The following is a 57,671-nucleotide window of genomic DNA, read 5'->3' on the forward strand; positions in this document are numbered from 1 at the left end:
CGCTCCCTGGACGAGAAAGGGCGGCTGGGACCACTTCGGGGGCATCGAGTCCTGAGCCCCCGGCGCCCGGGGTGCATCCCCGGGCGCTCGGGCGGCCGACGGAACGCGGGCAGCAAAAAACCCGCCCACCGTGAGGTGGACGGGTTCAGTGCAAGCGAACCAGCAGTGGCCGCGCGCTAGCGGTTGTCAGCGCGTGACCTTGCCGGCCTTGATGCACGAGGTGCAAGCGTTCACGCGCTTCGGCGTCCCGCCCACCACGGTACGAACGCGCTGGATGTTGGGGTTCCAGCGACGCGGTGTACGGCGGTGCGAGTGCGAGATGTTGTTGCCGAAGCCCGGCCCCTTGCCGCAGACATCGCAGTTGGCAGCCACGGGTCACTCCAAAGACTTCAGATGCATTTACGGTTGATCCCGGCATGCCGAGGATCAAGATCTAGGATCTGAGTGGCGCTGCCAGGGGGATGGCCCGATCGGATCGGGCAACTGGAGCAGCATACAACGACTGCGTCCGGAGAACGAAACTACCATGACCTGCCGGTTGCCACTCCGCCCTCCTCGGGCCCGGGACCCTCTACCGGCAGTAACCCGTTCTGGGTCTACGCTGCCTCCCACGTCCAGCAGCTCAAGGAGGCGCAGGTGCCGCAGGTGCCGCAGACATTCGATGCTGTCGCGGTGCGCACCTGGTGCGGGCTCGCGCTGGAGGCCCTGGGCCGTGCGCGCGAGGAGATCGACGCGATCAATGTCTACCCGGTCGCCGACGGGGACACCGGGACGAACCTGTATCTGACGGTGGAGTCGGCGGCGGCGGCCGTCGAGGCGGTGTTCGCGGGGCACGAGGCGGCCGCGACGGCCGAAGGAGCCGGGGCCGCCGGTGAGAGCGACGTCTCCCTCGCCGACGCCATCAGGGCCATGGCGCACGGCGCCCTGATCGGGGCCCGGGGCAACTCCGGAACGATCCTCGCCCAGCTGCTGCGGGGCATGGCCCAGGTGCTCGCGGCCGAGGGCGAGGCCGCTCACACCGATGGCCGGGGCCTGTGCCTCGCGCTGCGCAACGCCGCCGATTCCGCTCGCGGGGCCGTCGCGCACCCCGTCGAGGGCACGGTCCTCACCGTCGCCTCGGCCGCCGCCGAAGCGGCCTGCGGCGCCGAGGGGGACTGCGGCACGGTCGCGCTCGCCGCCCACGAGGGAGCGGGCACGGCGCTCGCCGCGACCACCGGGCAGCTCGCCGTCCTGCGGCACGCCGGCGTGGTCGACGCGGGCGGGCGAGGACTGGTGGCGGTCCTGGCGGCGCTGGTCGAGACGTTCACGGGGGAGGCGCCGAGACCGTTCGCGGCCTCCGCCGCACCGCATGAGCCGGCGGAGGGGGCCGTTCCCGGCACCAAGGGTGTGCCCGGCCGGATCGGCACCCCGGATGTCGACGCCGGAGCCGGCGGCTCCGGTGCCGCCGGGCCGGACGTGCCGGACGGTCACGGCGCCGACGCGACGGCAGCCTGCGGGGACGTGGCCGCGGAGACCGGCCATCCCGCCTTCGAGGTGATCTACCTCCTGGAAGCGGAGGACGCCGCCGTGGAGCGGCTGCGGGACCGGCTCGACGGCCTCGGCGACTCCCTCGTCGTGGTCGGCGGCGACGGCCTGTGGAACGTCCATGTGCACGTGGACGACGCGGGCGCGGCCGTCGAGGCGGGCGTCGAGGCGGGGCGTCCGCACCGCATCAGGATCACCCACTTCGGGCTCGGTGACGCGCACACCGGAGCCGGGACGGGGCGCCCGCCCCGGGAGCGGGCGCAGCGGGCCGTCGTGGCCGTCGTGCCCGGCGAGGGCCTGGCCGGGCTCTACACGGAGGCCGGGGCGACGACCGTCCTCGCCCGGCCGGGGGAGCCGCCCGCCAGCGGGGAGCTGGTGGAGGCCGTACGACGGGCCCACGCGCGCGAGGTGGTGCTGCTGCCCAACGACGCCGACCTGCGGCACACCGCGGCGGCCGCCGCCGAACAGGCCCGCGCCGAGGGCGTCCGGGTCGCGCTGATCCCGACCCGCTCCGCGGTGCAGGGCATCGCCGCGCTGGCCGTGCACGAACCCGACCGCCGCTTCGACGAGGATGTCGTCGCCATGACCTCGGCGGCCGGCGCCACCCGCTACGCCGAGGTCGCCGTCGCCGAACGGCAGTCCTGGACGATGGCCGGCATCTGCCAGGCCGGAGACGTTCTCGGCCTCATCGACGGCGACGTCGCCGTCATCGGCGCCGACGTGACCGCCACGGCCGAGACCGTCCTCGACCGCATGCTCTCGGCGGGCGGCGAGATGGTCACCCTCGTCCTGGGCGACGAGGCCCCCGAGACCATCGCCGCGCGCCTGGAGTCCCGGGTGCGGGAGTCGTACCTCGCGGTGGACACCGTGGTGTACCGGGGCGGGCGCCAGGGCGCGTTGCTGCTGATCGGGGTCGAGTAGCGGACCCGGGTGCCGGCGGTCAGGCCTCCGCGGGCACCTCGGACCGCCGGGGGAGTTCCGGGGTCCCGGCCGTCCGGTGGACGCGTTCGACGGCCTGCCCCCAGTAGGTCCCGGCGACCATGACCACGGCACCGAGGGCGGTGAGGGCCGTCAGGTGTTCGCCGCCCAGGGCGAGGCCGACCGCGACGGCCCAGACCGGCTCGGTGCCCAGCAGCAGACTGACCCGGCTCGCGGAACTGCGCTGCACGGCCCAGGTCTGGGCGAGGAAGGCGAACAGGCCGCAGAACAGGGCGAGATAGAGAAGCCGTGCCCAGCCCCCGGCGTCGACCCCGCCGAGCGTCGTCAGGCTGCCCGCGACGGGCACCGTGAACAGGACGGCGCCGACGACCGTCTGGACGGCCGTGACGTGCAACGGCCGAACCGGGTGACGGGCGGTGAGCCGCCCCACCAGGGCCACATGGGCCGCGCGGACCAGGGCGGCGGCGAGGATCAGCAGGTCACCGCCGCGAGGGGAGTGGAAGCCGCTGCCCGACACCAGGAGCCCGACGGCCAGCAGACACAGGCCGGTGGCGGCGAAGTAGCGAAGCGGCAGCCGCGCCGCGCCGGACGTACGGTCCAGCAGCGGGGTGAGGACGATGGTGAGGCTGATGATCAGGCCCGCGTTGGCCGCGCTGGTGTGCGCGACCCCGTACGTCTCCAGGATCAGGACCGCCGCCTGAGTGACCCCCAGCAGGGCCCCGACGCGCAGCTCGTCGCGCGTGCAGCGCCGGGTCCGGCGCCGGGCGGCGACCAGGGCGACGCAGGCGACGGCGGAGATGCCGTACCGGGCGAACAGGACGAGCAGGACGGGGAGCGCCGACGTGGCGGTCTTGGCGGCCAGATAACTGGAACCCCAGACGACGGCGACAAGGAGAAGCACCGCGTCGGTGCTGCGGACTCGGGACACGCCCCACACACTCCCGTACACCGACCATGAAGCCCAGACGGAAGTTCTTCAAGGTCTTTTAAGCATCACTACAATGAACGGGTGAACGAGCGGCAGTTGCGGATCCTGCGTGAACTGGGCGAGCTGGGAAGTGTCACCGCCGTGGCGGAGGCGCTCCTGATGACTCCCTCGGCGGTCTCGCAGCACCTGCGCCTGCTGCAACGCTCGATCCCGGTCCCGCTCACCGAACGCGACGGACGACGGCTGGTGCTGACGGACGCCGGGCGGGTGCTGGCCGGTGCGGCGATCGAGGTGGAGAGCGCCCTCGCCCGGGCACGGCACTGCGTGGACGAGTTCGTCGGGGAGCCGGCCGGAGACGTGTCGGTGGCCGCCTTCCACAGCGAGGCCGCCACGTTCTTCCCGGTCCTGCTGCGCGACCGGGCCGAGACGGCCCCGCGGCTCTCGCTCGCCGACCAGGACGTGGCGCAGGACCACTTCCCCCGGCTGACCCGGGACTACGACCTCGTGCTCGCCCACCATCTCGCGCACACCCCGCCCTGGCCGCGCACCGTCACCGCGACCACGCTGCTGAGCGAACCCCTCGACGTCGCCCTGCCGGCCGACCACCCGCTGGCCCGCGAGGCGAGCCTGACCCCGGACGATGTCGCGGGTCTGCCCTGGATCACCGTGCACGACGGTTTCCCGCTGATGGCCACCGTCGACGCCATCGCGACCGCCGCGAACCGGCGGCTCGACATCGTCCACCGCATCAACGAGTTCGCGGTGGTCGCGGAGACCGTCGCCGCGGGAGGCGGCCTCGCCCTGATGCCCCGCTGGACCACACGCCCGCATCCCGCCCTGGTCCTCAGACCGCTGACCGGGGTCCACGCCGTACGCCGCATCGACGTGCTCCACCGTCCCGAGAGCGCGGCCCGCAAGGCCGTACGGACGGTCCTCGGCGAACTGCGCCGCGCGGCCGAGACGATCCGCGCCGGCGACGACCCGGATCCCGGGCCCGCCCGTCCGCCGCGGGGCTAGGGCTTGTCTGACAATTCCCGTCTGACAAGCCCCAGGCCGCTCCCGCCCGCCCTGCCGGCGACGACGGGAACGGCCGGACAGCTCCTAGCCGGCCTTCTCCGTGAGCTTGCGCATCTTCTCGGCCTCGGCCCGCCGGGCCCCGGCGGTCTCCGCGTCCAGCCGGTCGCACACGGCGAGGACCGTGCCCGCGCGGGCCGACGCGGCCTCGTGGCGCCCCAGGTCGGCCTCCAGCCAGCCTGCCGCCAGTTCGGCGCCCGTCCGGGCACCGAGCAGCGAGTCGCCGAGGGAGGCGAACACGGTGATCGCCCGGACCATGTGCCCGAGGGCCTCCTCGAGCGCCTCCCGTACGACGGCCTCCTCCGCGTCGTCCGGTACCGAGCGCGTCACCAGGTCACCGAACTGACGGTGGGTGTGCGCGAGTTCGGCGACGAGACGGCGCCCCGCCTCGGCCTCCGCTTCCGCGTCCTCGCTTTCGACACCGTCACCGGCCCCGGACCCGTCACCGGCCCCGGACCCGTCACCGGCCCCGGACCCGTCACCGGCCCCGGACCCGTCACCGGCCCCGGACCCGTCACCGGCCCCGGACCCGTCACCGGCCCCGGACCCGTCACCGGCCCCGGACCCGTCACCGACCCCGGCGGCGCGGTCCGTCCTCGCCGCCCCGGCCTCGGACGGGCCGTCCGCTCCGCCCGGCTGTCCGGCCCCCGGCGAGTCCGTGGCGGCCGTCCGGCCCTCGGCCGCCGACGCGCACTCCTGGATCGCCTCCGCCATGAGCTCCCGCGCCTCGTCGAGCCCTCCGTCCCGCCGGGCCGCGCCCCACGCGCGTGCCCGGAGCGCGCGGACGAGCCCGTCGACGTTGCCCAGCTCGCGCCAGAGGTCGCCGGCACGGACGTACGCCTGATCGGCCTGGGCGGTCATCCCGGCGTGCGTGAGGGCCTCGGCCGCGAGGTTCGCGAGCATCGCGTGGTCGCGCTGCTCGGGCCAGTGCCGGGCCGTGTCGGCGGCGCGCAGCCAGTGCTCGGCGGCCCCGCGGTGTTCGCCGAGCTCGGTGAGACAGTCGCCGAGCCACCAGCGCGTCTGCACGATCGTGCCCTCGCCGTGCATCTCGGCGGTCAGATCCGGCAGCGCCGACTCCAGGATCTCGGCGGCCTCGGCCCACCGGCCCCGGCGGAGCAGGAACCCACCGAGGTGGTGGCGCGCCCAGGCTCCGAACGTGGCCGCCTCGCCCGCTTCGTCGGCCCAGTGCGCGGCCTCCAGGGCATGCTCCGAGGCGGGGCCGAACCGCCCGGTGGCGGCGAGCGTCTCGGCGAGCCGGAGATGCAGCTGGGCATGGCCCATCGGCTCCAGATGGGAGCCCCCGTGATCCAGCGCGTCGCGCGTCGCCCGTTCCGCCGCCTCCATGTCGCCGAGATGCGTCGCGATCCCGGCGAGCCGGGAGTCGTACTCGACGGCGAACCACGGCAGCCCCGCCGCCACGAACCCGTCGACGGCGCACCGCAGGAGTCCGGCGGCCGCTTCGGCGTCGTCGGCGCGGGCCGCGAGCTCCCCGAGCATCGCGTACGCCTCGGCGGCCCGCGACGTGAGGCCCACGTCGTCCCCGGCGTGCGCCTCCGCGAGGGCCAGCAGCTCCCGCGCGGCCTCGTCGGCGGCGGCCATGACAGCGGCCTCGGATCCGTAGCCGGAGCCGGTGTCGCTGTCGCTGGCGGAGGGCGTCTGCCCGCTCACCGCGCCGGTCTCCAGTTCGTCCACCCGGTGCATCAGCGTCCGGGCCCGGCTCACCAGCACGGACGCCGTCTGCGCGACCCCCGTCCCACCCTCCGCGAACAGGGCGAGCACCTGCGCGCGCAGCTCCGTGACGACCTCCAGGGCCTGCGCGGACCCGCCCGCCAGCGCCTGGACGTACACGGCGCGGGAACGGGCCGCCAGCGCCTCACCCGGGTCGCCCGCCTCGGCGTACAGCCCGGCGGCCCGGTGGAAGAGCGCGGCGCCCTGCGGCCCGAGGCCCATGGCCGCGTGATCGGCGATCTCCGCGCGGTCGCGGACCGCCAACTCCTGGCCCTCGGCGGCGCGCGCGACCGCCGCCCACGCCTCGACCGCGTCCGGGTCCCGCAGCGCCGAGAGCCGCCGGGCCTCGGCGAGCAGCGCGTCCAGGCCCGGCTCGGCGGCCTCGGCCCCGGCCTCCCCCGGAGGCGCGGGCACCGGCGCCGACGGACGGGACCCGGAGCGTGCCGGGGCCGCGGAGCGAACGCCCAGCGGCAGCCGGCCGACGAGCACCGGCTGGTCCATGCGCGCGCGGGCCCGCTCACCGATGTACGACGTGCCGTTGCGCTCGTCGAACCGCGCGGCCAGCGCGAGCGCCTCCCCGCGCGCGTGCACGGCGAGTTCCGCCGCCGTCCACCCGCGCCCCGCGGGCCCGGGAACCGGCTGCTTGCCGAGCCCGAGGGCGGTCAGCCTGTCCATGGCGAGCGCCACGACCGACATGAAGTCCAGTTGGCTGCGCGGATCACCGGAGTCCGTGAAATAGGCCGGGCGCTCCGCGAGCAGCTCCAGGGCGCGCGCCTCGTTGCCGGTCAGGGCACAGAACTCCACATGGTCCGCGTACGCGCCCCGCATGCTCTCCATGGCCCGCACCAGCCGGAAACCCCGGAGATGATGGGAGCGTGCCTCCTCGATCCGTCCCAGGCGCAGCAGCGGCAGCAGGGAGGACGCGAGGATGGTGTGCGGCTCATGGGCGCAGGTGTACTCGCCCTGAAGCACCGGCGCCCACAGCTCCAGCGCCTCCTCGTCCGCGCCGCGCACCGCGCGCCACCACCCCTGCCCGTGCAGCTCGCAGGCGTGGCAGTCGGCCATCGCGTCGCGGTCCGCCGCCAGCCAGGCGGTGTACGCCCGTTCGGCGCGCTCCAGGTCGCCCAGATGGGCGGCGACGCTGAACTCGGCGCCGCGCACGGCCCGTTCGGAGTGACCGGCGAGGCGGTAGCGCCGCTCCATCTCGCCGAGCCACTTCTCTATGGAGGCGAGCGGGACGTGCGGCTGGTCGAGCATGCCCGCCGACATCCACTTGAAGACCCAGTGCAGGGAGTGGATCTCGAACTCGTCGAAGTCCTCCGGGTGTTCGTCCCACATGCGCAGCAGGCGCGCGAAGGGCACGAACATCTTGCCCTTCTCGGAGCTGTAGTTGTAGACCTTCAGCTGGTGTCCGAGCGCCTCGATGACGGCGAGCGGGATGTTCAGCTGCTCGGCCTCCACGAGCAGTTGCTCCGCGCGCGCGTTGCGCCCGGGGCCCTCCGGCTGCTCGTAGTTGTCCGCCATGGCCCGGCGCAGCGTGTCGAAGTCCATGGCCGGGGTCATCGCCGGTCGTCCTTTCCGGGGTCGGTGTGGGTGGCCCACTCCAGGAGGCCGATGAAGGCGCGGTTGAGCAGCGCCGAGTCCGCGGGCCGCAGCGGGCGCTGGGCCATCAGCAGGGCCTGTCCGTACAGGGACTCCGTGGCGGTGCCTATCAGGTCCGGATCACCGAGCGAACTGATCCTGCGGATCAGCGGATTGAGGTGGTTGAGGACCAGACGCGCGCGCGGGGCGCTGCCGCGCAGCGAGCCGAGGATGCCCGCCCACAGGTCGTCGGCCTGCTCCTCGGCCTCCGCCCGGGCCTGTTCGTGGCGGGCCGACCGGTCGTCCAGATGCAGGGCGGGCACCGACAGGGGGTGGAAGGCGCGCAGCACCACATCGCAGTTCAGCGGGTCGAGCCGGGCCCGCGCGGCCGCGAGGAATCCGGCCAGCGCCAGCTCCTCGGCCGGGTCGACCGTGTCCAGGTGGGCCGTCACGGTGTCCGCGTCCAGCTCCGAGACGGCCGTACCCGGACGGACGGCGGGCAGCGCCTCGATCAGCTCGCTGTCGTACGTGTAGCCGCCGTTGACGACCCCGACACCCTGCGCGGAGGCGATCGCCGCGACCTGCCGGTACTCCTCCACGGTCCGGGTGAAGTGGACCACCGGGTGCCGCTGCGCGAACTCCTCCAGGGACAGCCGTCCGTCGGTCGTCTCGAAGGGCAGCCACGGCAGCATCGTGCGCAGCATCTCCGCGTCGTGCCGGGCCAGCGACTTCACGCCCAGGTGATGCACGGACAGGAAGGCGGCCAGCCGTTCCGGATCGCCGGCCGCGAGTCCGGTCAGCCAGGACCGGATGCGCTCGCCCAGCGCCTCCCGTACGGCGGCGAGGGTCTCGTCCTCGTACAGCGACTCCCGCGACGCGGTGGGCCGCAGACTGTCCGTGTCGAGGACGCAGCGCACGAAGAACGCCCAGTCGGGCAGCAGCTGTTCGGCCCGCTCGGTGAGCAGCATGCCCTTCAGGTGCACACGGTGGGTCGCGCGCTGTGCGGGACTGACCGCCGTCGGCAGCACGTAGGCCACGCCCCGGATGCCCGCCAGCGGCACGTCCAGGTCGATGGAGTCCAGCGGAGTGAACCCGAACAGCTCCCGGCAGTGCCGGGCCAGGGCGACCCGCCGGCCGGAGGGGCTCGGATAGGGCCGGTCCCAGGGCGCGGGCAGGTCCGCGATCGCCTCGTCGCCGACCCGTACGTCGTACGGCAGCAGCGCGCCGAAATCGCGCGCCAGCGAACGGACCCGCTCCTCGCTCAGCCACTCGCCGGCCCCGGCGCGCGCCACCAGATGCACGGTGGTGCCGGGTTCGGCGCGCGCCTCGTGCGGCAGGGTGCGCACCGTGTACGAGCCGTCGTCGGCCGCCGTCCACTCGACGGGCGCCGCATCGGGCATCCGGGCGCTGCGGCTGACCACCCGGATCCGCTCGGCGACGACGAAACACGCCAGCAACCCGATCCCGAACTGGCCGAGGAAGTCCGAACGCGCCGACTCCAGGCCGTCGTTCCGCTTGGAACTGCGGCCGATGGTCGCCAGCAGACTGTGCACGTCGGACTCGGTGAGCCCGACACCGGAGTCCTCCACCCGCAGGGTCCCGCCTTCGGCGTACAGCCGAACGGTGGCCGGGGCGTCCGGCTGCTCGGCGCGCCGCGCGGTGATCGCGTCGACGGCGTTCTGCAGCAGCTCGCGCAGATAGACCTTGGGGCTGGAGTAGAGGTGATGGGAGAGGAGGTCGACCAGACCGCGCAGGTCGACCTGGAACGTATGAGGTGACGGGGAGGCCTGGGACGGCTGTGAGGTCTGGGAGTCCATCGTCGCTGCGCCGGTCGGTGGGGGGACGGGCCACGGCGCGGGGTCGGGCGGTCCCGGGGGCGGTGACCGCGAAGAGGGCCGGAGCGCGTCATCCTAGGCCCGGAACGAGCCGTCTGACCAGCGGATTTCCAGGACGTATACGGCAATGTCAGTGCCGTGGTGTGCAATGGATCTCGTGCCCGTGCTCGAAGAACCACTGAAGAAGGCGCTCGGTCCCGCCACCGCGAAGGTGATGGCCGAGCACCTCGGCCTGCACACCGTCGGCGACCTGCTGCACCACTACCCCCGCAGATACGAGGAGCGCGGGCAGCTCACCCACCTCGCCGACCTGCCGCTGGACGAGCACGTGACCGTGGTCGCCCAGGTCGCCGACGCGCGCCTGCTCACCTTCGCCTCCTCCAAGGCGCCCCGCGGCAAGGGCCAGCGCCTCGAAGTCACCATCACGGACGGCAGCGGCCGCCTCCAGCTGGTCTTCTTCGGGCACGGCGTGCACAAGCCCCACAAGGACCTGCTGCCCGGCACCCGCGCGATGTTCTCCGGCAAGGCCTCCCTCTTCAACCGCCGTCTCCAGCTGGCCCACCCGGCCTACGAACTGCTGCGCGGCGAGGGCGACGAGGCCGCGGAGAGCGTCGACAGCTGGGCGGGCGCCCTCATCCCGATCTACCCGGCGACCGCCAAGCTGGAGTCCTGGAAGATCGCCAAGTCGGTGCAGACGGTGCTGCCGAGCGCGCAGGAGGCGGTCGATCCCCTCCCGGACCCGCTGCGCGACGGCCGCGGCCTGGTCACCCTCCCCGAGGCCCTCCTCAAGATCCACCGCCCGCACACCAAGGCGGACATCCACGACGCCCGCGCCCGCCTCAAGTGGGACGAGGCCTTCGTCCTCCAGGTCGCCCTGGCCCGCCGCCGCCACGCCGACGCCCAGCTCCCCGCCGTCGCCCGCGTCCCCGCGCCGGACGGCCTGCTGACCGCCTTCGACGCCAAGCTCCCCTTCACCCTCACCGAGGGCCAGCGGAAGGTCTCCAAGGAGATCTTCGACGACCTCGCCACCGAACACCCGATGCACCGGCTGCTCCAGGGGGAGGTCGGAAGCGGGAAGACAATGGTGGCCCTGCGCGCCATGCTCGCCGTGGTCGACGCCGGCGGGCAGGCCGCGATGCTCGCGCCCACCGAGGTGCTCGCCCAGCAGCACCACCGGTCGGTCACCGAGATGATGGGCGAGCTGGCCGAGGGCGGCATGCTCGGCGGGGCCGAGCACTCCACGAAGGTCGTGCTGCTCACCGGCTCCATGGGGGCGGCGGGCCGGCGGCAGGCGCTGCTCGACCTGGTCACCGGCGAGGCCGGGATCGTGATCGGCACGCACGCGCTGATCGAGGACAAGGTGCAGTTCCACGATCTGGGCCTGGTCGTGGTCGACGAACAGCACCGCTTCGGCGTCGAGCAGCGCGACGCCCTGCGCGGCAAGGGCAAACAGCCCCCGCACCTCCTGGTGATGACCGCCACCCCCATCCCGCGCACGGTCGCGATGACGGTCTTCGGCGACCTGGAGACCTCCGTGCTCGACCAGCTCCCCGCCGGACGGTCCCCGATCGCCAGCCATGTCGTCCCGGCCGCGGACAAACCGCACTTCCTCACGCGCGCCTGGGAGCGCGTGCGCGAAGAGGTGGAGAACGGCCATCAGGCGTACGTCGTCTGCCCCCGCATCGGTGACGAGGACGACGACCCGAAGAAGGGCGGCAGGAAGAAGTCCTCCGAGGACGAGGCCGAGAAGCGCCCGCCGCTGGCCGTCCTGGACGTCGCCGACCAGCTCACCAAGGGCCCCCTCCAGGGACTCAGGGTCGAAGTCCTGCACGGCAGGATGCACCCCGACGACAAGGACGCCGTGATGCGCCGCTTCGCCGCGGGCGAGACACACGTCCTGGTCGCCACGACCGTGATCGAGGTCGGGGTGAACGTACCGAACGCCACCGCCATGGTGATCATGGATGCCGACCGCTTCGGCGTCTCCCAGCTCCACCAGCTGCGCGGCCGGGTCGGCCGTGGCTCGGCGGCGGGGCTGTGCCTGCTGGTCTCCGAGATGCCGGAGGCGAGCCCGGCCCGTCAGCGGCTGAACGCGGTGGCCTCGACCCTGGACGGCTTCGAGCTCTCCCGCATCGACCTCGAACAGCGCCGCGAGGGCGACGTCCTCGGCCAGGCACAGTCCGGTGTCCGTTCCTCGCTGCGCATGCTCGCCGTCATCGAGGACGAGGAGATCATCGCGGAGGCCCGCGAGGAGGCCGCCGCGGTCGTCGCCGCGGACCCGGATCTCACGGGCCTGCCCGGCCTGCGCGTCGCCCTGGACGCCCTGCTGGACGAGGAACGGGAGCAGTACCTGGACAAGGGCTGAGCGGCGGCGAGGGGCCGGCGGCTGAGAGACTGGGAGGAACCGACCACCCCCAGCGCAAAGGACCCTCATGACCCGCGTGATCGCCGGCCGGGCCGGCGGACGCCGTCTGGCCGTCCCGCCGGGCACCGGCACCCGCCCCACCTCCGACCGCGCGCGCGAGGGCCTCTTCTCCACCTGGCAGTCCCTGCTCGGCGGCCCGCTGGAGGGCGAGCGCGTGCTCGACCTGTACGCCGGCTCGGGCGCCGTCGGCCTGGAGGCGCTCAGCCGCGGTGCCGGACACACCCTGCTCGTGGAGGCGGACGCCCGCGCGGCCAGGGTCATCCGCGACAACGTGAAGACGCTGGGCCTGCCCGGCGCCGAGGTCAGAGCGGGCAAAGCGGAGCAGATCGTCAAGGCGGCGGCGCCCGAGGCACCGTACGACCTGGTCTTCCTGGACCCCCCGTATGTCGTCGCGGACGGCGATCTTCGGGAGATTCTGCTCACACTCCGCACCGGGGGCTGGCTCGCGGAGGATGCGCTCGTCACCGTGGAGCGCAGCACCAGAGGCGGTGAATTCGGCTGGCCGGACGGTTTCGAGGCCGTCAGGGCCCGTCGCTACGGCGAGGGCACGTTTTGGTACGGTCGCGCCGCCTCTACGTGCGAAGACGCACGATGACCGGACCGGAGAGCGAGGGACCACTGTTGCGCCGCGCCGTCTGTCCGGGGTCATTCGACCCCATCACCAACGGACACCTCGACATCATCGCCCGCGCCTCCGCGCTCTACGACGTCGTGCACGTCGTGGTGATGATCAATCAGTCGAAGAAGGGCCTGTTCACGGTCGACGAGCGGATCGAGCTGATCCGCGAGGTCACGGCCGAGTTCGGCAACGTCCAGGTCGAGGCCTATCACGGCCTCCTCGTCGACTACTGCAAGCAGCGGGACATCCCGGCCATCGTCAAGGGCCTGCGCGCGGTCAGCGACTTCGACTACGAACTCCAGATGGCCCAGATGAACATCGGCCTCTCGGGTGTCGAGACGCTGTTCATCCCGACCAGCCCCACCTACAGCTTCCTCTCCTCGTCGCTGGTGAAGGAAGTCGCGAACTGGGGCGGTGACATCTCCCACCTGGTGCCGCCGGTGGTCCTGGAGGCGCTCAAGGGGCGGCTCGGCCAGGACTGAGCGACTGACAGTCCGTCACCCGGTGTCGGACGGTAAGGGTGTGGTCGTACAGTCGTCCCGTCCGTCTCCATCACAGCTGTAGAGAGTGGCGAGCACACGGTGGACGTGCAGAAGAAGCTCGATGAGATCGTCCAGACGGTCGGCAGTGCCCGTTCCATGCCCATGTCGGCATCGTGCGTGGTCAACCGCGCCGAGCTGCTCTCGTTGCTGGAGGAGGTGCGCCAGGCGCTGCCCGGCTCCCTCGCCCAGGCGCAGGAGCTGATCGGCGGACGCGAGGAGATGGTCGAGCGGGCCCGTCAGGAGGCCGAGCGGATCATCGAGACCGCGCACGCCGAGCGCGGCTCGCTCATCTCCGACACCGAGGTTGCCCGCCGCTCGCAGAACGAGGCGGACCGCATCCTGAACGAGTCCCGCAGGGAGGCCGAGGAGATCCGCGCGGAGGCCGACGACTACGTCGACTCCCAGCTCGCCAACTTCGAGGTCGTCCTCACCAAGACCCTCGGCTCCGTCGGCCGTGGCCGCGAGAAGCTCCTCGGCACCGGCCCGGGCCTCGACGAGCAGGGCTACGAGGACGAGGACGCCCCCGAACGCAGCTACGACCCGGAGACCTTGCGCCGTAACGCCGACGAGTACGTCGACGTCAAGCTCGGTGCCTTCGAGGCCGTCCTCGCCAAGACCCTGGAGGCCGTCGGCCGCGGCCGGGAGAAGCTCCAGGGCCGGATCGCCAGCGACGACCTCGGCGAACTCGGCTCCTTCGGGGACGACGGGACGCCGGGGGCGCACACCAGCGACGCCGACTACCTCGCCGGCCTCGCGGAGCTCTCCGACGGTCCCGAACAGGGCGCCCGGACCTCGGAGCCGGCCGCCCGGACCCCGGAGCCAGCCGCCCAGCCGTCCTACGGGCAGCAGGACGCGTACGGCTACCAGCAGCAGGCCGACCCGTACGGCTACCAGCAGCAGCAGTACGCCCAGCAGCAGGACGCCTACGGCTACCAGCAGGCAGACCCGTACGCCGCCTATCAGCAGCAGGGCTACGACCAGCAGGGGTACGACCAGAACCAGCAGGCCTACGCCCAGCAGCAGGCCCACGCCATGGACCAGCAGAACCACGCCCTCGACGAGGCCAGCCTCTTCGACACCAGCATGATCAGCGCGGACCAGCTCAGGGCGTACGAGCAGGGGCGCGGCGGCCACTGACCGCCCGGTCAGGAGGGGCGCGCGCCGCCGGCCGGGGGGCGAGCGCGCACCGGATTGGGCCGAGAGCGAAAGGTCCAGTATCCTGGCTCTTCGGTCGCGTGTACGTCCGCGATCAACGCTGCCCGCGGGACACCGGGGGTGGCATCCCCTGAGATCGAGAACCGAAAGCAGTCATGGCTCTGAACGCCCGCCTCGACCACCGCAATCCTCTCGTGTTCGACACACACGAGCTGGGGCGGCGTCCTGGCGCGCTCCAGCGCCTGACCCGCACGATCGACGCTCCCAGGGATCTCGGGATCCAGGGTGTCATCGGAGTGCCGGAAGGCGCCCCGATGGAGCTCGAACTTCGTCTCGAGTCGGTCATGGAAGGGGTGCTTGTCACAGGCACCGCCCGTGCATCGGCCGAGGGGGAGTGCGTAAGGTGTCTTGAGCCGCTTGAGCAGGTGCTCGAAGCGGATTTCCAGGAGATGTTCTCGTACCCTGACGCCGACGACCGGGGCCGCCCCAAGGCGGAGCCGGCCGACGACGCCGAGGAAGACGAGGACACGCTCCCTCTCGAGGACGGATTGTTCGACCTCGAACCCGTGCTGCGTGATGCGGTGGTGCTCGCACTGCCGATGCAGCCGGTGTGCCAGGACGACTGCCCGGGTCTGTGCTCCGAATGCGGAGCCCGGCTCGCGGACGACCCGGAGCACCACCATGACGCCGTCGACATCCGTTGGGCGGCACTGCAGGGACTCGCCGGTTCACTCGAAGATGGCGAGAAGGACGAGATGAGCGGCGGCGCGCTTCCATCAGCGCACGCCGACGAGAAGCAGGAGAAGTAGCCGTGGCTGTTCCGAAGCGGAAGATGTCGCGCAGCAACACGCGCCACCGCCGGTCGCAGTGGAAGGCTGCGGTCCCCACCCTGGTTGCGTGCGAGCGTTGCCACGAGCCCAAGCTGCAGCACATCGCGTGCCCGGCCTGTGGCACCTACAACAAGCGCCAGGTCCTCGAGGTCTGAGCGGCTGGTGAGAGGTCTGATGTCTGACGCCAAGGCGGATTCAACCGCCAAGAAAAAGGCGGACAACACAGCCTCGTCCCACACGCTTCTGGAAGGGCGGCTCGGCTACAAGCTCGAGTCCGCCCTTCTGGTGCGTGCGCTGACCCACCGTTCCTACGCGTACGAGAACGGCGGTCTGCCGACCAACGAGCGTCTGGAGTTCCTCGGGGACTCCGTACTGGGCCTCGTGGTCACGGACACGCTGTACCGCATCCACCCCGACCTGCCCGAGGGCCAACTGGCCAAACTGCGGGCCGCGGTGGTCAATTCTCGTGCACTTGCGGAGGTGGGCCGCGGCCTCGAACTCGGCTCCTTCATCCGGCTCGGCCGGGGCGAGGAAGGCACGGGAGGCCGGGACAAGGCGTCCATCCTCGCCGACACCCTCGAAGCGGTGATCGGCGCTGTCTATCTCGACCAGGGGCTGGAGGCTGCGGGCGAACTCGTCCACCGGCTCTTCGACCCGCTGATCGAGAAGTCCTCGAATCTCGGTGCCGGCCTGGACTGGAAGACCAGCCTCCAGGAACTCACCGCGACCGAGGGGCTCGGGGTTCCCGAGTACCTGGTCACGGAGACCGGCCCGGATCACGAGAAGGTCTTCACTGCTGCCGCCCGCGTCGGAGGCGTCTCGTACGGCACCGGCACCGGCCGCAGCAAGAAGGAGGCGGAGCAGCAGGCCGCGGAATCCGCGTGGCGTGCCATCCACTCCGCCGCGGACGAACGCGCGAAGTCGGCCCAGGCCGCCGAACAGGCGGCTCGTGCCGCCCAGCAGGCGGCTCAGGACATCGAGGAGACCGCCGACACCTCCTCGACGCCCACCACCGACACGGCCACGGCCTGAATCCTTCACCCCCCGCACGGACCGCGGTGTTCGCGGCCCGTGCGGGGGACCCGCACCAACGGACCCCGCCCCGGCGCACTCGCGCCGCGGCGGGGTCCGCGCGTTCCGCGTCGCGCGTCGCCGTGCCGCGCGTCCCGAGTTGCCGCGCCCAGCGCCCAGCGTTCCGCCTCCACCTCGCCTCCCCCTTCCGGGACGGACCCCTCCCGGGACGAACCGCCCGCCGACGGCCGCCGCCGGGTGCGATGTACCCTTCCGGCATCACCGGCCCAGTCCGCCCCTCAGGAGGAGTCCCGTGCCCGAGCTGCCCGAAGTCGAAGTCGTGCGGCGGGGGTTGGAGCGCTGGATCACCGGGCGGGTCGTGCGATCCGTGGACGTCCGGCATCCGCGGGCGGTGCGGCGGCATCTGGCGGGCCCCGACGGCTTCGCGAAGGCGCTCGCCGGGCACCGGGTGGGCGAGGCGATGCGCCGCGGCAAGTACCTGTGGCTGCCGCTCGACGACTCGCCGTACTCCGTGCTCGCGCACCTCGGCATGAGCGGTCAGCTCCTCGTGCAGCCGGAGGACGCCGCCGAGGAGAAGCATCTGCGCATCCGCGTCCGCTTCGATGACGACCGCGGCACCGAGCTGCGCTTCGTCGACCAGCGCACCTTCGGCGGGCTGTCCCTGCACGAGAACACCCCGGACGGCCTCCCCGACGTCATCGCGCACATCGCCCGCGACCCGCTCGACCCCCTCTTCGACGACGCCGCGTTCCACACCGCGCTGCGGGCCCGCCGTACGACCCTCAAGCGCGCCCTGCTCGACCAGTCGCTGATCAGCGGTGTCGGGAACATCTACGCGGACGAGGCGCTGTGGCGCTCCAAGCTGCACTACGAACGCCCGGCCGGAACCATGACCCGGCCGCGCACCGCCGAACTCCTCGGCCACGTCCGCGACGTCATGAACGACGCCCTCGCCGCCGGAGGGACGAGCTTCGACAGCCTGTACGTCAACGTGAACGGCGAGTCGGGCTACTTCGACCGCTCGCTCGACGCGTACGGGCGTGAGGGCGAACCCTGCCGCCGCTGCGGGACCCCGATGCGCCGACGGGCCTGGATGAACCGCTCCAGCTACTTCTGCCCGCGCTGCCAGCGCGCGCCGCGCCCGGCCGCCTGACGGTCCGGGCCGCCCGGCCTGCCGGTCCGAGACGCAGCCTCGGGTCCACACGCCCCTACGCCCTACGCCTCTTTCTGGGCCTCTTTCTGGGCCTCTTTCTGGGCCGCGCGGGTCTCGTCGTAGCGCCCACGGGCCTGCAGGACGTCGTCCATGCGCCCTTCGACGAAGCCGATGAGGGCCAGCAGTCGCTCGGCGACCTCGCGGCCCAGCGGTGTGAGGGTGTAGTCGACGCGCGGCGGGTTCGTGGGCCACGCGTCACGGTGCACCAGACCGTCGCGCTCCAACGCGTGCAGGGTCTGCGAGAGCATCTTCTCGCTGACGCCGTCGACCCGGCGGCGCAGCTCGTTGAACCGGAACGTGCCCTCGTACAGCGCCCCCAGTGTGAGGGAGCCCCAGCGGCCGGTGACGTGCTCCAGCGTGCCCCGGGACGGACAGCCGCGGGCGAACACGTCGTACGCGAGGTCCTTGCCGCCGGCGCACACGGCACCCTCGCCACTTCCGGCGCGCTCCGTGATCCGCGCGGACAATTCCATAGCACCACCATACTCAGCCACAGCGCCACCCGGCAGGTTGCACTAACTCCTGGTCAGTGTCTCGAAGTCCGCACGTCGATTGCCAGGGGTCTTCTGCTGCGCGACCATCGCCGGATGACGGGTGAGGGCCGGAAGCTGACGCGGGTTGTGCAGACGTGTTCTGCCTACCCATCGCAGTGGGATGCCTGGACTGCAGACGGCCAGTACCTGTATCTCCGATACCGGCATGGTGTGGGCTGCGTCGAGTGGCATCCGGGCCCTGAGGATGATGCCGATACGCCGGACTCTTGGAACGAGGGCCTCTCGGGGCTCCTGATCGAATGGGACGACGGCACCGAGAGCGGCGTCATCGGCCTTGAGGACTTCCTCGTGGCGGCGGGTCTGGTGCTGGCGCCGGGTGCCTCGGTGAGCTGAGGTCGTGGCACGGAGTCAGGAACCGGTCACCCGCCCTGTCGTACAGAGGCTTTGCGGTGCCGCCTCATCCATATCAGGTCAATCGCAAGGGGTGGCCGCCGTAGCGTTGCCGCTCTTGAACCTTGGTCGGCCATCCGTTGCAGTCAACCGTCAACCGCCGGTGTTCGTGCTTGTTGGTGTCAGGTACTGATGTCAAACATGTCAGACGTCTGGCCTTACCCGGCAAGTGAACCTCGCCGGCTTTACGCGCTCTCATCACTGTTCACAGGGGTGGCGTCCCCCGCGTTGTTCGAAGTGCTTCCCCCGGTACTGGCCCGAGTCACACGCCACGCCACTAGGGCTGTAATCAAGCTCGCTACTGCGGTGACCAAACCAGTAATGGCGCTGATGATGCCGATGGCGGCGGTCACGGCCGCGCGGCCCGCCGACCAGCGCGAGCACGACGTCCTGGACGAGGACGTCGCCTTCGCCGGCGCAAGCACACTGCCGCCACCCCGACGTCCTCGCCGCCCAGCGCCGAGAACGCGCCCGCGTATCCGCAGCGAGAAGGGCATCCGCTGGGGCCGCCCCCGCACCCGAGCAGCCTGATCACCCCAACCCGGCGCACCCTCACGGACAACGCACGAGCTGGAAGGGGTTGCCCTCTTCCCTCGCGGTACGGTGCTGCCATGTCTCGATCAGCCGAAACCGGATCAGTCTTGTCTCCCGTCACCGCGGACGACGTCGACCTTGCCGTGCGGCTCGCCGTGGGCATCCTTCGGGACGCACCCCCGGAGGGGTGGGGCGGCAAGGCCGGTTCACTGGAGTGGGACTGCTGGGAGACCGTCGAGCACCTCGCCGACGACCTGTTCTACTACGCCGTGCAGCTGGGGCCGCAGAGCCCGCCGCTGGACACCCATGTGCCTTTCGTGTTGAGCCGGAAGAGGCCGGACGGACCCGCGAACTTCCTCTTCGCGGACCGTGATGCGGGTCCGGCCGGCCTGGTGCAGGTGCTGGAAGCGAGCGGCGCGCTGCTGGTCGCCATGGTGCGTACCGCGCCGCCCCGGGTCCGCGCCCACCACGCCGCCGGGGTGTCGGACCCCGAAGGCTTCGCGGCGATGGGGGTGGTAGAGACGCTGGTACACATGCACGATGTGGCGGAAGGCTTCGGGCTTGCCTGGACCCCGCCCTCCGCTCTCTGCTCGCGGGTGCTCGCCCGACTGTTTCCAGAGGCTCCGGGCGGCGCGGATCCCTGGCTCACCCTGTTGTGGGCCACCGGCCGCGCCGAACTGCCGGGGCACCCTCGTCTCACCACGTGGCGCTGGGCCAGCACACCGCGGTCATAGGAGCGGATCGGCTTCAGCCGCGGCCAGGCTGATGATCGTGGAGTCTACGACAGGGGCGCGCTTCGGACCGGAAGGGAAGGTTCGCGTGCTGCGGGGTTCCGCGCTGGGTAAGCCCTGGGAGACCGCGGTGTTTGTTCACGAATGAGCCTGCGATCTCTGACGACGGGAGTTGCACGTTGGACACGTCAACGCTGATCAACATTGGTGCAGTGGTGGTGTCGCTCTCGGCTCTCGTCATCTCTTCGTGGCTGGCGAGAAACCAGTTCAGAGCACAGAGGCACGGCAACCACCTCGCTCCGGTTCTTGAGCTCCTGCGCGAGTTCCGGTCACTCGATTTCCAGCGCAACTACGCGTTCATTCGTGACGAGTTGCCGCATCTGCCGAGCGACCACGGGATCTCAGGTCTTGATGCAGACGTGCAGCGAAGGGTCTACGACATCGGATACTTCTTCCAGCTCTGGGCCGTCCTGGCCTACCTCGGCATCATGGACGAGCGGTTCGTCAACGCCTTGCTGCGCCGCCGCTACCTTGAGATCTGGACTGCTCTGAAGCCGTTTGTCTACAAGGAGCGTGAACTCCTGGGAGTGCCCGACAGCGCCGTCCTGAGCGTCCTGGAGGACTTCGCGAACCGGCTTGAGGCGGCCTCTGTGGAGAGGCCGCAACTGCTGGCTGGCCGACTTCAGCGTTAGAGCCGCCATCTCCGCTTTCGGGCGCACGCGCGTTACAGCGGCCAACACAATGAGCCCCGCGGGCTGACCTACAGAGATCCCGGCTCGCCGTCGGCGACGAACCGCGTCAGGGATTCCTCCAGCAGTTCCAGAAATTTCCGCAGGCCGTCGGCTACCGGCGGCTACCGTGTCGAGCTCCGGTTCGTCCAGTGATGCCGTCCGCGTCCGATGAACCGACCCATCAGGGCCCGCGATGCAGGAGAAGCCACCGCCGTTCGAGCCGATGGCCACCTTCTGATCCGCGCCGACATCGCCGGCGCCGTGCTCCTGGAGTCGCAGAAGGACGTCACTTGCGTCGCGGCCGGCCGGACTCCACCCGTCACAGCATCGCTGATCTTCACGGGGCTCATGGGGTTATCGCTGGACCGGAACCGCTTCGACGACCGTGAACGGCGGCCGGCGCTTCGGGCCGCGGGCGTGGAGACCGGGCGGGACAACGGCATGCACGCGCTGCGGCAGACCCGTCCGCCTGGACGGGACAGCATTGACGGCTGGCGCTTGCGCGATCATGAGCACATGGAATCGTGGACGATCAAATACTTCTCCCAGGCCAACCCGGAGGGAACCGGGCAGGATGACGTGCCTGCGCTGCTCCGTAGAGTCGCAGACTCCATCGAAGACCTTGGCTTGGTCGAGGTTCAGGATTTCGTCATGCATACGGAGATCACCGCGGACGGCTACCGGCCAAGTCTTACGGTCTACTACCACGACGCCGAAGACTGATCCGGGCTGTACACGGACGCTTTGCACTTGGTCCGCTTCCTTATCAGGTCGGTCGTGGGTCACCATCGCCAAAGGTCGGGCCTTGCTCTTCCTCGGCCGGCGCACCGCTGACGTTCGCTGTTGTCCGGTGCGGTTCGGGCTTGTTGGTGTCAGCCAGTGATGTCAGGAGTCGGGTTGCCCGTAGCTTGGGTCCGCCGAGGAACTGAAGCACGCCGCCGAGCACGATGAGAATCATGGCTACGCCCGCGAGGTCCGAGCCCACCGCATAGGACCATCCGACCAGTCTCGGCAGTCCGTCCAGGACAAATGCGGAACCCATCAGGATGAGGCCCCAACCAGCCTTCCGGGGATCGCTGCGATCCGCTCCCAGTCGACTGTTCAAAGTCAACGTCCCCACGAACGCCGTCAAGCATCCGCAGGCCAACATGATCAACGAACTCATGGCACCCCTCCGCCGGGAGAGTACCTCGCCGGTGTCGGAGTCTCTGTGGGGCCCGTGAACGGTCTTGAAAACCGTCGTGGCGCGAGTCACCGTGGGTTCAAATCCCACACCCACCGCAGGTGAACGGCCCCTGACCAGGTAAATCGGTCAGGGGCCATGCTCGTGGGCATTGTCCGCCGGTGACCGTGACTCCCTGCTGCTTCCCGACCGAACGGGCACAGGAGGGGCACGGGCACAGTCCCAGGTGTACGGAGCCAAACAGGTTACGACTGCCTGATCCGTCCCGCAGTCCCGTGTCCGTCCGCGCGCAACAGTCGTTCCCTGGGCATGACCAAGATCTTCAGCCGAACCCTCGGAGTCGCGGCCGTCGTCGGCGCCTTCGCCCTTGCCGCTGCCGCCCCCGCGTCGGCCGACCCCAACCCCGACCCCGGGGACGACATCAGAGTCAGCCAGACTGCCAGCGGCAACGAAGGTGCCAACAGCGGAAACGACGGGTTGCTCAGCAACCACAACAGCGGCAACGGCAACTCTGCCGCCAACAACATCGTCGACCCATCGAACGTTGCCCTCATCAACACGGTGAAGCAGCTCGGAGGCTTCCTGGTGCCCTGAGCTAGGCCCAATGCCGTTGCGTTACGGGCTTGCGGGTTGGGGTCTGGTGATGAGGACGGCTTGAGGTCCGGTTCGGGTCGGCTGTGGCCAGGCACGGTGTTCAGGTCGTTTGAGGTGGTAGTTGGACATCTTGCGTTTCACGACGCGGGGCTGGCTGCGCAGGCGTCTGACGGGCAGGAGCCGTTCCAGGAGGTCCTGCTCCAGCATCACCAGTGCCCTGACCAGGAGGTCAGGGGGAAAAACTGCCCGGCGTGACGGTCACGCTGCGCCGGGCGGAGCGCAGGGTTTCGGTGAAGGAGACCCGGTCGGGGTCCAGGCCGCGGGTGGCGGCCGTTCTCAGCATGAGTTCCCGCAGAGCGTGGTGGACCAGCAGGTGTGCCCAGATCTGCTGGCGTACACCGTCGGGTGTTTTGCTGCTGAGGACGACGCGTGGACCGCGCTGATGGGTTTTGATCTCGGCGAACACGGACTCGATCTCCCAGCGTTCGCGGTAGAGCGCGGCCAGCTGCCGGGCCGGATACCGTCGGGCGTCCAGCAGGGTGGTGACCAGGCGATAGCCGTCGCTCTCGCCCTGACCGGACCGGTCCTTGAGCCGGTAGGCCAGGACCCGGACCACGACCGGCTCCCGGCGGGCCGGACCGCTGCTTGCTCTGATGTGTGAGAGCCAGGACCCGTCGCGGAACTGCTTGATCACGGGCAGGACGCGGTTGGCGGGCACCCGCCACAGCAGGTCGGCGCCGGTGACAGTGAACGCCTGCCACAACAGGACGCCGAGGAACTCGCGATCGGCCAGGACGAGCTGGCCCGGGCCGGTCGAACGCGGCAAGCGGCTCACCAGGGTGACTTCACCGGTGCGGCAGCCGGCCAGTTCCGCGTCCAGCACCGCATGACTGCCCACCTCCACCAGAGCAGCCATCCGCACCTGCGGAAATGCGCTCCGGCCCGACCCGCGGCCACTGCCCGGGCGATCGAAGGCAGCCTCGTTGGCTTCGCTGTCCGCGACGTCCCAGCAGGTGCCGTCGACGGCCAGCAGCCGCAGGCCCCGCCAGAACGCGCCGGGCGTCGCCTCGGTCGCCATCGGCTTCGCGGTCGTGGCGAACAGCACCCGCAAGGGTTCGGAGCCCAGCCGCTGCCGGGCCCTGAACAGGGAGGACTTCGCCGGAACACGCCAGTTGCCCAGCAGCCCCAACCCCCGCAAACCCTCAACGAGGTGGCGCATCACTTCCAGATACGGGGCAGGCGAGAAGAGGGCCAACGCCAGCACGAAATACACCACCAACCGCGCGGGAAGCAGCCGCTGACGTTGCTCGGCACGACCGCATGCCGCCACCACCCGATCCACCAACCCTGGCGGATACACCCAGGTCAACAGGCCAAGACCCGATAACTCAGACACGCTCGCAGCCACCCGAACCACCCCCGGCACCCACTGCCAAGCAGCCTACGCCCACGGCAAAGACAACGGCATTGGAGCTAGGCCGTGTTTTGAAAGTGGCTCGATCCCTCGTCTCGCTTCGTAATGATCTAGGTATGGGGCGAGGGGATCTTTCTGACGAGCAGTGGTCGATGCTGGAGCCGTGGTTGCCGATTGTGATGTTGGGGCGACTGCCGTTGGGCCGACGGAGGCTAATCGACGGGATCCGGTGGCGGGTGCGAACCGGTGTTCCGTGGCGGGATCTGCCGTCGGAGTACGGTCCGTGGCAGACGGTCTACGGCCTCTTTCGCCGCTGGCAGCGTGACGGCACCTGGTTCGTCCTGCTGAGCGCGCTGCAAGCCCGGGCGGATGCGGCCGGGCTGATCACGTGGGAGGTCAACGTCGACTCCACGATCTGCCGGGCCCATCAACACGCTGCAGGCGCCCGCCGTGACGGTTAGGTCCAGAAGGAACCGCCGGGCGGCGCACGCCCTGAGCCTGACGATCACGGCCTGGGCAGGTCCCGCGGCGGCTTCACCACCAAGATTCACCTGGCCTGCGAGCAAGGCCAGCGGCCTCTGGCCCTACTGGTCACAGCAGGTCAGCGCGGCGACAGTCCCCAGTTCGCCGCCGTCCTGGACAGGATCCGAGTGCCCCGTATCGGGGTAGGCCGTCCCTGTGTCCGCCCTCGGCGAGTGCGGGGCGACAAGGCGTATTCGTCCCGAGCCAACCGGGCCTACCTGAGAAAGCGCGGGATCCAGTGCACGGTTCCTGAACCCGCCGACCAGGCGGGCCACCGCAAGCGCCGCGGGAAGGCGGGCGGGCGGCCTCCCGCCTTCGATCGTGAGGACTACAAGGCTCGGCACGCGGTCGAGTGCGGAATCAACCGCCTGAAGCGGAACCGGGCGGTGGCCTGCCGCTTCGACAAACTTGCGGTCCGTTTCGAGGCCACCGTCCTCGTTGCCGCAATCAACGAATGGCTGTGACCAGCCGATAGCCGCTGACCGATACAGCCACATCGGGTGCTCACCTCTGTGATGCCTCGTAGGCCTCGCGGATGGATGCAGGGACACGTCCACGATCATTTACGAGATAGCCGTTGGTCCGTGCCCAGAGGCGTATCGGCTCGTCTTCCAGACAGGGATCGAGCTTACGAGGTCTAGCAGACTTGCCGGGGCCGCTCCAGTCTCCCGAGGACACCCCTTCCAGCCGGTCCGCCGCCTCTTGGAAGAAAGCGAACAACGAGGCGTACACACCCTCCTCAGGATTGCCTGCGTCAGCCCACGTTCCGATGGTGCCGTTGAGCGTGTCCAGAAACGTCCCGTATAGGCCGTCGCGCTCCGCGGCAATTGGCACCCACTCACGACGCCAGAACGGATAGTCGGGGTCTGTGGACGGCTGCATCTCCTCCAAGCCCATCCGGCTGAGGTAGACCCGCTGAATGTCCGTCAGGCCGAGGAGGAGATGACCGCCAGGGATGGCCATCTCGCACCCCAGCGCCACCAGACACGATTGGCCATCGGGTTGCCTGCCGGCATCGATGTCGTTCGCCAGCAGCCACTGCCACATCTCCCCTGGCAGCTTCAGACCCATGCGCAGTTCGGCTTCCCTTATGGCCGCTTGGCTCCCCGGCCCACCGAGCGCAGCAAGAGTTTCAGGGTCGTTGCGTTCAAGCCACGCGGTGACCCGGCCCCAGGCCTCTCGTACGTCTCCTGCCTCGCGCATCGGAGTTTCGTTCACGTGTGATCTCCACCCAGGCAGGATGCGCACATCCGTGGAACACGCCCACCCATATCGCTGGCACACAGGGAGCGTTGCCCGGTCTCCCGGACTTTGAAGTTGTCCTCTTGGTGAGGCGACGACCGCTGATGATTCATTGGAGAACCGTATGCGGGGCCACTGACAGTGACTGACGCGGAACGCGTTTCTCCAGACCATCTACGGCGCACACCTGGCACCCGGAGCACGCCGCCAACTTCTAAAACGCTCCCTAGGCCACCGGTCTTCTCCCTCTCCGCCGGGTGGGTCGTCCATCTGTACCGGTGGAGTCGCGATTCATGGCGGGCACTCGCCCCGGGGAAAGGTCCTCGGCCTGAGCCTTCGGGAATGAGGTCGGCGGAACGGCTTTGGGCGGGAGCTGCCATGGAGCGAGTGATCATGGCCCCTTAAGCTTCCGGCGAGTCGGGCAGTCTGTGGACCTGCCCGTTAAAGCACGACGTTGGGGCCATGATCTTCGAGGCTCGCCCCATGGTGGCTGCCTAAAGCCGTTGAGCCGACCGCCCCGGCCACGACGTGTTCTGACCTCGTGCCGCCGGCCAACCCTCTCCAGGGCGCGCGTCGGCGCAGCCCGCGCGGAGCGGAGCCGGGAGCGCGCCCGGCGGAGCGGAGCGCAGCCGGGGCTTGATGAGGTAGAGAAATTCGTGACCCTGGTCTGCTCCGAGGGTGTGTTCCGTCTCAACTCACGTTTGAGGTTGGGCACCTGCCGAGGAACGGGAGTGGTGCACGTCGTACGGCAGGTCAAGTTGCTGCGGCTGCATCGCCCGGTGTTCGCCCCGCCGAAGGGCGGCAAGGAACGTGACGTGCCTCTGCCGGAGTCTGTTGGCTTCGCGCTGGCCAAGCACCTCAAGCGGTACCCGGCAGTCAGGATCACGCTGCCGTGGAAGACCTTGGACGGTCCGCCCGTCACGGCATCGCTGATCTTCACGGGGTCCATGGGGCTATCGCTGGACCGGAATCGCTTCGGCGACCGTGAATGGCGGCCGGCGCTTCGGGCCGCGGGCGTGGAGACCGGGCGGGACAACGGCATGCACGCGCTGCGGCGCTTCTACGCCTCGGTGCTGATGGACGCGGGGGAGAGCGTCAAGGCTGTCAGTGAGTACCTGGGGCACCATGACCCCGGCTTCATGCTGCGGACGTGTACGCACCTGATGCCGTCGAGCGGGAAACGGACTCGGGCCGCCGTGGATGGCGTCTTCACGGATGAAGATTCCATTCACGACGGCCCGGACACGGCCCAGGAGGGCGCTTAGCTCTCTGACCTGCGGTTAGTTCAGTAGCCGAAGTCCTGCGTCCACCAAGGGCCGCCCTCGGCGAAGTGGACTCCGACGCCGAGGGTCTTGAAGTCGCAGTTCAGGATGTTGGCCTTGTGGCCGGGGCTGTTCATCCAGGCTTCCATGACGGCTGCCGCGTCGGCCTGGCCGCGGGCTATGTTCTCGCCGCCGAGGCTGGCTATCCCGGCCGTCGCCGCACGGTCCCACGGGCTGAGCCCGCTCGGGTCGGTGTGGTCGAAGAAGTCGCGCGCCGCCATGTCCTCGCTGAAGACCTGGGCCAGGTCCGTCAGGGCACTGTTCGCGGCGACCGGGCTGCAACCGACCTTGGCGCGCTCGTCGTTGACGAGCTTGAGCACCTCGGCCTCGGCGGCGGTCTGAGCGGACACGTCCACCGGGGTCTTGGCGACCGGGGCCTTCGTCTCCTTCTTGGAGGGCTTCGAAGCTTCGGGAGCCTTGGGCTCCTTCGTCTTCTCCTCCTTGGAGGCTCCGTTGCCCTTCTCCTTCGACGGCTCCGTCGTGGTCGGGGCGGCCGACGGCGACGCGACGTCCGAGGGGGCGACGGTCGAGGGGGTCGTCGCGCGACCGGAGCCGCGGCTGGTCGACGTGCCCTCACGGGACTCCGCGCTGCCCGAGGTGCCGCCCTGCTGGGTCTCCACGCTGGAGGGCGAGCCCGCGGCCTGGACGCTGTCGGAGTTGTTGCTGCCACCACCGAGCGCGTAGTTGTCGCTGCCGGGCACGACACCGGCCGCGACGGCCACGGTGCCGAGGGCCACGGCCGCAGAGACGCCGAGCAGTCCCGTCTTGACCGGGCTCGGACCCTTCCGCTTGCGGTGCGAGCGGGCAGCGGCGGCGGACGGGAGATCGGCGACGGCCGCGTAGCCGTACAGGTTCTCCGGGCCGTAGCTTTCCGTGTGGGTCCCGCTCGTATCTGTGACTCCGGTGGCGCGCCCTGTGGCGGCGCGGCCGGCGTCGGAGCGTCGGTGGCGTCCCATCTCTTGGGCCTTCCTCGATCTTGAGTCAGCGATCCCCATCTGAACCTCACCCGAAAGAGTGAGTTTCTAATGAGACTCATTGGGTCGGGACGGTACCCCATGGCACGAGGGGAGGATGTGCTCCACGAGACATTGTCCGGTTAGCGTGCAGCCATGAACGAGGTTTCACGGCTGGTCGTCTGGGTCCGCGGACGGGTCCAAGGTGTGGGTTTCCGCTGGTTTACCCGGGCCAGGGCGCTGGAGATCGGGGGGCTGAGTGGTTTTGCTCTCAATCTCGACGACGGACGCGTCCAGGTGGTCGCGGAGGGTCCCCGAGCCGACTGCCAGAGTCTGCTCGACTGGCTCCAGGGAGACGACACGCCCGGCCGGGTGGACGGTGTGACTGAGATCTGGGACACGCCCCGAGGGATCTACGACAGCTTCGCCATCCGCTGACGGTGATGCCCGTGAAGGCCCCCGAAAGGTGGCGTGGCGTATGCCGGTGGCACCCGTCAGTAGTGGAAAGGGCCTGGTGGTTGCCAAGAATGGCTCGAAGTGGCAGGCTCCCGAGATAACGATGATCCCGACGCCCTGAGGGCCCCGCCGGAGTCGCAGCGCCGCCGCTTCACAAGCCGCGCGACAGTCGGTTGCCCGCCGATACAGGGCGTGATCGTGTTGACCGTCAAACTTTTTGGTGAGACGCTGAAAGCCCCGCGCACCTTAGCTGTTTGGCATGTGGAACGGCAGCAGGACATCAGCAGTGTCAAGCATCGCGGGTGCGATTCCCTCACGACCCACACCGCTTCGGTCGGTCACTCAGTGTGGAGGACCATCCATCATGGCAAAGGCGCTTCTCGGTTACGTCGGCGGTTCCGACCCGCGACTCATCGCCGAGATGCGACGGCTCCAGCAGCGCGTCCAGGACCTCGAATCCGAGCTTGTACGGATCCAGGCCGAGAACGACGCGCTCGCGGCTGCCGCTTCTCACGACTCGCTTCTCGAGAGCATCGACGTACCCCAGGCGGAGCCTGCGCTCACCTGACCACTGCACCGCACCATGACAGCAGTGGTTGGGCAGCCCGAATCAACCGCTAAGTTGTCGGATTTGCAAGGGACGCCGTCCGGCGTCCCTTCTTTCTTTCCCCCGGGCACGTCTCCCCCTCTTTAACGTCTGGTGTGCCCTGCGCGTTCATGGGCGAAACCGCGCGTTCATGGAGTGAGACCGGCCCGAAAGGTAGAGTCCAGCGGCGTGCACCTCAAGGCCCTGACCCTGCGAGGGTTCAAGTCGTTCGCCTCCGCGACCACGCTGCGGTTCGAGCCGGGCATCACCTGTGTCGTGGGCCCCAACGGCTCGGGCAAGTCCAACGTCGTGGACGCGCTCAGCTGGGTCATGGGCGAGCAGGGGGCCAAGTCGCTGCGCGGCGGCAAGATGGAGGACGTCATCTTCGCCGGCACCACGGGGCGTCCGCCGCTCGGCCGTGCCGAGGTCTCCCTCACCATCGACAACTCCGACGGGGCGCTGCCCATCGAGTACGCCGAGGTCACCATCACGCGGATCATGTTCCGCAACGGCGGCAGCGAGTACCAGATCAACGGCGACACCTGCCGACTGCTCGACATCCAGGAGCTGTTGTCCGACTCCGGCATCGGCCGTGAGATGCACGTCATCGTCGGGCAGGGCCAGCTCGACTCCGTCCTGCACGCCGACCCGATGGGCCGCCGCGCCTTCATCGAGGAGGCGGCGGGCGTCCTCAAGCACCGCAAGCGCAAGGAGAAGGCGCTGCGGAAGCTGGACGCGATGAAGGCGAACCTCGCCCGCGTCCAGGACCTGACCGACGAACTGCGGCGCCAGCTCAAGCCGCTCGGCCGGCAGGCCGCCGTGGCCCGCCGCGCCGCCGTCATCCAGGCCGACCTGCGCGACGCCCGGCTGCGGCTCCTCGCCGACGACCTCGTACGTCTGCGCGGGGCGCTCCAGTCCGAGATCGCCGACGAGGCCGCGCTCAAGGAGCGCAAGGAATCCACCGAGGCCGAGCTGAAGAAGGCACTCCAGCGGGAGGCGCTGCTGGAGGACGAGGTGCGGCAGCTGACACCGCGTCTTCAGCGCGCCCAGCAGACCTGGTACGACCTCTCCCAGCTCGCGGAGCGGGTGCGTGGCACGGTCTCACTCGCGGACGCGCGGGTGAAGAGCGCCACCTCGGTGCCCGCGGAGGAACGGCGCGGACGCGACCCCGAGGACATGGAGCGCGAGGCCGCCCGCGTCCGCGAGCAGGAGGCCGAACTCGAAGCGGCCCTGGAGGCGGCCGAGCGGGCCCTGGAAGACACCGTCGCGCACCGCGCCGAACTGGAGCGCGAACTCACCGTCGAGGAGCGCCGGCTCAAGGACGTGGCCCGCGCCATCGCCGACCGCCGCGAGGGCCTCGCCCGCCTGGGCGGCCAGGTCAACGCCGCCCGTTCGCGCGCCGCCTCCGCGCAGGCCGAGATCGACCGGCTCGCCGCCTCCCGCGACGAGGCCCAGGAGCGCGCGGTCACGGCCCAGGAGGAGTACGAGCAGCTGAAGGCCGAGGTCGACGGTCTCGACGCGGGCGACGCCGACCTCGCCGAGCAGCACGAGGCGGCCCGGCGGGCCCTGTCCGACGCGGAGGCCGCGCTGACCGCCGCCCGCGAGGCCGCCACCGCCGCCGAACGCAAGCGGGCCGCCACCCAGGCCCGCCGTGACGCCCTCGCCCTCGGTCTGCGGCGCAAGGACGGCACGGGAGCGCTGCTCGGTGCCACGGACCGGCTCACCGGGGTCCTCGGTCCCGCCGCCGGACTGCTCTCGGTCACCCCCGGCTTCGAGGTCGCGCTCGCCGCCGCGTTCGGCGCGGCCGCCGACGCCGTCGCCGTCGCCACCCCCGCCACGGCCGCAGAAGCCATCCGCCTGCTGCGCAAACAGGACGCGGGCCGCGCGGCCCTGCTGCTCGCCGGAACACCCGAGGAACCCGGCGCCGAGGCCCACGCCGGCGCCGGACCGGCGGACGGCGCCTCCGGGGACGTATCCCTTGACCACGACGAGCCGCCGTACGCCGGCGATCTCGTCCGGGGCCCCGCCGAACTGATGCCCGCCGTACGACGCCTGCTGCGCGGGATCGTCGTCGTCGGCACCCTGGAGGAGGCCGAGGACCTGGTCGCCGCGCGGCCCGGACTCACCGCGGTGACCACCGAGGGCGACCTGCTCGGGGCGCACTTCGCGCACGGCGGGTCCGCCGGAGCGCCCAGTCTGCTCGAAGTACAGGCCTCCGTGGACGAGGCGGCGGCCGAACTGGAAGAATTGGCCGTCCGCTGTGAGGAGTTGACCGAGGCACAGCGGCTGGCGACCGAGCAGCGCAAGGAACGGGCCGCGCTCGTCGAGGAGTTGGGGGAGCGGCGGCGGGCCGCCGAGCGGGAGAAGTCGTCCGTCGCGCAGCAGCTCGGCCGGCTGGCCGGGCAGGCGCGGGGTGCCGCGGGCGAGGCCGAGCGGAGCACCGCGGCGGCCGCCCGAGCGCAGGAAGCGCTCGACCGGGCCGTGACCGAGGCCGAGGAACTGGCCGAACGGCTCGCCGTGGCCGAGGAGATGCCCGTCGAGGAGGAACCCGACACCTCGGTACGGGACCGGCTCGCCGCCGACGGCGCCAACGCGCGGCAGACGGAGATGGAGGCCCGGCTCCAGGTGCGCACGCACGAGGAGCGGGTCAAGGGACTCGCGGGACGGGCCGACTCGCTCGACCGGGCCGCCCGCGCCGAACGTGAGGCACGCGCGCGTGCAGAACAGCGGCGCGCCCGGCTCCGCCACGAGGCGGCCGTCGCCGGGGCCGTCGCCTCCGGCGCACGGCAGCTGCTCGCGCACGTCGAGATCTCGCTCGCCCGTGCCGAGGAGGAGCGCACCGCGGCCGACAGCGCGAAGGCCCGCCGTGAGCAGGAGCTCGTGACCGCGCGAGGTCAGGGCCGCGATCTCAAGGCAGAGCTCGACAAGCTCACCGACTCGGTGCACCGGGGCGAGGTGCTCGGCGCCGAGAAGCGGATGCGGATCGAGCAGCTGGAGGCGAAGGCGCTGGACGAACTCGGCGTCGAGCCGGCGGGACTCGTCGCGGACTACGGCCCCGACCAGCTCGTACCACCGTCGCTGCCCGCCGAGGGCGAGGAACTGCCCGAGGACCCCGAGCACCCGCGCAACCAGCCCCGGCGGTTCCACCGTGCCGAGCAGGAGAAGCGGCTCAGGTCGGCCGAGCGGGCGTACCAGCAGCTCGGCAAGGTCAATCCGCTGGCCCTGGAGGAGTTCGCCGCGCTGGAGGAGCGCCACAAGTTCCTCAGCGAGCAGCTGGAGGACCTCAAGAAGACGCGCGCCGACCTTCTCCAGGTGATCAAGGAGGTCGACGAGCGCGTCGAGCAGGTTTTCACCGAGGCGTACCGGGACACCGCCCGGGAGTTCGAGGGCGTCTTCAGCCGGCTGTTCCCGGGCGGCGACGGGCGGCTCATCCTGACCGACCCCGACAACATGCTCACCACGGGTGTCGACGTGGAGGCCAGGCCGCCGGGCAAGAAGGTCAAGCGGCTCAGCCTGCTCTCCGGCGGCGAACGGTCGCTGACCGCCGTCGCGCTCCTCGTGTCGATCTTCAAGGCGCGCCCCAGCCCGTTCTACGTGATGGACGAGGTCGAGGCCGCGCTGGACGACACCAACCTCCAGCGGCTGATCAGGATCATGCAGGAGCTGCAGGAGGCCTCCCAGCTCATCGTGATCACGCACCAGAAGCGCACGATGGAGGTCGCCGACGCGCTCTACGGCGTCTCCATGCAGGGCGACGGCGTCTCGAAGGTCATCAGCCAGCGCCTGCGCTGATCGCCGGGCAGGTCACCGGGCCGCCGCCTACGGCTGGTCGTCCGGTTCCGGCAGATCCTCGCCCACACCCTCGTCGGCGAGTTCGGCGAGCACCTCGGCGTGGCAGCGCTCGGGGACGCACCAGCAGCCGAGGCGGTGACCGCGCAGGGCGGGGAGCCGGGCCAGCAGCTCCGGGCGTGCCAGCAGATAGGCGCGGTACATCTCGACGACCTCCTCCCGGGTGCCGTCGTGGCCCGGGCGGAACGGGCTCGCCAGCGGGGAGCCGGCCAGATGCCAGCCGCCCCGGTGCATGGCGCGCCCCACGTACACCACGTCGGCGTACGCGGGATCGTCGCGGTGACCCTTGAGGTTGACGACCGTGGTCTGCGGCATGCCCGGATCCTCGTCGCTCGGAGGGTCGCGGGCAACGCGGACACGGCCGGTGCCGGAGCGGACGTCCGGCGTCCCTCTGCGGCACCGGCCCACCGCATGCCGCACGTCACACCTCGGGCGCCGTTCGTGACCGGCGCCCCGGAACAGCCCTTGTGCCCACCGCCCGAGCCGGTGGTTCCGGCGGGCCCGATCAGCCGAACGGGTCGGCCGCGGGCAAGCCGACACGCTGGGGAATCCGCCGACTTCACCCGGCGGGGCGCGAGTTCGGCCGGGTGGGCCTCGTGGGCTTCGTTGGACCATTCAGGCACTTGATGTTCAAGTCTTGAACGCAACTGCGTCACGCCGATGGGAGATATTCGCAAGTACCCAAGTTTGACTTCGAAAGTTGAAGGCATATTCTCTCCGACGTTGCTTTTACCTTCAGGTGGTGGCCCGCGTGAACCTGTGCGCCACTGGTAACCACCAACGAAGGCTTTCGCCCCCCACCCCCGGCAGCGAGGCCGGTGGCCCGAGGAGTCTTACGTGACCAGCGCATCGCAGGCACCTGTGCCAGGAGCCAAGCCGGCTCCTCCCGAGCATCTCGGGCACGTCATCTTCATCGCGGCGGCGGCCGCGATGGGCGGCTTCCTGTTCGGCTACGACAGCGCTGTGATCAACGGCGCGGTCGAGGCCATCCGGAGCCGCTACGACATCGGCTCCGCGGCCTTGGCCCAGGTCATCGCCATCGCGCTGATCGGCTGTGCCATCGGTGCCGCTGTGGCCGGCCGCATGGCCGACCGCATCGGGCGCATCCGCTGCATGCAGATCTCCGCGAGCCTCTTCACCGTCAGTGCCATCGGCTCGGCGCTGCCCTTCGCGCTGTGGGACCTCGCCTTCTGGCGCATCGTCGGCGGATTCGCCATCGGCATGGCCTCGGTCATCGGCCCCGCCTACATCGCCGAGGTCTCCCCGGCCGCGTACCGCGGACGGCTCGGCTCGTTCCAGCAGGCCGCGATCGTCGTGGGCATCGCCATCTCACAGCTCGTCAACTACGCCATCCTGAACGCCGCAGACGGCGACCAGCGCGGTCAGCTCCTCGGCGTCGAGGCCTGGCAGGTCATGCTCGGCGTCATGGTCATCCCGGCCGTCCTCTACGGTCTGCTCTCCTTCGCCATCCCCGAGTCGCCGCGCTTCCTGCTCGAGGTGGGCCGCAGGGACCGTGCCCGTGAGGTGCTCAAGGAGGTCGAGGGCGACAAGATCGACCTGGACGCCCGCGTCGCCGAGATCGAGCACGCCATGAAGCGCGAGCACAAGTCGACCTTCAAGGACCTGCTCGGCGGCGGTTTCCTCTTCCTGCCGATCGTCTGGGTCGGTATCGGCCTCTCGGTCTTCCAGCAGTTCGTCGGCATCAACATCGCGTTCTACTACTCCGCGACCCTGTGGCAGTCGGTCGGCGTCGACCCGACGGACTCGTTCTTCTACTCGTTCACCACGTCGATCATCAACATCATCGGCACCGTGATCGCCATGATCTTCGTGGACCGCATCGGCCGTAAGCCGCTCGCCCTCATCGGCTCGGTGGGTATGGCCATCGGTCTCGGCCTGGAAGCCTGGGCCTTCTCCTACGACCTGGTCGACGGCAAGCTGCCCGCCACCCAGGGCTGGGTAGCCCTGATCGCCGCCCATGTCTTCGTCCTCTTCTTCGCCCTCTCCTGGGGCGTCGTGGTCTGGGTCTTCCTCGGCGAGATGTTCCCGAACCACATCCGCGCCGCCGCGCTCGGTGTCGCCGCCTCCGCGCAGTGGATCGCCAACTGGGCCATCACCGCGAGCTTCCCGTCGCTGGCCGACTGGAACCTCTCGGCCACGTACGTGATCTACACCTGCTTCGCCGTGCTCTCCATCCCCTTCGTCCTCAAGTTCGTCAAGGAGACGAAGGGCAAGACCCTGGAGGAGATGGGCTGACCGCCCGTGTCACCGGCGGCTCCCCACGGCCGCCGGTGATTCCCCGGAACTCGGGGAGAAGGGCCAAGTCCCCGCTGCCCCTCTCCCCGTACTCGTAAAAGAGGGCGTGCTGCCCCGGCTCGGACCGTCAGGTCACGCGAGCCGGGGCAGCACGCTTTCGCAGAAGAGATGCAGGCTGCGCCAGCCCTCGTCCACGGGCATCCCGCCGGACAGCGGATGCAGGACGAGGTTGTCGAGGCCCTGCTCCACGCACTGGTCGGGCGTGAGGACGCGGTAGACGCCCTCGGCGCGCAGCTCCCCGACCGTCGTGGCCGCCGACTTCACCGCCGAGCGGATCTCGCCGGACTGCCACGAGGCGTACGTCCGTGCCTCGTGCAGGAAGTGGCGGCCGTACTCGGCCCAGGCCCGGTCCGGGTCCTCGGCGATGTGCAGCAGCGGCGTCTCGGCGCCGGGCATCATGGTCCAGCCCTCGGTGCCGTACTCGATGAGCCGCTCCTTGTAATAGGCCTCCAGCTCGGGCAGGTGCGCGCTCGGGAAGAACGGGAGCCCGAGCCGGGCGGCACGCCGGGCCGCGGCCCGGGAGGAGCCGCCCACCAGCAGCAGCGGGTGCGGGTCCGAGAACGGGCGCGGGGTGACCCGTACCGTGCGGCCCCGATAGGTGAACTCCTCGCCGGTCCACGCCTTCAGCAGCGTCTCCAGAAGCTCGTCCTGGAGTTTGCCGCGCCGCTTCCAATCCACGTCGAACTGCGCGTACTCCTCGGGCCGGTAGCCGATGCCGGCCACGGTCACCAGGCGGCCGCCGCTGAGCAGGTCGAGTACGGCGATGTCCTCGGCCAGACGCAGCGGGTCGTGCAGCGGGCCGATGACCGCCGAGACCGTGACCGCGACATGCCGGGTCGCTCCGAAGACCGCGCCCGCGAACGCGAAGGGCGAGGGCAGCCAGTTGTTGGCGGCGCCGTGGTGCTCCTCGGTCTGCACCGTGGTGATCCCGCGGTCGTCGGCGTACGTGGCCATCTCGACGGCGGCACGGTAGCGGGCGCTGAGCGAGGCGGGGGTGGCGTCGGGTTCGACGAGGTTGAAGCGCACGACCGTCACGGGCATGGGGAGCCCCCCTTCGTGTGTGGAGGGGGACGGTAGCTGACTGGGCGTCAGGTTTCCAGAGCGCGGAACCGGTGGGGTCTGTCGATGGGAGGTGACGTTGCGGTAAGGGTGTGTCACGGCCCACGGCATGGGCCGTGACACACCCTGGGTACGCTGCGCGCACCCGTACGCACCCCGTGAAACCAGAGCAGTCGGCTTGCCGCCGCCCGCTGATACTGGGGCGTTGTGACTCCGCCCTGAAGGCTTCCCGTCGACGCGCGGCCGAGCGGCGGACCAGCCCGGCCCGCGGGGGCACGCGGCCCCCGCACGGACAACGCCTGGGCGGGGGACAGGTCACGCATACTGGGCTTGTTATGGAAACCATCATCCTTGCTGTAGTCATCGCCGTGGTGGTGATCGGCGTACTCGGTGGGCTCGTCGTCGGCAGTCGCAAGCGGAAGCAGCTGCCCCCGCCGCCCCCCGCCGCCCCCGACATCACCGCCCCTCCGGCCGAACCGCACGTCGGCGACGAAGCCGAGACGCCGCGCGAAGAACCGCGCCGCACGATAGAGGAGGTGGATCTCTCCGACGGCCCGGCCGCCCCGTCGGTCGTCGTCGAGGAACCTCCGGCCGCCCCCCAGATCGAGATCCCGGAGCCGACCGCGGGGCGTCTGGTACGCCTGCGCACCCGGCTCTCCCGCTCGCAGAACGCGCTCGGCAAGGGGCTGCTCACGCTGCTCTCGCGCGAGCACCTCGACGACGAGACCTGGGAGGAGATCGAGGACACGCTGCTCGTCGCCGACGTCGGTGTGCAGCCCACCCAGGAACTGGTCGACCGGCTGCGCGAGCGCGTGAAGGTGCTCGGCACGCGGACGCCGGACGAGCTGCGCGCCCTGCTGCGCGAGGAGCTGATCCAGCTGCTCGTCCCGGAGTTCGACCGCGTGGTCAAGACCGACTCGAACCTCGACACCCCGGGCATCGTGATGGTCGTCGGCGTCAACGGCACCGGCAAGACCACCACCACCGGCAAGCTCGCGCGGGTGCTCGTCGCCGACGGCAAGAGCGTCGTGCTCGGCGCGGCCGACACCTTCCGTGCCGCCGCCGCCGACCAGCTCCAGACCTGGGGCGAGCGCGTGGGCGCGCGTACCGTCCGCGGCCCCGAGGGCGGCGACCCCGCCTCGGTCGCGTTCGACGCGGTCAAGGAGGGCATCGAGGAGGGTGCGGACGTCGTCCTCATCGACACCGCGGGCCGGCTCCACACCAAGACCGGCCTCATGGACGAGCTCGGCAAGGTCAAGCGCGTCGTGGAGAAGCACGCGCCGCTCGACGAGGTGCTGCTCGTGCTCGACGCGACCACCGGGCAGAACGGTCTGGTGCAGGCGCGTGTGTTCGCCGAGGTCGTCGAGATCACCGGCATCGTGCTGACCAAGCTCGACGGCACCGCGAAGGGCGGCATCGTCATCGCGGTGCAGCGCGAGCTGGGCGTCCCGGTCAAGCTGGTGGGGCTCGGCGAGGGCGCGGACGACCTGGCGCCGTTCGAGCCGGAGGCGTTCGTTGACGCCCTTATCGGCGAGTGACGAACCGCGTGAACGCGTAGGTGACCGAAGAAGCGCCCGCCCCCGCAGTGCTGCCGGGGGACGGGCGCTTCGTCCTGTACGGACCGTTCCGGCGCGTCAGGCCCGCGAACGGTGTGCCACGTAGGCGAGCGTGCCCAGCAGCAGCCTGGCCGGGGGCGGCTTCGTGGCGGAGTCGAGAACGGGGGAGCGCAGCCAGCGGACCGGGCCGAGCCCCGCCCGGTCGGAGGGCGGGGCGGTGATGAACGTGCCCGGGCCCAGGCCGTGCAGGTCGAGGGAGGCGTCGTCCCAGCCCATGCGGTAGAGCAGCTCGGGAAGTTCGGCGGCGGAACCGGGGGAGACGAAGAAGTGGGCGCGGCCGTCCGCGGTGGCCGTCACGGGGCCGAGCGGCAGACCCATGCGCTCCAGCCGGACGAGCGCGCGGCGCCCCGCCGGCTCGGCCATCTCGATCACGTCGAAGGTCCGGCCGACCGGCAGCATCACCGCGGCGCCCGGGAAGCCGGCCCAGATGCCGGTCGCCTCGTCCAGCGTCGTGCCCGCCGGGATCGTCGGGGCGAAGGCCAGGGGGTGCGCACCCGGTGCCGGGCAGTCGGCCCGGCCGCACGAGCACGCCCCCGCGGCGGCTCGGGCACCCGGGACCACGTCCCATCCCCACAGTCCGGTGAACGCTGCTACGGCGGTGCCCTCCGACGAGCGGCCGCGGCGCCGTGCACCGGTCCGGATGTCGCGCATCGCCCGACTACTGCCGATCGTGAAGCCCATGCCCCCTCCAACGGGTCCGGTGCGCCCGTGGTTACGTGACGGAACCGGATTGTCACCCTCTGTTCCTGCCTGCCCGTTATCGCGCGATCCAGACGGCGCCTTGTCGCGCATGGGGTGGTGCGTTCGGCTCCGTGCGCCCTGGAGTGCGCTTCTTCGCCCACCCTTGGTCGTTCTGTGTCAAGTGAATCGCGAGCAGGCCGACTGGAGTTCATTCGAAGGGGTGGCGAATGGTGGCGTTTCACGGATCGCCATGGCTGGACGCGTGATCGTAGGATTACTTTGAGTGCACGAGTCCTGGGGTTTTGTTTACTCGCGAGTATGCCAAGGGCAAGCCGGGTTCCCGTTCGAAGGGTGAGAACTACCGGACGCGCGGCCGTGTTTACGGGCATTCTGATAGGGCTTGGCGCAGAGCGGCGACAAGTGATCTCGGGGAGTGGGGGCGTTCCAGTGGGCGGCAACGGCGGAGGCGGGACGAACGCTGACAAGCGCCCCAACGAGCTGCTCGGCTCGTGGTTCGTGCGCAGTGGCTGGTCCAAGGGCGAGCTGGCGCGCCAAGTGAACCGCAGAGCGCGCCAGTTGGGGGCCAACCACATTTCCACGGACACCTCGCGGGTGCGTCGCTGGCTGGACGGGGAGAACCCGCGCGAGCCGATCCCGCGCATCCTGTCGGAGCTGTTCTCCGAGCGGTTCGGCTGTGTCGTCGCCGTGGAGGACCTCGGTCTGCGCGCGCCCCACCAGGCACCCTCCGTGTCCGGCATCGACCTTCCGTGGACCGGTCCCCAGACCGTCGCGCTGATCAGCGAGTACTCGCGCAGCGACCTGATGCTGGCGCGGCGCGGCTTTCTCGGCAGTTCGCTGGGGCTCTCCGCCGGCCCGGCCCTCATCGAGCCCATGCAGCGCTGGCTCGTCCCGACACCACCGGCGTCCTACGAGGCGGCCGAACCGCCGGCCTCGACGCGCCGCGGCGGCAGGCTCTCCCAACCGGAGCTGGATCTCCTGGAGTCCACCACCGTGATGTTCCGTCAGTGGGACGCGCAGTGCGGCGGGGGACTGCGCCGCAAGGCCGTCGTCGGCCAGTTGCACGAGGTGACGGACCTCCTCCAGGAGCCGCAGCCCGCCGCCACCGAGAAGCGCCTGTTCAAGGTCGCCGCCGAACTGGCCGAGCTGGCGGGCTGGATGAGCTACGACGTGGGTCTCCAGCCCACCGCGCAGAAGTACTTCGTGCTCGCCCTGCACGCCTCGAAGGAGGCGGGTGACAAGCCCCTCGGCTCGTACATCCTCTCCAGCATGAGCCGGCAGATGATCCATCTCGGGCGGCCCGAGGACGCCCTGGAGCTGATCCATCTCGCCCAGTACGGCAGCCGTGACTGCGCGAGCCCGCGCACCCAGTCGATGCTGTATGCGATGGAGGCCCGGGCCTACGCCAACATGGGCCAGCCCGGAAAGTGCAAGCGGGCCGTCCGCATGGCCGAGGACACCTTCGCCGACGTGCACGAGTGGGACGACCCGGACCCCGACTGGATCCGCTTCTTCTCCCAGGCCGAGCTGTACGGCGAGAACTCGCACTCCTACCGCGATCTCGCCTACGTCGCCGGACGCAGCCCCACGTACGCCTCCATGGCCGAGCCCCTGATGCAGGAAGCGGTCGACCGCTTCGGCAAGGACTCCGAGCACCAGAGGTCGTACGCGCTCAACCTCATCGGCATGGCCACCGTGCACCTGCTCCAGCGTGAACCCGAGCAGAGTGCCGTCCTGGCCAAGGAAGCCCTGAGGATCGGCAGGAAAGTGCGCTCCGAACGCGTCAACACTCGTATCCGAAAGACGGTCGACACCGCGGTCCGCGAGTTCGGCGACCTCGCCGAGGTCATCGACCTCACCGACCAGTTGGCCGTCGACCTGCCCGAGACCGCCGAGGCGGTCTGACGCCCGGCCGCCGAAGCGGCCCCGCTCAGTACCCCGGCCGCGGCCGGCCGTCCCGAACTGCCCGACTCGGCTCCCCCGTGCCAGGTCATCGGACGGCCGGCCGTGGCCGGTTCCGCTGTATGCGGCCCCGGCCGACGCCGCTCGCGCGGACGCGGCCCGTCATCGCGGGAATGCCCCGCGCGGCGGTCATGTCCCCGGTCGCCGGGGGCGCCGCGAGCATCCTGCCGGAGATTGCGTCACGATAACGATCGCTTCGACCACAATCAGGCAGTTCATGAACGTGTAACACACAGAGTGCCTTCGTCACTGGTGCGAAACATCGAGGGGCGTCCACGGAAACCGCGCTGCGTCAATCTCATGGCGCATAACCGGCCCACCCCTCACGACCCATTCAGGCTTCGCCCGCACGGGGCCGTACCAACGACGAGGAGACGCCGATGGCACCAGCCATCACCCTTGCCGCAGAGGCACCCAAGCTTTCTGCCGCCAACACAGGGTTCATGCTCATCTGTTCCGCCCTGGTGCTCATCATGACGCCGGGCCTCGCCTTCTTCTACGGAGGCATGGTCCGCGTCAAGAGCACCCTCAACATGTTGATGATGAGTTTCATCAGCATGGGGATCATCACCATCCTGTGGGTGCTGTACGGCTTCTCCCTCGCCTTCGGCACGGACAAGGGATCGTTCATCGGCTGGACCTCCGACTGGGTCGGCCTCAGCAACATCGGCCTGACGGAACTGTGGGACGGATACACCATCCCGGTCTTCGTCTTCATGGTCTTCCAGCTGATGTTCGCGATCATCACGCCCGCGCTGATAAGCGGTGCCCTCGCGGACCGCGTGAAGTTCACGGCGTGGTCGCTGTTCATCACGCTGTGGGCCACGCTCGTCTACTTCCCCGTCGCCCACTGGGTCTGGGGCGCGGGCGGCTGGGCCTTCGAGCTCGGTGTGATCGACTTCGCCGGCGGTACGGCGGTCCACATCAACGCGGGTGCCGCGGCGCTCGGCGTGATCCTGGTCATCGGCAAGCGCGTCGGCTTCAAGAAGGACCCGATGCGCCCGCACAGCCTCCCGCTGGTGATGCTCGGCTCCGGTCTGCTGTGGTTCGGCTGGTTCGGATTCAACGCCGGCTCGTGGCTCGGCAACGACGACGGCGTCGGCGCGCTGATGTTCGTCAACACGCAGATCGCCACCGCGGCCGCCATGCTGGCCTGGCTCGCCTACGAGAAGATCCGGCACGGCGCGTTCACCACACTGGGCGCCGCCTCCGGCGCGGTCGCCGGTCTGGTCGCCATCACCCCGTCCGGCGGCGCCGTCTCCCCGCTCGGCGCCATCGCGGTCGGCGCCATCGCCGGTGTCCTGTGCGCCATGGCCGTGGGCCTGAAGTACAAGTTCGGCTACGACGACTCCCTCGACGTCGTCGGTGTCCACCTCGTCGGCGGTGTCGTCGGCTCCCTGCTGATCGGCTTCTTCGCCAGCGGCAAGGGCCAGTCGACCGTCGAAGGCCTCTTCTACGGCGGCGGTCTGACCCAGTTCTGGAAGCAGTGCGCCGGCGTGTTCGCCGTCCTCGGCTACTCCCTGGTCGTCTCCGCGATCCTCGCCTTCCTCATCGACAAGACCATGGGCATGCGGGTCACCGAGGACGAGGAGATCGCCGGCATCGACCAGGCCGAGCACGCCGAGACCGCATACGACTTCAGTGGCGCCGGTGGTGGCGCCGCCCGGACCGCCGTGCCCGCCCCGGCCGACACGGACGCCAAGAAGGTGGACGCATGAAGCTCATCACCGCCGTCGTGAAGCCCCACCGGCTCGACGAGATCAAAGAGGCACTGCAGGCCTTCGGGGTCCACGGACTGACGGTCACCGAGGCGAGCGGCTACGGTCGGCAGCGGGGACACACCGAGGTGTACCGCGGTGCCGAGTACACGGTCGACCTCGTCCCCAAGATCCGCATAGAGGTGCTGGTCGAGGACGACGACGCCGAACAGCTCATCGATGTCGTCGTGAAGGCGGCCCGTACAGGCAAGATCGGTGACGGCAAGGTGTGGTCCGTCCCGGTCGACACGGCGGTCCGGGTCCGGACCGGCGAGCGCGGCCCGGACGCTCTCTGACCGGATCGGCCCGCACGAAGAAAGACAGGAGTCGCTGGGTGACGAGTACGGACACGCGAGTGGAAGCAGAGGACTCGGGACCCAGCGGCTACGCGGCGGCCCGGCTGCGCCTCCTCCAAGAGGGGGCGCGGTCCGGGCCGCCGCGCCGTACCGCCCTCTCGGACCTGACGGACGACTGGCTGACCGGCCTGTTCACCGCCGGATCCCAGGGCCTGCGCGGGGTCTCCCTCATCGCCGTCGGCGGCTACGGCCGCGGCGAACTCTCCCCCCGCAGCGATCTCGACCTGCTCCTCCTGCACGACGGCACCGACTCCGCGGCCGTCGCCGCCCTCGCCGACCGCCTCTGGTACCCCGTATGGGACCTGGGCCTCGATCTCGACCACTCGGTCCGCACACCCGTCGAGGCCCGCAAGACCGCCGCCGACGACCTCAAGGCCCAGCTCGGCCTCCTCGACGCCCGTCACATCGCGGGCGACCTCGGCCTCACCGCCGGACTGCGCACGGCCGTCCTCGCCGACTGGCGCAACCAGGCGCCGAAGCGGCTGCCCCAGCTCCAGGAACTGTGCGCGGAGCGCGCCGAACGCCAGGGCGAACTCCAGTACCTCCTCGAACCCGACCTGAAGGAAGCGCGCGGCGGACTGCGCGACGCCGTCGCGCTGCGCGCCGTCGCCGCGTCCTGGCTCGCGGACGCCCCCCGCGAAGGACTCTCGGACGCCCGTCGCCGGCTCCTGGACGTCCGTGACGCCCTGCACCTCGCCACCGGCCGCGCCACCGACCGCCTCGCGCTCCAGGAACAGGACCAGGTCGCCGCCGAACTCGGCCTGCTGGACGCCGACACCCTGCTGCGCCAGGTGTACGAGGCGGCGCGCGTCGTGTCGTACGCCAGCGACGTCACCTGGCGCGAAGTGGGACGCGTCCTGCGCTCGCGGGCCGTACGCCCACGGCTGCGCGCCATGCTGGGCGGCGGCAAGCCGGTCGCCGAGCGGTCCCCCCTCGCCGAAGGAGTCGTCGAACAGGACGGCGAGGTGGGGCTCGCCCGCACCGCACGTCCCGAGCGCGACCCCGTGCTCCCGCTGCGCGCCGCAGCCGCCGCCGCGCAGGCGGACCTCCCGATCTCCCTGCACGCCGTACGGCGGATGGCCGCCGCCGTACGTCCCCTCCCCACGCCCTGGCCCGCCGAGGCACGCGAACAGCTCGTCACCCTCCTCGGCTCGGGCCGCGCGACCATCGAGGTCTGGGAGGCGCTGGAAGCCGAAGGGCTGATCACCCGGCTGCTGCCCGACTGGGAGCGGGTGCGCTGCCGGCCCCAGCGCAACGCCGTCCACATCTGGACCGTCGACCGCCACCTCATCGAGACGGCCGTCCGCGCCTCCGAACTGACCCGCCGCGTCGGCCGCCCCGACCTCCTCCTCGTCGCCGCCCTGCTCCACGACATCGGCAAGGGCTGGCCCGGCGACCACTCCGTGGCCGGTGAGATCATCGCCCGTGACGTGGCCGCCCGTATCGGCTTCGACCGCGTGGACGTCGCGGTGCTCGCCACCCTCGTACGCCATCACCTGCTGCTCGTCGACACCGCGACCCGGCGCGACCTGGAGGACCCGGCCACCGTCCGCTCGGTCGCCGAGGCCGTCGGATCACAGGGCACCCTGGAACTGCTGCACGCGCTCACCGAGGCGGACGCGCTGGCCACCGGGCCCGCCGCCTGGTCCTCCTGGCGCGGCTCCCTCGTCGCCGACCTGGTCAAACGGGTCTCGGCCGTGCTCGCCGGGGACGCTCCCGAGGAACCCGAGGCCCCCGCGCCGACCGCCGAGATGGAACGTCTCGCGATCGAGGCGTGCCGCACGGGCGGGCCCGTCCTGGCCCTGCGCGCGCAGACGGAACCGGTCGACACCGACACCGACGCCGAGCCCGCCACCGTCCCGGACGACCCGGAACCGCTCGGTGTGGAACTCCTCATCGCCGTCCCGGACCAGCCGGGCGTGCTCCCCTCGGTGGCCGGCGTCCTCGCCATGCACCGGCTGACCGTCCGCACCGCCGAACTGCGCGCCCTGGACCTGCCCGACGGCGTCGACGGCTCGGTGCTGCTGCTCAACTGGCGCGTCGCCGCCGAGTACGGCTCCCTGCCGCAGGCCGCCCGGCTGCGCGCCGACCTCGTACGCGCCCTCGACGGCTCCCTCGACATCACCGCCCGCCTCGCCGAGCGCGACGCCGCCTACCCGCGCCGCCGGGGCGTGGTCGCGCCCCCTCCGCGGGTCACCGTCGCGCCCGCGGCGTCCCGCCTGGCCACGGTCATCGAGGTCCGCGCCCACGACGCCCCGGGCCTGCTGCACCGCATCGGGCGGGCCCTGGAGACGGCGCGGGTACGGGTACGGAGCATGCACGTCTCCACGCTCGGCGCGAACGCCGTCGACGCCTTCTACGTGACGGGCACGAAGGGGGAGCCCCTGCCGGGGGAGGAGGCCGCCTCGGTGGCACGGGCCGTGGAGGAGGCGCTGCGGGGCTGACCTCGCGCCTGTCGGCCCGGCGGCCGTTCCGGGGCCGCACTGGTTTGGCGCCCGTGGTCGTTCCGGGCCCGTGGTCGTTCAGCGCCCGCGCTGGTTCCGGGCCTGTGGTCGTCCCGGGCTGCGGTCGTTCCGTGCCGTGGTCGTTCAGCGCCCGCACCGGTTCCGGGGCTCGTGGCCGTCCGGGGCTGCGGTCGTTCCGCGCCGTGGTCGTTCCGGGCCCGCGCTGGTTCCGGGGCCCATGGTCGTCCCGCGCCCGCACGCGCCCTGCCGGCCTCCGTGCTTGCTCCGCCGCCGCACTCGTTCTGCCCCTGCACTCGCTATGACCCCGGGTGGGTCCCGCCCCGCGTTCGTTCCGGGCGGCGAGCGGACATGTGATCTCCGCGACCCGGGGAGCCGTCCGGTCGCCGAAAGCCGGTCCGCCAGGGCCGCGGACCGCCGCCTCCACCGCCGCGGGCCTCGTCCCCGGTCGCCGAATGCGGTGCGCGGGGACGAATCGCTTGCGAGGACAGATACCCTGGAGGGCAGCCCGAAACCGACCCCGACTCCGAGGACCGAAGCCACCGTGTTCGATACCCTCTCCGACCGCCTCAGCGCGACGTTCAAAAACCTCCGCGGCAAGGGGCGCCTCAGTGAGGCGGACATCGACGCCACGGCCCGCGAGATCCGCATCGCGCTCCTCGAAGCCGATGTCGCCCTCCCGGTCGTCCGCACCTTCATCAAGAACGTCAAGGAGCGGGCCCTCGGCAGCGAGGTCTCCAGGGCGCTGAACCCCGCCCAGCAGGTCCTGAAGATCGTGAACGACGAGCTCGTCACGATCCTCGGCGGTGAGACCCGCCGCCTCCGGTTCGCCAAGAACCCGCCCACCGTGATCATGCTCGCGGGCCTCCAGGGCGCGGGCAAGACCACGCTCGCCGGAAAGCTCGGCAAGTGGCTCAAGGACCAGGGCCACTCCCCGATCCTCGTCGCCGCCGACCTCCAGCGCCCGAACGCGGTGAACCAGCTCAGCGTCGTCGCCGAGCGCGCGGGCGTCGCCGTCTACGCCCCCGAGCCGGGCAACGGCGTCGGCGACCCGGTCAAGGTCGCCAAGGACTCCATCGAGTTCGCGAAGACCAAGGTCCACGACATCGTGATCGTGGACACCGCCGGCCGTCTCGGTATCGACCAGGAGCTGATGCAGCAGGCCGCGGACATCCGCGACGCCGTCAGCCCCGACGAGATCCTCTTCGTCGTCGACGCGATGATCGGCCAGGACGCGGTCAACACCGCCGAGTCCTTCCGCGACGGCGTCGGCTTCGACGGCGTAGTGCTCTCCAAGCTCGACGGTGACGCCCGCGGTGGTGCCGCCCTGTCGATCCGGCAGGTCACCGGCAAGCCGATCATGTTCGCCTCGAACGGCGAGAAGCTCGACGACTTCGACGCCTTCCACCCTGACCGGATGGCCTCCCGCATCCTCGACATGGGTGACCTCCTCACCCTGATCGAGCATGCGGAGAAGGCGTTCAGCCAGGAAGAGGCCGAGAAGATGGCCTCCAAGCTGGCGTCCAAGAAGGGCCAGGACTTCACCCTGGACGACTTCCTGGCCCAGATGGAGCAGGTCCGGAAGATGGGCAGCATCAGCAAGCTGCTCGGCATGCTCCCGGGCATGGGCCAGATCAAGGACCAGATCAACAACCTGGACGAGCGGGACGTCGACCGCGTCGGCGCGATCATCAAGTCGATGACCCCGGGTGAGCGCCAGGACCCGACGATCATCAACGGCTCGCGCCGTGCCCGTATCGCCAAGGGTTCCGGCGTCGAGGTCAGCGCGGTCAAGGGCCTGGTCGAGCGCTTCTTCGAGGCCCGCAAGATGATGTCCCGCATGGCCCAGGGCGGCGGGATGCCGGGCATGCCCGGGATGCCGGGCATGGGCGGCGGCCCCGGCCGCGCCAAGAAGAAGCCGAAGCAGGCCAAGGGCAAGCAGCGCTCCGGCAACCCGATGAAGCGCAAGCAGCAGGAGGAAGAGGAGGCGGCCCGGCGCGAGGCGGGCGCCCAGGGCGGTAACGCCTTCGGCCTCCCGCAGCAGGACGCCCAGGACTTCGAGCTGCCGGACGAGTTCAAGAAGTTCATGGGCTGACGCTCGTGCACTGACCTTCCGCCCCGTGCGGGAGCGCCGACGTGACGCCCACTGGGGGCGCCCCTCACCGCGAGGGGCGCCCCCAGTGGCGTGACCGCAGGTGCCGGTGTCCGCCATCTGTCGTAACGTCCACTTATGAGCAATCCTGTGCCGCCGCGCAAGGCACCGGACCAGCCGTGGCGTACCGAGGGCACGCCACCTGAGCCGACACCGCCGCCGGGCGGCCGGCGGAAGCTGCCCGGCGGCTGGTGGAGCCTGGCCCTGGCCGCGCTCATCGTGTTCCTGATCGCCAACCTGGTGCTGTCCTTCTACAACAAGGGCAACGAGCCGACGATCTCGTACACGGAGTTCAGCCGGCAGGTCGACGACGGCAACGTCACCAAGATCTACGCCAAGGGCGACGCGATCCAGGGACAGCTCAAGGACTCGCAGAAGAAGCCCGACGGCGACGGGAAATACACCAAGTTCAAGACCCAGCGCCCGGTCTTCGCGGACGACAAACTCTGGGACAACCTCCAGAAGCACGACGTCACGGTGACCGCCTCGCCGGTGGTCCAGGAGCGCAGCTTCCTGTTCAACCTGCTGATCTCGCTCGCCCCGATGATCCTGCTCGTCGTCCTGTGGATCTTCATCGCCCGGCGGATGGGCTCCGGCATGGGCGGCGCGGGCGGCATGCTCGGCCGCAAGGCACCCCCCAAACCGGTCGAACTCGTACCCGGCGGCAAGCGCACCACGTTCGCGGACGTGGCCGGCATCGACGAGGTGGCCGGCGAAGTCGACGACGTCGTGGACTTCCTGAAGAACCCCGACGCGTACCGCAGGATGGGCGCGAAGATGCCGCGCGGTGTGCTGCTGGCGGGCCCGCCCGGCACGGGAAAGACCCTGCTCGCGCGGGCCGTCGCGGGCGAGGCGGGAGTGCCGTTCTTCTCCGCCTCCGCCTCCGAGTTCATCGAGATGATCGTGGGCGTCGGCGCCTCGCGCGTCCGCGAACTGTTCGCCGAGGCCCGCAAGGTGGCCCCGTCCATCATCTTCATCGACGAGATCGACACCATCGGCCGGTCACGGTCGGGCGGCTCCGCCATGGGCGGCCACGACGAGCGTGAGCAGACGCTGAACCAGATCCTCACCGAGATGGACGGCTTCTCCGGCTCGGAGGGCGTCATCGTCATCGCGGCCACCAACCGCGCGGACATCCTGGACCCGGCGCTCACCCGCCCCGGCCGCTTCGACCGGGTCGTCAACGTCTCGCCCCCCGACCGCGGCGGCCGCGAGGCGATCCTGGAGATCCACACCCGCGACATCCCGCTCGCCCCCGGCGTGGACCTGACCCAGGTGGCCCGGACGACCCCGGGCATGACCGGCGCCGACCTCGCCAACCTCGCCAACGAGGCGGCCCTCCTCGCCGTCAAGCGCAAGCAGTCCGAGGTGACCCAGAGCGACCTCTCCGAAGCGCTCGAAAAGGTCCAGCTCGGCGCCGAACGCTCCCTGGTCATGCCCTACGAGGAACGCCGCCGCACCGCGTACCACGAGAGCGGCCACGCCCTCCTCGGGATGCTGCGGCCCGGCGCCGACCCCGTCCGCAAGATCACCATCGTTCCGCGCGGCCGCGCGCTCGGCGTCACCCTCTCCACGCCGGACGCGGACCGGTACGCGTACACCGAGGAATATCTGCGCGGCCGGATCATCGGCGCCCTCGGCGGCATGGCAGCCGAGCACGTCGTCTACGACGTCATCACCACGGGCTCGGAGAACGACCTGGAACAGGTCACGAACCTCGCCCGCGGGATGGTGGCCCGCTGGGGCATGAGCGAACGCGTCGGCCGGCTGTCCGCGCTCCCGGGCGACTCCCAGCAGGCCTACGGCCTCGCGGCGGCCCCGGGCACCCTCGACTCGATCGACCACGAGATGCGCCGCATCGTCGACGAGTGCTACGAGGAGGCCTGCCAGAAGCTCCGCGAGCACCGCGGACAGCTCGACGCCCTGGCCGAGGCGCTCCTCGCGAACGAGACGCTGGAGGAGGCCGAGGCGTACCGGATCGCCGGAGTGCCCCGGACGGTCAAGGAGGTCTGAACACCACGCCCCGGACCGGCCTCAGGCCGTACGGGCGATCAGATACCGGAACACGTTCGGCATCCAGACCGTCCCGTCCCGCCGCAGATGAGGATGCAGCGCCTCGGCCACCTCCTTGTCGACCTGCGCCTGGTCGGTGGCGGCGACCGCGGCGTCGAAGAGCCCTGTCGAGAGCAGGCCGCGCACGGCGCTGTCCACATCGGCGTAACCGAACGGGCAGGACACCCGCCCCGAGCCGTCCGGCCGCAGTCCGGCCCGCTGGGCGACGTCCTCCAGGTCGTCCCGGCGAGCGGCACGCCAGCTCGCCGCGCCGCGCAGGGGATCGGCCAGCTTGGTGGCCACCCGCAGCACGGCCGAGGTGCTGCACCGCTCCGGCGGCCCCCACCCGACCAGCACCACGGGCGTGCCCCGGCCGGTGAGCGGTGCCGCCTCCGCGAGCAGCGAACCGAGCCCTTCGAAGTCGCCGGCCACGCACCCGATCGGTTCGAACGCGGTCACCAGGTCGTACGCCGGCGCTCCCTGCGCCACCGTGTCCCCGGGGGACCCGGACACGATCCGGATCCCGGCGCGCGGGCCGGTGTCCCGGTCCCGCGGCAGCAGACGTTCCCGTGCGAGGGCCAGCCGTTCGGGCGACGAGGAGTCGGTACCCGTGACCGCGGCGCCGCGGGAGGCCGCCATGAGCAGGGCGAGCCCCGACCCGCAGCCGAGCCCGAGCAGCCGTGTCCCGCCGCCCACTTCGAGCCGCTCGTAGACGGCCTCGTAGAGCGGCACCAGCATCCGCTCCTGGATCTCGGCCCAGTCACGCGCGCGTGCACCCCGGTCCGCGCGGGACGAGGGGCCCGCATAAGAAAGGTGCTGCCGCACGAGCGTAGGTGTCATCGAAAGTGCCCCAATCCGCCGAGAGTTGCCGCCGGGCCCCCTTTCCTCCGCCCCCGCGCACGAGGCCCGCACTCCCCCCGTATGTCAGGTAACTCCGCCCTCGACGTGCCGTCCAGGGGGCGCGGGGGCCCGTTTGTGCCCAGGCCGCGAAAGGCGCAAGAATTCACATACCGGCAACGTGGGCCCGTAGCATCGCCCCCATGGCAAAGGCACCCGTTCTCACGCCCAGGGCGGACGACTTCCCGCGCTGGTACCAGGACTTGATCAACAAGGCCGAGCTCGCCGACAACGGACCGGTGCGCGGCACCATGGTCATCCGGCCCTACGGGTACGGGCTGTGGGAGCGGATGCAGCAGGAGATGGACGCCCGCATCAAGGAGGCGGGGGCCCAGAACGCGTACTTCCCGCTGTTCATCCCGCAGTCGTACCTGACCCGGGAGGCGGAGCACGTCGAGGGCTTCGCGCCCGAGCTCGCGGTCGTCACACACGGCGGCGGCAAGGAGCTGGAGGAGCCGGTCGTCGTCCGCCCCACCTCCGAGACGATCGTCAACGAGTACTTCTCCAAGTGGGTGCAGAGCTACCGCGACCTGCCGCTGCTGATCAACCAGTGGGCCAACGTGGTCCGTTGGGAGATGCGCCCGCGGGTGTTCCTGCGAACGACCGAATTTCTCTGGCAGGAGGGCCACACCGCGCACGCCACCTACGAGGACGCCCGGGACTACGCCGCGCACATCCACAAGGAGGTGTACGCCGACTTCATGGTGAACGTCCTCGGCATCGATGTCGTCCTCGGCCGGAAGACGGCGGGTGAGCGGTTCGCCGGCGCCATCAACACCCTCACGCTCGAAGGCATGATGGGCGACGGCAAGTCGCTCCAGATGGGCACCAGTCACGAGCTGGGGCAGAACTTCGCGAAGGCGTTCAACACCCGGTACCTGTCCCGGGACGGGAAACAGGAGCTCGTCTGGCAGACCTCCTGGGGGTCCTCGACCCGCATGGTGGGTGGCCTGATCATGTCGCACGGCGATGACAGTGGGTTGCGGGTGCCGCCCCGGCTCGCCCCGGTACAGGTCGTCGTCCTCGCGATCAAGGGGGACGAGGCGGTTCTGGCCAAGGTCCGCGAGATCGGCGACCGGCTGAAGGCGGCGGGGGTACGGGTCCAGGTCGACGACCGTACGGACACCCCCTTCGGGCGCCGCGCCGTCGACTGGGAGCTCAAGGGTGTCCCCGTACGCGTCGAGGTCGGCCCCCGTGACCTGGAGAGCGGTACGGCGATGCTCGCCCGCCGCATCCCCGGAGGCAAGGAGCCGGTGGCCCTCGACGCGCTGGCGGCCCTGCTCCCCGCCGTTCTGGAGGAAGACCAGGCGCTGCTCCTGAGGCAGTCCCGCGAGCGCCGCGAGTCCCGTACCTCTGACGTGTCGACGATCGACGCGGCCGTGGAGGCCGCCGTGGCCGGCGGCTGGGCGCGCATTCCCTGGGCCGACCTCGGCGAAGAGGGCGAGGCCAGGCTCGCCGAGCACGCGGTGACCGTACGGTGTCTGGTCGCCGAGGACGGGTCGGTGCCCGGCACCGACGACGCACCCGGTAACGTCGCCGTCGTCGCCCGCGCCTACTGAGCGGGCCCGCAGGGCGGCCGAAACACCACTTGCGCATCCGCCGGCCCCAGGTGCCCCGGCGTGCGGATCCCGTCTACGCGCCAGGGCGTACGTGTGACTACGTACCGGCTTGATACGAGCTGTGACGCTTATCCGCAGATCAGCGCACCCGCCCTCGTCGCGACGCATCAGTGGCAACTGACGGGTACGTGCAAATTATTTGGGATGCCCCGTAATAGGAACACGGAGGCACTCCCGCTCGTTGTCATTACGTGAGCACGACACCACCTGTTCTCGCCGCAGAGCTGGCAGGGGCGTGGGCCGACATTCAGCGGCACCACCCCGAACTGCCCGATCTTGCCGCGCCAGAGTCCCTGATCGGGGAGTCGTCGTCCGCCTGCGGACACGAACTCTCTTTCGAGCGACTGCTTCACGAAGCAGTCCACGGCATCGCCGCCGCGCGTGGAGTCCGCGACACCTCGCGCGCCGGCCGGTATCACAACCGCAGATTCCTCGCGATCGCCGAGGAGCTGGGCCTCGATCATCCCGAGGAGCCGCATCCCAGCAGTGGCTTCTCCTTGGTCACGCTCAACCCCGAGGCGAAGCGCCGCTACCGCCCGACCATCGAGCGGCTCCAGCGCGCGCTGAAGGCCCACACGGCCGCCACGTCCGCGGACACCGCCCGCTCGTTCCGCGGTCCGGCCGCCCGCCACGGCTCCTCCGGAGGAGGTGTCCGCGTCAAGGCCGTCTGCGACTGCGGGCGCAACGTGCGCGTGGTCCCGTCGGTCCTCGCGCAAGCACCGATCGTGTGCGGAGGGTGCGGTAAACCCTTCCGGATTCCGGAGGTGGTCGGGGCGGCCGCGGGCTGAGGTGCGCGCTCCACCGGCGTCTCGTGGGTGCCGGACGAGTTCGCGCGGCCCGTGAGCAGTCGTGCCTCCCCCACTGCCCTGGAGCACGTGGGGGAATTCAGGAGGCACGAGTGCGCGCGGGCGGCCTCTCTCCGACGTCCCCGGCGGCCGGTCCACCACCGCCCCTGCCTGACGGGCACCCGGAACACCGGGTGCACGCTGAGGCATGGCCCCGCTCAGGCAGGGCTCCGCCGGGCCCGCGCCTCGCCGAGGCGTGGGCTCGCCCTGGGCTCGCACACCCTCGGTCCGGGCGGACCGCAGGATGTGGCAGAATGGTCAGCTGTACTCGACAGCCGCATAGGACCCCTCTCTCCTCCGGCTGACGCGTCCATCGGGCACTCGGGTACCGCAACCCCACGCGGCCATCTCTGCGTGCCCAACCCCGTCAAGACCAGGAGACACCACTTCCGTGGCAGTCAAGATCAAGCTGAAGCGTCTGGGCAAGATCCGTTCGCCTCACTACCGCATCGTCGTCGCCGACTCCCGTACCCGCCGTGATGGCCGGGCCATCGAGGAGATCGGTCTGTACCACCCGGTGCAGAACCCTTCGCGCATCGAGGTCGACTCGGACCGTGCGCAGTACTGGCTGGGTGTCGGCGCGCAGCCGACCGAGCCCGTGCTCGCCATCCTGAAGCTGACCGGTGACTGGCAGAAGTTCAAGGGCCTGCCGGCCCCGGCTCCGCTGCTCGTCGCCGAGCCGAAGGCCGCGCGCCCGCTGTTCGACGCCCTCGGTGGCGAGGACACGGGCAAGGGTGAGGCCATCACCCAGAAGAAGAAGGCTGAGAAGAAGGACGAGGCCCCGGCCGAGTCCGAGTCGACCGAGGCCTGAGCATGCTCGAGGAGGCTCTCGAGCACCTCGTGAAGGGCATCGTCGACAACCCCGACGACGTGCAGGTCGCCTCGCGCGACCTGCGCCGCGGGCGCGTACTCGAGGTCCGGGTCCACCCGGACGACCTCGGCAAGGTGATCGGCCGCAACGGCCGCACCGCACGCGCTCTGCGCACCGTCGTGGGCGCCATCGGCGGCCGCGGTGTCCGCGTCGACCTCGTCGACGTGGACCACGTCCGCTGACGCAACAGGCAGCACCGGCTCGGGCCGGGGAGGGCTTACGAGCCGTCCTCGGCCCGTAGTCGTCTGCGCACCCGTATCCGAAGCATTGCCGTCGGTACACGACAGGAGATCAAGCACAGTGCAGCTGGTAGTCGCTCGCGTCGGCCGAGCCCACGGCATCAAGGGCGAGGTCACCGTGGAGGTCCGCACCGACGAGCCGGAGCTGCGGCTCGGACCCGGTGCCGTCCTGCTCACCGATCCGGCCTCCGCCGGACCGCTGACCATCGAGACGGGCCGCGTCCACAGCGGCCGTCTCCTGCTGCGCTTCGCCGGCGTACGCGACCGGAACGGCGCCGAGGCGCTGCGCAACACCCTGCTGATCGCCGAGGTCGACCCGGACGTGACGCCGGAGGACCCGGACGAGTACTACGACCACCAGCTCATGGACCTGGACGTGGTCACCACGGACGGCACCGAGGTCGGCCGGATCACCGAGATCTCGCACCTGCCCTCGCAGGACCTGTTCGTGGTCGAGCGGGAGGACGGCACCGAGGTGCTGATCCCGTTCGTCGAGGAGATCGTCGTCGAGATCGACCTGGAGGAGCAGCGGGCCGTCATCGACCCGCCGCCCGGCCTGATCGACGACCGCGCGGAGGTCGTGTCCACCCGGGACGAGGAGAACGGCTCCGCCGCGGCCGGCGAGGACGTCACGGGGGCCGGCGCCTGATGCGGCTCGACGTCGTCACGATCTTCCCCGAGTACCTGGAGCCCCTGAACGTCTCGCTCGTCGGCAAGGCCCGCGCGCGTGGCCAGCTGAACGTGCACGTGCACGACCTCCGTGACTGGACGTACGACCGGCACAACACGGTCGACGATACGCCCTACGGCGGCGGCCCCGGCATGGTCATGAAGACCGAGCCCTGGGGCGACGCCCTGGATTCCGCTCTGGCGGACGGGTACGAGACGGGCTCCCACGGGCCTGCCCTCGTGGTCCCCACCCCCAGCGGGCGCCCGTTCACCCAGGAACTCGCCGTGGAGCTCTCCGAACGCCCCTGGCTGGTCTTCGCGCCCGCGCGCTACGAGGGCATCGACCGCCGTGTCATCGACGAGTACGCGACGAGGATGCCCGTCTACGAGGTGTCCATCGGCGACTACGTGCTCGCCGGCGGCGAGGCGGCCGTCCTCGTCGTCACCGAGGCCGTGGCCCGACTGCTGCCGGGTGTCCTCGGCAACGCCGAGTCCCACCGGGACGACTCCTTCGCCCCCGGCGCCATGGCCAACCTCCTGGAGGGCCCGGTGTACACCAAGCCCCCGCTGTGGCGCGGCCGTGAGATCCCCGACGTGCTGGTCAGCGGCCACCACGGGAAGATCGCCCGCTGGCGCCGCGACGAGGCCCTGCGCCGTACGGCGGCGAACCGGCCCGACCTCATCGAGCGCTGCGAAGCCTCCGCCTTCGACAAGAAGGACCGTGAGATGCTCTCGATCCTGGGCTGGCGACCGGCTCCCGACGGCCGATTTTGGTGCAGGCCCGAGACCGTGGAAGAATAGGCCGCTGCTCTCCGTCGTCCGGCGTGCGCCCCTGCCACAGGGGGATACGACGCCCGTCCCGACGAGACGGCATCATCTTCGAACCTCTCTCCCGTTGATGACCTGTGGCATCAGCGAAGAAAGCAGACAAAATGACTCACCTGCTCGACTCCGTCGACGGCGCGTCGCTGCGCACCGACATCCCGGCCTTCCGCCCGGGTGACACGGTCAACGTCCACGTCCGCGTCATCGAGGGCAACCGCTCCCGTGTGCAGCAGTTCAAGGGCGTAGTCATCCGCCGCCAGGGCGCCGGTGTCCGCGAGACCTTCTCGGTCCGCAAGGTCTCGTTCTCCGTCGGCGTCGAGCGCACCTTCCCGGTGCACACCCCGATCGTCGAGAAGATCGAGGTCGTCACCCGCGGTGACGTGCGTCGCGCCAAGCTGTACTACCTCCGTGACCTGCGCGGCAAGGCCGCGAAGATCAAGGAGAAGCGCGACCGCTGAGCCGGTGCCGCCGCGGTGACCCGTCGGCGACCGAGCCGGTAAGAAGGTGTCTCAGGGAGGCCGGATAGCATCTGGCCCCGATGGACACCGAAGCACAGCCCGTGGAGCGCGACCGCTCCTCCCGCCCTTCCGCTTCCGAGGAGATCTCGGACACAGCGGGGCCGGAGGAGCGGTCGCGTTCTGCGTTCTCCGACAAGATCGCCGAGTGGCTTCCCGGAGGCCGGATCACCCTGACCGTGCTGGTCTGTCTGGTATTCCTGCTGCTTGTCAGCCGCTTCGTGATGCAGCCGTTCGAAATTCCCAGCGGCTCCATGGAGTCCGGATTGAGGATCGGGGACCGCGTTCTCGTAAACAAGTTGGCGTACCGTTTCGGTTCCGAGCCGCAGCGGGGCGATGTCGTCGTCTTCGACGGCACCGGTTATTTCGGGAACGCGGACTACGTCAAACGCGTCGTCGGAGTAGGGGGAGACCACGTGGTCTGCTGCGACAAGGAGGGGAGACTCGAAGTGAACGGCCGAGCGGTCGACGAGTCGACATTTCTCTATCGGGGTGACAACCCGTCCGAGGTGCCCTTCGACGTCGTCGTGCCCCAGCGGTCCCTGTTCCTCCTGGGCGATCACCGCAGCCGCTCCCGCGACTCCCGTGATCATCTGGGCTCGCCCGGCGGCGGCATGGTCCCCGTCGGCGATGTCATCGGCAGGGCCGACTGGATCGCCTGGCCCGTGGGCCACGAGACCCGTCTGACGCGTCCCGACGCCTACGCGCGTGTACCGGCCGCCGGGGGTGCGCATGGGTAACCGTGGACGGGCGCGCGGGGTCTCCGCCAGCGCCGCCGACAACCTGCTCCCCACCGGATCCCGGCGCGCCGCCGGAGGCGCCGCCAGGCCCAGCCGGGTCGAGCGTCGCAAACTCGCGCGCAAGATCAAGCGGCGCAGGCGCCGCTCGGCGGTCAAGGAGATACCCCTCCTCGTCGGCGTCGCCGTCCTGATAGCCCTGGTCCTCAAGACGTTCCTCGTCCAGGCCTTCGTGATCCCGTCGGGCTCCATGGAGAACACGATCCAGATCGGCGACCGCGTCCTGGTGGACAAGTTCACCCCGTGGTTCGGCTCCGAGCCCAAGCGCGGTGACGTCGTCGTCTTCAAGGACCCCGGAGGCTGGCTCACCGCCGAGGACACCCAGAAGAAGAGCGACCCCGTGGTCGTCAAGCAGTTCAAGGAGGGCCTGACCTTCATCGGTCTGCTGCCCTCCGACAACGAGAAGGATCTGATCAAGCGGGTCGTCGGACTCGGCGGGGACACCGTCAAGTGCTGCGACGTACAGGGCCGGGTGACCGTGAACGGCACCCCTCTGACCGAGCCGTACATCTACGCCGGGGACAAACCGTCGGACTTCTCCTTCGAGGTGAAGGTGCCCGCGGGCCGTCTGTTCGTGCTGGGCGACCACCGGGGCAACTCGGCGGACTCCCGTTACCACCGCACCGACAAGTTCTCCGGCACCGTCTCCGAGGACTCGGTCGTGGGCCGCGCGATGGTCATCGGCTGGCCCATCGGTCACTGGACCCGTCTGCAGGAGCCGAACACGTTCTCGACGGTGGCCGACGCGCCTGGAGGGTCGGCTTCCGCTCCAGCTCTGTCGCATAGGGTGGCCTCTGCGGATCCAGACGGATTGATCCCGCTCCCGAGCCCTGCGGAACTCCCGCTCGTTATGGGAGTGGTGGGCCTGCGCCGAATACGACGCGGGCGGCGGCACGGAGTGAGGAGTGGATGTGGGGGATGTGGCGGTCGGCGCGCGTTCTGGGCACGAAGGTCCCGAAGGGCAGCCGGAGCGGCCCGAGGATGCGGCTGCACCGGCCGTAGAACCCGGTTCGGGTTCCGGGAGCGGCTCCGAGGACGGTGACGTCCCGACCGGGCGTCCCGAACGGGACCCCAAGTCCACCAAACAGCGCTCCTTCTGGAAGGAGCTGCCGATCCTGATCGGCATCGCTCTGGTCCTTGCGCTGATCATCAAGACGTTCCTGGTGCAGGCGTTCTCGATCCCGTCGGACTCGATGCAGAACACCCTCCAGCAGGGTGACCGCGTCCTGGTCGACAAGCTGACTCCGTGGTTCGGCTCCGAGCCGGAGCGCGGCGAGGTCGTCGTCTTCCACGACCCGGACAACTGGTTGGCGGGCGAGCCCACGGCCGACCCGAACGCCCTGCAGACGGTCCTCAGCTGGATCGGCCTGATGCCGTCCGCCGAGGAGAAGGACCTCATCAAGCGCGTCATCGGCGTCGCCGGTGACACGGTCGAGTGCAAGAACACCGGCCCGCTGAAGGTCAACGGCAAGGCACT

Annotated in this window: 50 protein-coding genes, 1 tRNA gene and 3 pseudogenes (2 of these 54 running past the window's edge); 41 read left to right on the forward strand and 13 right to left on the reverse strand. The window is 70.5% G+C overall.

What is annotated here, in order from left to right; genetic code table 11:
* Positions 1–55 carry the final stretch of a thiamine-phosphate kinase gene (locus OG410_RS29205; RefSeq protein WP_329301830.1) on the forward strand. It extends 911 nt beyond the left edge of the window, so 55 of the gene's 966 nt are visible here — the last part of the coding sequence; its start codon lies beyond the left edge, outside the window; it ends in the stop codon at positions 53–55.
* 131 nt (positions 56–186) lie between these two features.
* On the opposite strand, the gene rpmB is transcribed toward OG410_RS29205, so the two are convergent.
* Positions 187–372, reverse strand: coding sequence for a 50S ribosomal protein L28 (gene rpmB / locus OG410_RS29210; protein ID WP_037625034.1), 186 nt, complete (start codon positions 370–372; stop codon positions 187–189).
* Positions 373–636: 264 nt separating this feature from the next.
* On the opposite strand from rpmB, the gene OG410_RS29215 reads away from it, so the two are divergent.
* On the forward strand, positions 637–2,445 hold the full coding sequence (locus OG410_RS29215) for a DAK2 domain-containing protein (RefSeq protein ID WP_329301831.1): 1,809 nt from the start codon (positions 637–639) through the stop codon (positions 2,443–2,445).
* A 19-nt stretch (positions 2,446–2,464) separates the two neighbouring features.
* On the opposite strand, the gene OG410_RS29220 is transcribed toward OG410_RS29215, so the two are convergent.
* Positions 2,465–3,391: a DMT family transporter gene (locus OG410_RS29220; protein ID WP_329301832.1), complete on the reverse strand. Its 927-nt coding sequence runs from the start codon at positions 3,389–3,391 to the stop codon at positions 2,465–2,467.
* An 81-nt stretch (positions 3,392–3,472) separates the two neighbouring features.
* On the opposite strand from OG410_RS29220, the gene OG410_RS29225 reads away from it, so the two are divergent.
* Complete coding sequence (locus OG410_RS29225) at positions 3,473–4,408, forward strand: LysR family transcriptional regulator (RefSeq protein ID WP_329301833.1); 936 nt, start codon at positions 3,473–3,475, stop codon at positions 4,406–4,408.
* A gap of 84 nt (positions 4,409–4,492) precedes the next feature.
* Here OG410_RS29225 and OG410_RS29230 read toward each other — a convergent pair whose 3' ends face one another.
* Both OG410_RS29230 and OG410_RS29235 read right to left on the reverse strand, forming a co-directional pair.
* A complete protein-coding gene (locus OG410_RS29230; RefSeq protein ID WP_329301834.1) occupies positions 4,493–7,756 on the reverse strand; it encodes a tetratricopeptide repeat protein in 3,264 nt (1,087 codons plus the stop codon).
* Positions 7,753–9,591: an HSP90 family protein gene (locus tag OG410_RS29235; RefSeq protein ID WP_329301835.1), complete on the reverse strand. Its 1,839-nt coding sequence runs from the start codon at positions 9,589–9,591 to the stop codon at positions 7,753–7,755. Before OG410_RS29235 ends, OG410_RS29230 begins: the two co-directional genes overlap by 4 nt.
* A gap of 166 nt (positions 9,592–9,757) precedes the next feature.
* Between OG410_RS29235 and recG the strand changes: the two genes are divergently transcribed.
* The 8 genes from recG to mutM all read left to right on the forward strand — a co-directional run bounded on the left by recG (position 9,758) and on the right by mutM (position 17,365).
* Positions 9,758–11,974 carry an ATP-dependent DNA helicase RecG gene (recG, locus tag OG410_RS29240; protein WP_329301836.1) on the forward strand — a complete coding sequence of 739 codons (2,217 nt, stop codon included), beginning with the start codon at positions 9,758–9,760 and terminating at the stop codon, positions 11,972–11,974.
* 67 nt (positions 11,975–12,041) lie between these two features.
* The gene (rsmD, locus tag OG410_RS29245; protein WP_329301837.1) at positions 12,042–12,629 is read left to right on the forward strand and encodes a 16S rRNA (guanine(966)-N(2))-methyltransferase RsmD; all 588 of its coding nucleotides are present in this window, start codon (positions 12,042–12,044) and stop codon (positions 12,627–12,629) included.
* Positions 12,630–12,655: 26 nt separating this feature from the next.
* Complete coding sequence (coaD, locus tag OG410_RS29250) at positions 12,656–13,135, forward strand: pantetheine-phosphate adenylyltransferase (protein ID WP_326790782.1); 480 nt, start codon at positions 12,656–12,658, stop codon at positions 13,133–13,135.
* Between the two features lie 99 nt (positions 13,136–13,234).
* Positions 13,235–14,332, forward strand: coding sequence for a cell division initiation protein (locus OG410_RS29255; RefSeq protein WP_329301838.1), 1,098 nt, complete (start codon positions 13,235–13,237; stop codon positions 14,330–14,332).
* 173 nt (positions 14,333–14,505) lie between these two features.
* Entirely contained in the window at positions 14,506–15,159 is a 654-nt protein-coding gene (locus OG410_RS29260) for a YceD family protein (RefSeq protein ID WP_329301839.1), read from the forward strand.
* 2 nt (positions 15,160–15,161) lie between these two features.
* Positions 15,162–15,335, forward strand: a complete 174-nt coding sequence (gene rpmF / locus OG410_RS29265) for a 50S ribosomal protein L32 (RefSeq protein ID WP_006139588.1) — start codon at positions 15,162–15,164, stop codon at positions 15,333–15,335.
* A gap of 19 nt (positions 15,336–15,354) precedes the next feature.
* Positions 15,355–16,212, forward strand: a complete 858-nt coding sequence (gene rnc, locus OG410_RS29270; RefSeq protein WP_328671679.1) for a ribonuclease III — start codon at positions 15,355–15,357, stop codon at positions 16,210–16,212.
* Between the two features lie 292 nt (positions 16,213–16,504).
* Complete coding sequence (gene mutM / locus OG410_RS29275; protein WP_329301840.1) at positions 16,505–17,365, forward strand: bifunctional DNA-formamidopyrimidine glycosylase/DNA-(apurinic or apyrimidinic site) lyase; 861 nt, start codon at positions 16,505–16,507, stop codon at positions 17,363–17,365.
* 62 nt (positions 17,366–17,427) lie between these two features.
* Here the strand turns inward: mutM and OG410_RS29280 are convergent, their stop codons facing one another.
* Complete coding sequence (locus tag OG410_RS29280; protein ID WP_329301841.1) at positions 17,428–17,898, reverse strand: winged helix-turn-helix transcriptional regulator; 471 nt, start codon at positions 17,896–17,898, stop codon at positions 17,428–17,430.
* Between the two features lie 114 nt (positions 17,899–18,012).
* Between OG410_RS29280 and OG410_RS29285 the strand changes: the two genes are divergently transcribed.
* From OG410_RS29285 to OG410_RS29305, 5 genes are all read left to right on the forward strand, one after another.
* Positions 18,013–18,312, forward strand: coding sequence for a hypothetical protein (locus OG410_RS29285; protein ID WP_329301842.1), 300 nt, complete (start codon positions 18,013–18,015; stop codon positions 18,310–18,312).
* Positions 18,313–18,675: 363 nt separating this feature from the next.
* On the forward strand, positions 18,676–18,900 hold the full coding sequence (locus OG410_RS29290; RefSeq protein ID WP_329301843.1) for a hypothetical protein: 225 nt from the start codon (positions 18,676–18,678) through the stop codon (positions 18,898–18,900).
* 80 nt (positions 18,901–18,980) lie between these two features.
* On the forward strand, positions 18,981–19,637 hold the full coding sequence (locus tag OG410_RS29295; RefSeq protein WP_329301844.1) for a hypothetical protein: 657 nt from the start codon (positions 18,981–18,983) through the stop codon (positions 19,635–19,637).
* A 176-nt stretch (positions 19,638–19,813) separates the two neighbouring features.
* On the forward strand, positions 19,814–20,326 hold the full coding sequence (locus OG410_RS29300) for a DUF4760 domain-containing protein (RefSeq protein ID WP_329301845.1): 513 nt from the start codon (positions 19,814–19,816) through the stop codon (positions 20,324–20,326).
* 207 nt (positions 20,327–20,533) lie between these two features.
* Positions 20,534–21,088 (forward strand): hypothetical protein, encoded by a 555-nt coding sequence (locus OG410_RS29305; RefSeq protein ID WP_329301846.1) that lies wholly within the window; start codon positions 20,534–20,536, stop codon positions 21,086–21,088.
* 43 nt (positions 21,089–21,131) lie between these two features.
* On the opposite strand, the gene OG410_RS29310 is transcribed toward OG410_RS29305, so the two are convergent.
* Complete coding sequence (locus OG410_RS29310; protein WP_329301847.1) at positions 21,132–21,530, reverse strand: hypothetical protein; 399 nt, start codon at positions 21,528–21,530, stop codon at positions 21,132–21,134.
* A gap of 14 nt (positions 21,531–21,544) precedes the next feature.
* Here OG410_RS29310 and OG410_RS29315 point away from each other — a divergent pair.
* Together OG410_RS29315 and OG410_RS29320 are read left to right on the forward strand one after the other, a co-directional pair.
* Positions 21,545–21,643 (forward strand) — tRNA-OTHER (locus tag OG410_RS29315).
* Between the two features lie 214 nt (positions 21,644–21,857).
* Positions 21,858–22,142, forward strand: coding sequence for a hypothetical protein (locus OG410_RS29320; protein ID WP_329301848.1), 285 nt, complete (start codon positions 21,858–21,860; stop codon positions 22,140–22,142).
* A gap of 229 nt (positions 22,143–22,371) precedes the next feature.
* On the opposite strand, the gene OG410_RS29325 is transcribed toward OG410_RS29320, so the two are convergent.
* Positions 22,372–23,550, reverse strand: coding sequence for an IS4 family transposase (locus OG410_RS29325; protein WP_329301849.1), 1,179 nt, complete (start codon positions 23,548–23,550; stop codon positions 22,372–22,374).
* Positions 23,551–23,672: 122 nt separating this feature from the next.
* Here OG410_RS29325 and OG410_RS29330 point away from each other — a divergent pair.
* Positions 23,673–24,542 (forward strand): annotated as a pseudogene (locus tag OG410_RS29330) (IS5 family transposase).
* A 40-nt stretch (positions 24,543–24,582) separates the two neighbouring features.
* Here the strand turns inward: OG410_RS29330 and OG410_RS42645 are convergent.
* Positions 24,583–24,678, reverse strand: a pseudogene (locus tag OG410_RS42645) (Lsr2 family DNA-binding protein); the annotation flags it as partial.
* Positions 24,679–26,051: 1,373 nt separating this feature from the next.
* Here OG410_RS42645 and OG410_RS29340 point away from each other — a divergent pair.
* Positions 26,052–26,585 (forward strand): tyrosine-type recombinase/integrase, encoded by a 534-nt coding sequence (locus tag OG410_RS29340; RefSeq protein ID WP_443063808.1) that lies wholly within the window; start codon positions 26,052–26,054, stop codon positions 26,583–26,585.
* Positions 26,586–26,605: 20 nt separating this feature from the next.
* On the opposite strand, the gene OG410_RS29345 is transcribed toward OG410_RS29340, so the two are convergent.
* Positions 26,606–27,598, reverse strand: coding sequence for a CAP domain-containing protein (locus tag OG410_RS29345; protein WP_329301851.1), 993 nt, complete (start codon positions 27,596–27,598; stop codon positions 26,606–26,608).
* Positions 27,599–27,751: 153 nt separating this feature from the next.
* Here OG410_RS29345 and OG410_RS29350 point away from each other — a divergent pair, with 153 nt between their 5' ends.
* The 3 genes from OG410_RS29350 (at position 27,752) to smc (ending at position 32,429) form a co-directional block, all read left to right on the forward strand.
* The gene (locus tag OG410_RS29350) at positions 27,752–28,033 is read left to right on the forward strand and encodes an acylphosphatase (RefSeq protein WP_329301852.1); all 282 of its coding nucleotides are present in this window, start codon (positions 27,752–27,754) and stop codon (positions 28,031–28,033) included.
* A 382-nt stretch (positions 28,034–28,415) separates the two neighbouring features.
* Positions 28,416–28,619: a hypothetical protein gene (locus OG410_RS29355; protein ID WP_028802434.1), complete on the forward strand. Its 204-nt coding sequence runs from the start codon at positions 28,416–28,418 to the stop codon at positions 28,617–28,619.
* Between the two features lie 207 nt (positions 28,620–28,826).
* On the forward strand, positions 28,827–32,429 hold the full coding sequence (smc, locus tag OG410_RS29360) for a chromosome segregation protein SMC (protein WP_329301853.1): 3,603 nt from the start codon (positions 28,827–28,829) through the stop codon (positions 32,427–32,429).
* 27 nt (positions 32,430–32,456) lie between these two features.
* On the opposite strand, the gene OG410_RS29365 is transcribed toward smc, so the two are convergent.
* Entirely contained in the window at positions 32,457–32,801 is a 345-nt protein-coding gene (locus OG410_RS29365; protein ID WP_329301854.1) for a DUF4326 domain-containing protein, read from the reverse strand.
* 522 nt (positions 32,802–33,323) lie between these two features.
* Between OG410_RS29365 and OG410_RS29370 the strand changes: the two genes are divergently transcribed.
* Complete coding sequence (locus OG410_RS29370; RefSeq protein ID WP_329301855.1) at positions 33,324–34,742, forward strand: sugar porter family MFS transporter; 1,419 nt, start codon at positions 33,324–33,326, stop codon at positions 34,740–34,742.
* Between the two features lie 132 nt (positions 34,743–34,874).
* On the opposite strand, the gene OG410_RS29375 is transcribed toward OG410_RS29370, so the two are convergent.
* A complete protein-coding gene (locus OG410_RS29375) occupies positions 34,875–35,843 on the reverse strand; it encodes an LLM class flavin-dependent oxidoreductase (protein WP_326785296.1) in 969 nt (322 codons plus the stop codon).
* A 353-nt stretch (positions 35,844–36,196) separates the two neighbouring features.
* On the opposite strand from OG410_RS29375, the gene ftsY reads away from it, so the two are divergent.
* The gene (ftsY, locus tag OG410_RS29380; protein WP_329301856.1) at positions 36,197–37,399 is read left to right on the forward strand and encodes a signal recognition particle-docking protein FtsY; all 1,203 of its coding nucleotides are present in this window, start codon (positions 36,197–36,199) and stop codon (positions 37,397–37,399) included.
* A 96-nt stretch (positions 37,400–37,495) separates the two neighbouring features.
* On the opposite strand, the gene OG410_RS29385 is transcribed toward ftsY, so the two are convergent.
* Positions 37,496–38,158, reverse strand: coding sequence for a bifunctional DNA primase/polymerase (locus OG410_RS29385; protein WP_329301857.1), 663 nt, complete (start codon positions 38,156–38,158; stop codon positions 37,496–37,498).
* Between the two features lie 447 nt (positions 38,159–38,605).
* On the opposite strand from OG410_RS29385, the gene nsdA reads away from it, so the two are divergent.
* The 6 genes from nsdA (at position 38,606) to ftsH (ending at position 48,878) form a co-directional block, all read left to right on the forward strand.
* Positions 38,606–40,081 carry a transcriptional repressor NsdA gene (gene nsdA, locus OG410_RS29390; RefSeq protein ID WP_329301858.1) on the forward strand — a complete coding sequence of 492 codons (1,476 nt, stop codon included), beginning with the start codon at positions 38,606–38,608 and terminating at the stop codon, positions 40,079–40,081.
* Between the two features lie 437 nt (positions 40,082–40,518).
* On the forward strand, positions 40,519–41,856 hold the full coding sequence (locus tag OG410_RS29395; RefSeq protein ID WP_329301859.1) for an ammonium transporter: 1,338 nt from the start codon (positions 40,519–40,521) through the stop codon (positions 41,854–41,856).
* Entirely contained in the window at positions 41,853–42,191 is a 339-nt protein-coding gene (locus OG410_RS29400) for a P-II family nitrogen regulator (RefSeq protein WP_142192909.1), read from the forward strand. The genes OG410_RS29395 and OG410_RS29400 overlap by 4 nt, the downstream gene beginning before the upstream one ends.
* Before the next feature lie 38 nt (positions 42,192–42,229).
* Positions 42,230–44,695 (forward strand): [protein-PII] uridylyltransferase, encoded by a 2,466-nt coding sequence (locus tag OG410_RS29405; protein WP_329301860.1) that lies wholly within the window; start codon positions 42,230–42,232, stop codon positions 44,693–44,695.
* Positions 44,696–45,257: 562 nt separating this feature from the next.
* Positions 45,258–46,808: a signal recognition particle protein gene (ffh, locus tag OG410_RS29410; RefSeq protein ID WP_329301861.1), complete on the forward strand. Its 1,551-nt coding sequence runs from the start codon at positions 45,258–45,260 to the stop codon at positions 46,806–46,808.
* 135 nt (positions 46,809–46,943) lie between these two features.
* Entirely contained in the window at positions 46,944–48,878 is a 1,935-nt protein-coding gene (gene ftsH, locus OG410_RS29415) for an ATP-dependent zinc metalloprotease FtsH (protein ID WP_329301862.1), read from the forward strand.
* Between the two features lie 21 nt (positions 48,879–48,899).
* On the opposite strand, the gene OG410_RS29420 is transcribed toward ftsH, so the two are convergent.
* On the reverse strand, positions 48,900–49,757 hold the full coding sequence (locus tag OG410_RS29420) for an SAM-dependent methyltransferase (protein WP_329301863.1): 858 nt from the start codon (positions 49,755–49,757) through the stop codon (positions 48,900–48,902).
* A gap of 200 nt (positions 49,758–49,957) precedes the next feature.
* Here OG410_RS29420 and proS point away from each other — a divergent pair, with 200 nt between their 5' ends.
* The 10 genes and pseudogenes from proS to lepB (OG410_RS29470) all read left to right on the forward strand — a co-directional run.
* The gene (gene proS / locus OG410_RS29425) at positions 49,958–51,373 is read left to right on the forward strand and encodes a proline--tRNA ligase (RefSeq protein ID WP_329301864.1); all 1,416 of its coding nucleotides are present in this window, start codon (positions 49,958–49,960) and stop codon (positions 51,371–51,373) included.
* Between the two features lie 251 nt (positions 51,374–51,624).
* Positions 51,625–52,221: a hypothetical protein gene (locus OG410_RS29430; RefSeq protein WP_037625093.1), complete on the forward strand. Its 597-nt coding sequence runs from the start codon at positions 51,625–51,627 to the stop codon at positions 52,219–52,221.
* 448 nt (positions 52,222–52,669) lie between these two features.
* On the forward strand, positions 52,670–53,089 hold the full coding sequence (rpsP, locus tag OG410_RS29435) for a 30S ribosomal protein S16 (protein ID WP_326785285.1): 420 nt from the start codon (positions 52,670–52,672) through the stop codon (positions 53,087–53,089).
* A gap of 2 nt (positions 53,090–53,091) precedes the next feature.
* Positions 53,092–53,331, forward strand: coding sequence for an RNA-binding protein (locus OG410_RS29440; RefSeq protein WP_005479813.1), 240 nt, complete (start codon positions 53,092–53,094; stop codon positions 53,329–53,331).
* 118 nt (positions 53,332–53,449) lie between these two features.
* Positions 53,450–54,037, forward strand: coding sequence for a ribosome maturation factor RimM (gene rimM, locus OG410_RS29445; RefSeq protein ID WP_328447653.1), 588 nt, complete (start codon positions 53,450–53,452; stop codon positions 54,035–54,037).
* Positions 54,037–54,858: a tRNA (guanosine(37)-N1)-methyltransferase TrmD gene (trmD, locus tag OG410_RS29450; protein WP_329301865.1), complete on the forward strand. Its 822-nt coding sequence runs from the start codon at positions 54,037–54,039 to the stop codon at positions 54,856–54,858. The genes rimM and trmD overlap by 1 nt, the downstream gene beginning before the upstream one ends.
* A gap of 131 nt (positions 54,859–54,989) precedes the next feature.
* Positions 54,990–55,340, forward strand: a complete 351-nt coding sequence (gene rplS / locus OG410_RS29455) for a 50S ribosomal protein L19 (RefSeq protein WP_328447649.1) — start codon at positions 54,990–54,992, stop codon at positions 55,338–55,340.
* Between the two features lie 80 nt (positions 55,341–55,420).
* Positions 55,421–56,137 carry a signal peptidase I gene (gene lepB / locus OG410_RS29460; RefSeq protein ID WP_329301866.1) on the forward strand — a complete coding sequence of 239 codons (717 nt, stop codon included), beginning with the start codon at positions 55,421–55,423 and terminating at the stop codon, positions 56,135–56,137.
* Positions 56,130–57,218: pseudogene (gene lepB, locus OG410_RS29465) on the forward strand (signal peptidase I); the annotation flags it as partial. The gene lepB (OG410_RS29460) and the pseudogene lepB (OG410_RS29465), both read left to right, overlap by 8 nt.
* Positions 57,106–57,671 carry the 5' portion of a signal peptidase I gene (gene lepB, locus OG410_RS29470; protein WP_329301867.1) on the forward strand. Its footprint extends 376 nt past the window's final position, so 566 of the gene's 942 nt are visible here — the first part of the coding sequence; its start codon is at positions 57,106–57,108; its stop codon lies beyond the right edge, outside the window. The pseudogene lepB (OG410_RS29465) and the gene lepB (OG410_RS29470), both read left to right, overlap by 113 nt.

Source organism: Streptomyces sp. NBC_00659 (assembly GCF_036226925.1).
Classification (GTDB): Bacteria; Actinomycetota; Actinomycetes; order Streptomycetales; family Streptomycetaceae; genus Streptomyces.

Excerpts from the sequence above, each read along its gene's own strand:
- OG410_RS29230 (WP_329301834.1), bottom strand. The coding sequence starts at position 7,756 with ATGACCCCGGCCATGGACTTCGACACGCTGCGCCGGGCCATGGCGGAC.
- OG410_RS29235 (WP_329301835.1), bottom strand. The coding sequence starts at position 9,591 with ATGGACTCCCAGACCTCACAGCCGTCCCAGGCCTCCCCGTCACCTCAT.
- recG (WP_329301836.1), top strand. The coding sequence starts at position 9,758 with ATGGATCTCGTGCCCGTGCTCGAAGAACCACTGAAGAAGGCGCTCGGT.
- rsmD (WP_329301837.1), top strand. The coding sequence starts at position 12,042 with ATGACCCGCGTGATCGCCGGCCGGGCCGGCGGACGCCGTCTGGCCGTC.
- OG410_RS29260 (WP_329301839.1), top strand. The coding sequence starts at position 14,506 with ATGGCTCTGAACGCCCGCCTCGACCACCGCAATCCTCTCGTGTTCGAC.
- rnc (WP_328671679.1), top strand. The coding sequence starts at position 15,355 with ATGTCTGACGCCAAGGCGGATTCAACCGCCAAGAAAAAGGCGGACAAC.
- OG410_RS29280 (WP_329301841.1), bottom strand. The coding sequence starts at position 17,898 with ATGGAATTGTCCGCGCGGATCACGGAGCGCGCCGGAAGTGGCGAGGGT.
- OG410_RS29285 (WP_329301842.1), top strand. The coding sequence starts at position 18,013 with ATGACGGGTGAGGGCCGGAAGCTGACGCGGGTTGTGCAGACGTGTTCT.
- OG410_RS29295 (WP_329301844.1), top strand. The coding sequence starts at position 18,981 with ATGTCTCGATCAGCCGAAACCGGATCAGTCTTGTCTCCCGTCACCGCG.
- OG410_RS29305 (WP_329301846.1), top strand. The coding sequence starts at position 20,534 with ATGAACCGACCCATCAGGGCCCGCGATGCAGGAGAAGCCACCGCCGTT.
- OG410_RS29310 (WP_329301847.1), bottom strand. The coding sequence starts at position 21,530 with ATGAGTTCGTTGATCATGTTGGCCTGCGGATGCTTGACGGCGTTCGTG.
- OG410_RS29320 (WP_329301848.1), top strand. The coding sequence starts at position 21,858 with ATGACCAAGATCTTCAGCCGAACCCTCGGAGTCGCGGCCGTCGTCGGC.
- OG410_RS29345 (WP_329301851.1), bottom strand. The coding sequence starts at position 27,598 with ATGGGACGCCACCGACGCTCCGACGCCGGCCGCGCCGCCACAGGGCGC.
- OG410_RS29350 (WP_329301852.1), top strand. The coding sequence starts at position 27,752 with ATGAACGAGGTTTCACGGCTGGTCGTCTGGGTCCGCGGACGGGTCCAA.
- OG410_RS29355 (WP_028802434.1), top strand. The coding sequence starts at position 28,416 with ATGGCAAAGGCGCTTCTCGGTTACGTCGGCGGTTCCGACCCGCGACTC.
- OG410_RS29365 (WP_329301854.1), bottom strand. The coding sequence starts at position 32,801 with ATGCCGCAGACCACGGTCGTCAACCTCAAGGGTCACCGCGACGATCCC.
- OG410_RS29375 (WP_326785296.1), bottom strand. The coding sequence starts at position 35,843 with ATGCCCGTGACGGTCGTGCGCTTCAACCTCGTCGAACCCGACGCCACC.
- ftsY (WP_329301856.1), top strand. The coding sequence starts at position 36,197 with ATGGAAACCATCATCCTTGCTGTAGTCATCGCCGTGGTGGTGATCGGC.
- OG410_RS29385 (WP_329301857.1), bottom strand. The coding sequence starts at position 38,158 with ATGGGCTTCACGATCGGCAGTAGTCGGGCGATGCGCGACATCCGGACC.
- OG410_RS29395 (WP_329301859.1), top strand. The coding sequence starts at position 40,519 with ATGGCACCAGCCATCACCCTTGCCGCAGAGGCACCCAAGCTTTCTGCC.
- OG410_RS29400 (WP_142192909.1), top strand. The coding sequence starts at position 41,853 with ATGAAGCTCATCACCGCCGTCGTGAAGCCCCACCGGCTCGACGAGATC.
- ftsH (WP_329301862.1), top strand. The coding sequence starts at position 46,944 with ATGAGCAATCCTGTGCCGCCGCGCAAGGCACCGGACCAGCCGTGGCGT.
- OG410_RS29420 (WP_329301863.1), bottom strand. The coding sequence starts at position 49,757 with ATGACACCTACGCTCGTGCGGCAGCACCTTTCTTATGCGGGCCCCTCG.
- proS (WP_329301864.1), top strand. The coding sequence starts at position 49,958 with ATGGCAAAGGCACCCGTTCTCACGCCCAGGGCGGACGACTTCCCGCGC.
- OG410_RS29440 (WP_005479813.1), top strand. The coding sequence starts at position 53,092 with ATGCTCGAGGAGGCTCTCGAGCACCTCGTGAAGGGCATCGTCGACAAC.
- trmD (WP_329301865.1), top strand. The coding sequence starts at position 54,037 with ATGCGGCTCGACGTCGTCACGATCTTCCCCGAGTACCTGGAGCCCCTG.
- rplS (WP_328447649.1), top strand. The coding sequence starts at position 54,990 with ATGACTCACCTGCTCGACTCCGTCGACGGCGCGTCGCTGCGCACCGAC.
- lepB (WP_329301866.1), top strand. The coding sequence starts at position 55,421 with ATGGACACCGAAGCACAGCCCGTGGAGCGCGACCGCTCCTCCCGCCCT.